This is a genomic window from Streptomyces sp. CAI-85, from assembly GCF_013363615.1.
GTDB classification, from domain to species: domain Bacteria; phylum Actinomycetota; class Actinomycetes; order Streptomycetales; family Streptomycetaceae; genus Streptomyces; species Streptomyces antibioticus_B.
This window is the reverse complement of the sequence record NZ_JAANNX010000004.1, coordinates 171,630-229,300: the sequence shown is the minus strand read 5'-3', so window position 1 is coordinate 229,300 and position 57,671 is coordinate 171,630. Positions and strand designations below refer to the sequence as shown.

General features: G+C 72.8%; 46 protein-coding genes, 1 pseudogene and 1 riboswitch (2 of these 48 cut by a window edge). Of the genes and pseudogenes, 22 read left to right on the top strand and 25 right to left on the bottom strand.

Going from position 1 to position 57,671, the window contains the following annotated elements:
- Positions 1-205, bottom strand: partial view of a TetR-like C-terminal domain-containing protein gene (locus tag G6W55_RS08225; RefSeq protein WP_175520127.1) — the 5' end (the start) only. The gene continues 389 nt to the left of window position 1, outside the view; the window shows 205 of its 594 coding nt (coding positions 1-205); the start codon lies at positions 203-205; its stop codon lies beyond the left edge, outside the window.
- Between the two features lie 224 nt (positions 206-429).
- Between G6W55_RS08225 and G6W55_RS08220 the strand changes: the two genes are divergently transcribed.
- Entirely contained in the window at positions 430-1,572 is a 1,143-nt protein-coding gene (locus G6W55_RS08220; protein ID WP_175520126.1) for a hypothetical protein, read from the top strand.
- A 19-nt stretch (positions 1,573-1,591) separates the two neighbouring features.
- Here the strand turns inward: G6W55_RS08220 and G6W55_RS08215 are convergent, their stop codons facing one another.
- From G6W55_RS08215 to G6W55_RS08185, 7 genes are all read right to left on the bottom strand, one after another.
- Positions 1,592-2,926, bottom strand: a complete 1,335-nt coding sequence (locus G6W55_RS08215) for a jacalin-like lectin (protein ID WP_175520125.1) — start codon at positions 2,924-2,926, stop codon at positions 1,592-1,594.
- 57 nt (positions 2,927-2,983) lie between these two features.
- Positions 2,984-3,430, bottom strand: a complete 447-nt coding sequence (locus G6W55_RS08210; protein WP_175520124.1) for a hypothetical protein — start codon at positions 3,428-3,430, stop codon at positions 2,984-2,986.
- Positions 3,431-3,495: 65 nt separating this feature from the next.
- Positions 3,496-4,341, bottom strand: coding sequence for a carbohydrate ABC transporter permease (locus G6W55_RS08205; RefSeq protein ID WP_175520123.1), 846 nt, complete (start codon positions 4,339-4,341; stop codon positions 3,496-3,498).
- Positions 4,338-5,255: a carbohydrate ABC transporter permease gene (locus G6W55_RS08200; RefSeq protein ID WP_175520122.1), complete on the bottom strand. Its 918-nt coding sequence runs from the start codon at positions 5,253-5,255 to the stop codon at positions 4,338-4,340. The genes G6W55_RS08205 and G6W55_RS08200 overlap by 4 nt, the downstream gene beginning before the upstream one ends.
- Before the next feature lie 20 nt (positions 5,256-5,275).
- A complete protein-coding gene (locus G6W55_RS08195; RefSeq protein WP_175520121.1) occupies positions 5,276-6,538 on the bottom strand; it encodes an ABC transporter substrate-binding protein in 1,263 nt (420 codons plus the stop codon).
- Positions 6,539-6,717: 179 nt separating this feature from the next.
- Positions 6,718-7,956 (bottom strand): ROK family transcriptional regulator, encoded by a 1,239-nt coding sequence (locus G6W55_RS08190; protein WP_175520120.1) that lies wholly within the window; start codon positions 7,954-7,956, stop codon positions 6,718-6,720.
- A gap of 125 nt (positions 7,957-8,081) precedes the next feature.
- Entirely contained in the window at positions 8,082-9,404 is a 1,323-nt protein-coding gene (locus G6W55_RS08185; protein WP_175520119.1) for an FAD-binding protein, read from the bottom strand.
- A 148-nt stretch (positions 9,405-9,552) separates the two neighbouring features.
- On the opposite strand from G6W55_RS08185, the gene G6W55_RS08180 reads away from it, so the two are divergent.
- The 5 genes from G6W55_RS08180 (at position 9,553) to G6W55_RS08160 (ending at position 15,936) form a co-directional block, all read left to right on the top strand.
- Positions 9,553-10,872 carry a radical SAM protein gene (locus tag G6W55_RS08180; RefSeq protein ID WP_030792942.1) on the top strand — a complete coding sequence of 440 codons (1,320 nt, stop codon included), beginning with the start codon at positions 9,553-9,555 and terminating at the stop codon, positions 10,870-10,872.
- 174 nt (positions 10,873-11,046) lie between these two features.
- Entirely contained in the window at positions 11,047-12,558 is a 1,512-nt protein-coding gene (locus G6W55_RS08175) for a cellulose-binding domain-containing protein (protein ID WP_175520118.1), read from the top strand.
- A gap of 288 nt (positions 12,559-12,846) precedes the next feature.
- Positions 12,847-13,950 (top strand): ribosome small subunit-dependent GTPase A, encoded by a 1,104-nt coding sequence (gene rsgA / locus G6W55_RS08170; protein ID WP_175520117.1) that lies wholly within the window; start codon positions 12,847-12,849, stop codon positions 13,948-13,950.
- An 88-nt stretch (positions 13,951-14,038) separates the two neighbouring features.
- On the top strand, positions 14,039-15,424 hold the full coding sequence (locus tag G6W55_RS08165) for an AlkA N-terminal domain-containing protein (protein WP_175520116.1): 1,386 nt from the start codon (positions 14,039-14,041) through the stop codon (positions 15,422-15,424).
- Positions 15,421-15,936: a methylated-DNA--[protein]-cysteine S-methyltransferase gene (locus G6W55_RS08160; protein ID WP_254876152.1), complete on the top strand. Its 516-nt coding sequence runs from the start codon at positions 15,421-15,423 to the stop codon at positions 15,934-15,936. Before G6W55_RS08165 ends, G6W55_RS08160 begins: the two co-directional genes overlap by 4 nt.
- A 152-nt stretch (positions 15,937-16,088) precedes the next feature.
- On the opposite strand, the pseudogene G6W55_RS08155 reads toward G6W55_RS08160, so the two are convergent.
- A pseudogene (locus G6W55_RS08155) lies at positions 16,089-16,568 on the bottom strand (DUF456 domain-containing protein); the annotation flags it as partial.
- A gap of 36 nt (positions 16,569-16,604) precedes the next feature.
- Entirely contained in the window at positions 16,605-17,618 is a 1,014-nt protein-coding gene (locus G6W55_RS08150) for a LuxR family transcriptional regulator (protein ID WP_175520114.1), read from the bottom strand.
- 399 nt (positions 17,619-18,017) lie between these two features.
- Here G6W55_RS08150 and G6W55_RS08145 point away from each other — a divergent pair, with 399 nt between their 5' ends.
- Positions 18,018-19,676, top strand: coding sequence for a protein phosphatase 2C domain-containing protein (locus G6W55_RS08145; protein WP_175520113.1), 1,659 nt, complete (start codon positions 18,018-18,020; stop codon positions 19,674-19,676).
- Positions 19,677-19,798: 122 nt separating this feature from the next.
- A complete protein-coding gene (locus G6W55_RS08140) occupies positions 19,799-21,541 on the top strand; it encodes a pyruvate dehydrogenase (RefSeq protein ID WP_175520112.1) in 1,743 nt (580 codons plus the stop codon).
- Positions 21,542-21,550: 9 nt separating this feature from the next.
- On the opposite strand, the gene G6W55_RS08135 is transcribed toward G6W55_RS08140, so the two are convergent.
- On the bottom strand, positions 21,551-22,948 hold the full coding sequence (locus G6W55_RS08135) for a helix-turn-helix transcriptional regulator (RefSeq protein ID WP_175520111.1): 1,398 nt from the start codon (positions 22,946-22,948) through the stop codon (positions 21,551-21,553).
- A 243-nt stretch (positions 22,949-23,191) separates the two neighbouring features.
- On the opposite strand from G6W55_RS08135, the gene G6W55_RS08130 reads away from it, so the two are divergent.
- Positions 23,192-23,827, top strand: a complete 636-nt coding sequence (locus G6W55_RS08130; protein WP_175520110.1) for a hypothetical protein — start codon at positions 23,192-23,194, stop codon at positions 23,825-23,827.
- Positions 23,828-24,604: 777 nt separating this feature from the next.
- Positions 24,605-25,090: an ATP-binding protein gene (locus G6W55_RS08125; RefSeq protein ID WP_175520250.1), complete on the top strand. Its 486-nt coding sequence runs from the start codon at positions 24,605-24,607 to the stop codon at positions 25,088-25,090.
- A 90-nt stretch (positions 25,091-25,180) separates the two neighbouring features.
- Here the strand turns inward: G6W55_RS08125 and G6W55_RS08120 are convergent, their stop codons facing one another.
- The gene (locus G6W55_RS08120; RefSeq protein ID WP_078635538.1) at positions 25,181-26,248 is read right to left on the bottom strand and encodes a DUF2637 domain-containing protein; all 1,068 of its coding nucleotides are present in this window, start codon (positions 26,246-26,248) and stop codon (positions 25,181-25,183) included.
- Positions 26,249-26,524: 276 nt separating this feature from the next.
- Positions 26,525-27,373 carry a (2Fe-2S)-binding protein gene (locus G6W55_RS08115; RefSeq protein WP_175520109.1) on the bottom strand — a complete coding sequence of 283 codons (849 nt, stop codon included), beginning with the start codon at positions 27,371-27,373 and terminating at the stop codon, positions 26,525-26,527.
- A 169-nt stretch (positions 27,374-27,542) separates the two neighbouring features.
- Here G6W55_RS08115 and G6W55_RS08110 point away from each other — a divergent pair, with 169 nt between their 5' ends.
- Positions 27,543-28,370, top strand: coding sequence for a GntR family transcriptional regulator (locus tag G6W55_RS08110; RefSeq protein ID WP_175520108.1), 828 nt, complete (start codon positions 27,543-27,545; stop codon positions 28,368-28,370).
- Positions 28,371-28,514: 144 nt separating this feature from the next.
- On the opposite strand, the gene G6W55_RS08105 is transcribed toward G6W55_RS08110, so the two are convergent.
- Together G6W55_RS08105 and G6W55_RS08100 are read right to left on the bottom strand one after the other, a co-directional pair.
- Positions 28,515-29,291: a hypothetical protein gene (locus G6W55_RS08105; protein ID WP_175520107.1), complete on the bottom strand. Its 777-nt coding sequence runs from the start codon at positions 29,289-29,291 to the stop codon at positions 28,515-28,517.
- Between the two features lie 147 nt (positions 29,292-29,438).
- On the bottom strand, positions 29,439-31,112 hold the full coding sequence (locus G6W55_RS08100; RefSeq protein WP_175520106.1) for a PucR family transcriptional regulator: 1,674 nt from the start codon (positions 31,110-31,112) through the stop codon (positions 29,439-29,441).
- Between the two features lie 298 nt (positions 31,113-31,410).
- Here G6W55_RS08100 and G6W55_RS08095 point away from each other — a divergent pair, with 298 nt between their 5' ends.
- The 5 genes from G6W55_RS08095 (at position 31,411) to G6W55_RS08075 (ending at position 38,287) form a co-directional block, all read left to right on the top strand.
- Positions 31,411-32,301, top strand: coding sequence for a xanthine dehydrogenase family protein subunit M (locus tag G6W55_RS08095; RefSeq protein WP_175520105.1), 891 nt, complete (start codon positions 31,411-31,413; stop codon positions 32,299-32,301).
- The gene (locus G6W55_RS08090) at positions 32,301-32,852 is read left to right on the top strand and encodes a (2Fe-2S)-binding protein (protein ID WP_175520104.1); all 552 of its coding nucleotides are present in this window, start codon (positions 32,301-32,303) and stop codon (positions 32,850-32,852) included. The genes G6W55_RS08095 and G6W55_RS08090 overlap by 1 nt, the downstream gene beginning before the upstream one ends.
- 4 nt (positions 32,853-32,856) lie before the next feature.
- Positions 32,857-35,253 carry a xanthine dehydrogenase family protein molybdopterin-binding subunit gene (locus G6W55_RS08085; RefSeq protein ID WP_175520103.1) on the top strand — a complete coding sequence of 799 codons (2,397 nt, stop codon included), beginning with the start codon at positions 32,857-32,859 and terminating at the stop codon, positions 35,251-35,253.
- 198 nt (positions 35,254-35,451) lie between these two features.
- The gene (locus tag G6W55_RS08080; RefSeq protein ID WP_175520102.1) at positions 35,452-36,909 is read left to right on the top strand and encodes an NCS2 family permease; all 1,458 of its coding nucleotides are present in this window, start codon (positions 35,452-35,454) and stop codon (positions 36,907-36,909) included.
- Between the two features lie 226 nt (positions 36,910-37,135).
- Complete coding sequence (locus G6W55_RS08075; RefSeq protein WP_175520101.1) at positions 37,136-38,287, top strand: XdhC/CoxI family protein; 1,152 nt, start codon at positions 37,136-37,138, stop codon at positions 38,285-38,287.
- A gap of 824 nt (positions 38,288-39,111) precedes the next feature.
- On the opposite strand, the gene G6W55_RS08070 is transcribed toward G6W55_RS08075, so the two are convergent.
- From G6W55_RS08070 to G6W55_RS08060, 3 genes are all read right to left on the bottom strand, one after another.
- Entirely contained in the window at positions 39,112-40,383 is a 1,272-nt protein-coding gene (locus G6W55_RS08070) for a lanthionine synthetase LanC family protein (protein WP_175520100.1), read from the bottom strand.
- A 43-nt stretch (positions 40,384-40,426) separates the two neighbouring features.
- The gene (locus G6W55_RS08065; protein WP_175520099.1) at positions 40,427-40,867 is read right to left on the bottom strand and encodes an SRPBCC family protein; all 441 of its coding nucleotides are present in this window, start codon (positions 40,865-40,867) and stop codon (positions 40,427-40,429) included.
- A gap of 95 nt (positions 40,868-40,962) precedes the next feature.
- On the bottom strand, positions 40,963-42,417 hold the full coding sequence (locus G6W55_RS08060; RefSeq protein WP_175520249.1) for a family 43 glycosylhydrolase: 1,455 nt from the start codon (positions 42,415-42,417) through the stop codon (positions 40,963-40,965).
- A gap of 181 nt (positions 42,418-42,598) precedes the next feature.
- Between G6W55_RS08060 and G6W55_RS08055 the strand changes: the two genes are divergently transcribed.
- A complete protein-coding gene (locus G6W55_RS08055; protein ID WP_309243656.1) occupies positions 42,599-43,099 on the top strand; it encodes a hypothetical protein in 501 nt (166 codons plus the stop codon).
- A gap of 7 nt (positions 43,100-43,106) precedes the next feature.
- Here G6W55_RS08055 and G6W55_RS08050 read toward each other — a convergent pair whose 3' ends face one another.
- From G6W55_RS08050 to G6W55_RS08035, 4 genes are read right to left on the bottom strand one after another with little or no spacing between them, the layout of a single operon-like run.
- Complete coding sequence (locus G6W55_RS08050; protein WP_175520098.1) at positions 43,107-43,952, bottom strand: ATP-binding cassette domain-containing protein; 846 nt, start codon at positions 43,950-43,952, stop codon at positions 43,107-43,109.
- Positions 43,949-44,698, bottom strand: a complete 750-nt coding sequence (gene cbiQ / locus G6W55_RS08045) for a cobalt ECF transporter T component CbiQ (RefSeq protein ID WP_175520097.1) — start codon at positions 44,696-44,698, stop codon at positions 43,949-43,951. The genes G6W55_RS08050 and cbiQ overlap by 4 nt, the downstream gene beginning before the upstream one ends.
- A gap of 4 nt (positions 44,699-44,702) precedes the next feature.
- Entirely contained in the window at positions 44,703-45,080 is a 378-nt protein-coding gene (locus G6W55_RS08040; protein WP_175520096.1) for an energy-coupling factor ABC transporter substrate-binding protein, read from the bottom strand.
- A complete protein-coding gene (locus tag G6W55_RS08035) occupies positions 45,077-45,814 on the bottom strand; it encodes an energy-coupling factor ABC transporter permease (RefSeq protein ID WP_175520095.1) in 738 nt (245 codons plus the stop codon). Before G6W55_RS08035 ends, G6W55_RS08040 begins: the two co-directional genes overlap by 4 nt.
- Positions 45,815-45,843: 29 nt before the next feature.
- Positions 45,844-46,026, bottom strand: a riboswitch (cobalamin riboswitch).
- A gap of 218 nt (positions 46,027-46,244) precedes the next feature.
- Between G6W55_RS08035 and G6W55_RS08030 the strand changes: the two genes are divergently transcribed.
- The 3 genes from G6W55_RS08030 to G6W55_RS08020 all read left to right on the top strand — a co-directional run bounded on the left by G6W55_RS08030 (position 46,245) and on the right by G6W55_RS08020 (position 49,120).
- On the top strand, positions 46,245-46,886 hold the full coding sequence (locus G6W55_RS08030) for a superoxide dismutase (RefSeq protein WP_175520094.1): 642 nt from the start codon (positions 46,245-46,247) through the stop codon (positions 46,884-46,886).
- Between the two features lie 194 nt (positions 46,887-47,080).
- Complete coding sequence (locus G6W55_RS08025; protein WP_175520093.1) at positions 47,081-47,884, top strand: SGNH/GDSL hydrolase family protein; 804 nt, start codon at positions 47,081-47,083, stop codon at positions 47,882-47,884.
- Between the two features lie 129 nt (positions 47,885-48,013).
- The gene (locus G6W55_RS08020; RefSeq protein ID WP_175520092.1) at positions 48,014-49,120 is read left to right on the top strand and encodes a winged helix DNA-binding domain-containing protein; all 1,107 of its coding nucleotides are present in this window, start codon (positions 48,014-48,016) and stop codon (positions 49,118-49,120) included.
- A gap of 129 nt (positions 49,121-49,249) precedes the next feature.
- On the opposite strand, the gene G6W55_RS08015 is transcribed toward G6W55_RS08020, so the two are convergent.
- From G6W55_RS08015 to G6W55_RS08005, 3 genes are all read right to left on the bottom strand, one after another.
- The gene (locus G6W55_RS08015; RefSeq protein WP_030791998.1) at positions 49,250-50,041 is read right to left on the bottom strand and encodes a trypsin-like serine protease; all 792 of its coding nucleotides are present in this window, start codon (positions 50,039-50,041) and stop codon (positions 49,250-49,252) included.
- Positions 50,042-50,301: 260 nt separating this feature from the next.
- Positions 50,302-53,112, bottom strand: a complete 2,811-nt coding sequence (locus G6W55_RS08010) for an AAA family ATPase (RefSeq protein WP_030791999.1) — start codon at positions 53,110-53,112, stop codon at positions 50,302-50,304.
- Positions 53,113-53,414: 302 nt separating this feature from the next.
- Positions 53,415-54,251: a response regulator transcription factor gene (locus G6W55_RS08005; RefSeq protein ID WP_175520091.1), complete on the bottom strand. Its 837-nt coding sequence runs from the start codon at positions 54,249-54,251 to the stop codon at positions 53,415-53,417.
- A gap of 195 nt (positions 54,252-54,446) precedes the next feature.
- Here G6W55_RS08005 and G6W55_RS08000 point away from each other — a divergent pair, with 195 nt between their 5' ends.
- Together G6W55_RS08000 and G6W55_RS07995 are read left to right on the top strand one after the other, a co-directional pair.
- On the top strand, positions 54,447-56,117 hold the full coding sequence (locus G6W55_RS08000; protein WP_175520090.1) for an AMP-binding protein: 1,671 nt from the start codon (positions 54,447-54,449) through the stop codon (positions 56,115-56,117).
- Positions 56,114-57,671 carry the 5' portion of an AMP-binding protein gene (locus G6W55_RS07995; RefSeq protein ID WP_175520089.1) on the top strand. 62 nt of this gene lie beyond the right edge of the window, so the window shows 1,558 of its 1,620 coding nt (coding positions 1-1,558); its start codon is at positions 56,114-56,116; its stop codon lies beyond the right edge, outside the window. Before G6W55_RS08000 ends, G6W55_RS07995 begins: the two co-directional genes overlap by 4 nt.

Here is a 57,671-nt window from a genome sequence, read left to right as displayed (position 1 = left end):
TCCGGTCGATCATCTCGCCGCCGACCAGCAGTGCGAGCCGTGTCCGCAGGTCTTGGAGGCTCCGCACATGCGAGTACAGGCTCGCGTCCTTGACCCCGAACCGCCGGGCCAGCGCCGAGAGGGTGACCCCCTCGAACCCGGCCTCGTCGGCCAGTTCGGCCGCGGCCGCGACGAGACGGTCGGTGGAGAGGCCGACTCGGGGCATGGGTTCCGCCTTGCGGGTGGGTACGGGGTGCGGGCGTCCGGGAGGTCCCGTACGGACGTCCCCGGAGATCCTAAGCCGCCCGCGCGAGGGCGGGACGGGTCGGCGCGATCCCCGCTGTGATCAGGTTCACATCAACCAGATGGGTGGCCGGGGCAACTGGTCGAACGGCTGGGATGTCCCCTAGGGGAAACGAACCGGAGGCCGAAGAAAGGCGTTTCCCCACCGTGGCCGGCAGATCACCCGAAGAGCCCGCAGACGGCTCCTCCCTATCCGACGACGCGCTGCGCGCCTTCCTGGAGGAGAGCGAGGCGCGCACCGCCGCCGCGCCCAAGGAGCCCTCCGCCCGTGCCCGCATGGTCACCGAGCGGCTGCGGCAGCAGGACGCCCGGGGTGAGACGCCCGCGGCCTGGCGGACCGCGCCCGACGCGGCGGCCCGGCGCGTGCGGCGCGGCAAGATCTGGTCGGCCGTCGGCGTGGCCGCCTGCGTCGCCCTGCTGGCCGTCGCACTGAAGCCGTCCCTGATCCCCGGCGACCCGTTCGGAGGGAACGAACCCGAGGCCGTCACGGCACCGCTTCCCGCGGAGACCGCCCGGCCGACCGAGGCACCGGAGGACGTGCCCGACCAAGTCCCCACCCTCGACCGGCCGTTCGCCGGCTCCCCGGCGCTCCGCTGGGCCGACGGCGAGGCCGGGATCCTCCTGCCGGACGCGAAGCCCGTCGGGAAGGAGCCGAAGGAACGCGTGGCGCAGGCGCTGGAGCTGACCCGGAAACTGCTGATCGCCGCCAACCTCGACCCCAAGACGCTGCGCGGTGAGCGCCCCACCGCCGCGCTCTCCGTGCTCGACCCCAAACAGCCCGAACTCCTCGACCGGTTGAACGCCTCGCTGCGGGCCCCGAACAAGACCGACGACCCGCTGTTGATGTTCAGCCGCTTCGACCCCGACGAGGTGAGGGTCATCGGCGACGTGGTCAAGACACGCGGCCGGATCACGTTCGGGAAGGGCAAGAACGGCGGTGTGGCCGTGCACGCCGACTACACCTTCGTCTACCCCGTCGTCCGCGCCGACGGCTCCGTGGAGGTGACCCGCACCATCGTGCGCCGGGTGCTCGACGTGGAGCTGCCCGACCCGGCGCACTACGACGTCACCGCCGGCCGGCTCCTCGTCGTGCGGTACGACGAGGAGGCGGGCAACTCCGCCTGTGACGTCTACGACGGCTTCCTGCACCCGCACTTCCCCACCACCCCCGGCTCCTCCGCCGAGTCCACCGACCCCGCGCAGACCGGCCCGACGGTGGACCCGTACGACCGGCGCAGGGACATCGGCGAGGACCGCGACGAGAACTGCGGAAGCGTCTCCCGCGTGTGACCGGAACAGCCGCCCGGGCTCAGGTGATCGGCGCGTACAGCACGCCCAGCTTGTCCACCTCGGCCCCCGAGCGACCGGTGAAGCCGACGATCTGCCGGCCGGCGGGTGCCGTGAAGGTGACGGTGTCGGCGGTCGGCGACCCGGCGGACACGGTGCGCGAACGGTCGGTGGTGAAGGCCGCCGAGAAGATCCTTGTACGGCCGTCCTTCTGACCCTGCGTCAGCTTCACGGAGGTGAGGTGCTCGCCCGCCGCCAGGGTCAGTGACGTGGCCGTGCCTCCCGTGCCGCCGTGGGTCAGTGCCGTGCCGTCGTCGTGGGTCAGCGTCACCGCGTCGAGACGGGAGCCGCCCCGCAGGGTCAGGGTGCGCGGGGCCGGGGCGGCGGGCAGGTCGTCGGCGTCGTTGAACGCGGTGCCGTGCGGGCCGCCGAAGAAGTCGCTGGCCCGCAGCGCGGAGTCGAGGGTGTAGGAGAAGTCGACCGTGTGCGGGAAGTGGTCCGACAGATTGCCGCCCGCGGAGTCCAGGAACGACGCCCACTCGTTGTGATAGCGGGTCGCGGTCAGGGAGAACAGCGGGCCGCCCCGGTAGAGGACCTTGTCCACGACCTCGCAGTCGTCCGGCGGTGCCGTCGTCGGGCACAGCAGCGCGTCGGCGCCCTGCGCCGGCCGGGTGCCGCCCTTCACCAGCCGCACCCAGGCATCGGTCAGACCGTTCTCGTCGGCGAGCGTGCGGATGGTGTCACCGGCGCGGGTGTAGCGGGTGTTGGTGTCGCCCATCACGATCACCGCGTTGCCGGACGAGTTGGCCCGGACGAAGTCCGACAACTGCGCGATGTTGGCCCGGCGGGCGGCCAGCGCGGCGTCCGAGTCGTCGGCGTTGGTGTGCACGTTGTAGAGGTCCACGAACACGCCCTCCGCAAGTCGCACCCGGGCCAGCGTGAAGCCTTTCGGGGTCAGGCAGTTGGTGCCGGTGCAGTCGTTCCAGCGCACCCGCTCGAAGTCCTGGAAGGGGAGGGTGGAGAGGGTGTTGAGCCCGTCGCCGAAGCCCGCGCCCCCACTGGTCGCCGTACGGTACGGGTGGTTGTCGCCCGCGTACAGCGCCGCGTGGTAGTTGAAGTCCTCCTGGACGTTCACGATGTCGTACGGCGCCAACCGGGGTGAGATCAGCGGGGTGTTGGTCGCCGGATGCCCGGAGCTGAGGCCCTCGGGCAGACCCGCGACGTTGTACGTCAGGACGTCGAAGGAGCCCGAGGCGGCGGCGGTGTCGGTGGCCGCCTGTGCCGGGACGGTGGCGCTCGCGGTCAGCCCGGCCAGCGCGAGGAGGCCGGCCGAGAGGGTGCCGATGAGTCGTCTCATGTGGAGTGTCTCCGGTCGTGGGGGAGGGAGAGTTTGGAGCGGAAGGGGGGCGGGACGTCAGCCCAGCTCGCCGATCGTCCGTACGTGCGCCGGGTCCTGCGATCCGCGGCCTCCCGCGCATTCCCAGACCACCCGGTCGTCGTCCAGGCCCGGATGCATCCCGAGCCCGTGCTCGGCGCAGACCGGCCACACCTGCCACAGGCACTCCAGCACCGTGTCCTGCGCCGCGTCCGCCACGGAGGCGAGCGCGTCCGCGGGGTCGGCCTGTGATGCGTCGTTCAGGTGATTGCCGTGCCAACGGCCGTCCGGGAGGGCCACGTACACGTGCTCGGCCGGTTCCCACCCGACGTCGGCATCGGACGGTACGGCCAGCAGCCGCAGCGGTCCGCGCCCTGGCAGCAGGGCGGCCAGATCGCGGTTGACGAGGGCCAGCGCCTCGTCCCAGGCGGGGTGCTCGCCGGGGCGGACCGCGCGGGGCCCGGGCCCGGTGAAGGGATCGTTCATGCAGGTCATCGTCGGGCACGAGGCCGGTCGGCCGCATCCGCGTATCCGGCTCCCGGGACAACGGTTCAGCCCTTGATGCCGGACTGGGCGATGCCCTGGACCAGCCAGCGCTGGAGGAAGAGGAACACGCACAGCAGGGGGAGGAGGGACAGGGCCGTGGCCATGAAGATCAGGTGGTAGTTGACGGTCTGGTTGGTCATGTACGAGGACAGCGCCACCTGGACCGTCCAGGCGCTCGGGTCCTGGCCGATGACCAGCGGCCACAGGAAGGAGTTCCAGCCGTTGATGAAGGTGATCGTGGCGATCGCGGCGAAGAAGTTGAGGGAGTTGGGGACCACGATCCGCCAGTAGGCGCCCCAGTACCCGAGGCCGTCCACCCGGGCCGCCTCCTCCAACTCCCGTGGAAAGCCCAGGAAGTACTGCCGGAACAGGAAACAGGTGAAGCCGCTGAACAGGCCGGGGATGATCAGGCCGCGGTAGGAGTCGATCCAGCCGAGGGACGACACCAGCACGAAGCCGGGTACGAAGGTGACGGCCGTCGGGACCATCAGCGTGAACAGGACGCCGTAGAAGACCTTGTCGGCGTGGCGGTACGGGATGCGGGCCAGGCCGTAGCCGGCCAGCGAGCACACCAGCAGGGTGCCGACGGTGTGCAGGACGCCCACGACGAGGGAGTTGACCATCGCCCGGCCGAAGTCGACGGTGGTGTCCCGGAAGGGTTCGGTGATGTTGCCCCACTGGATGTCCGTGGGGAACAGCGTCCAGTCCTCGCCGGTGATCTCCGGGTCCGTGGCGAGGGCGTTGCGGACCAGGACGTAGAACGGCACGAGGAAGAGGAGCGCGGCGACGCCGACGGCGAGGTGGAGGCCCAGGCGCGGGGCGCGCCGCGTTCCGTTCGAGGTGGTGGTCATCCGGTGTCCCCGCCCCTTCCGAATCCCATGATCCTGCCCTGGAAGAGGGTGACGACGATGATCAGCAGCGTGAGGATCACCGCGCCCGCGCTGCCCGCGCCGTAGTCCTGGCTGTCGCCGAGCGCGGTGTAGTACAGCTCGACCAGCGGCGGCCGGCCCCAGGTGGTCTTGGACAGCAGGTTGTAGAACTCGTCGAACGCCTGGTAGGCGGCGATCAGGAGCAGCAGGATCACGGCCGTCGAGGTGGCCCGCAGTTGCGGCAGCGTGATGTGGCGGAAGGTCTGGAAGCCGGGCTTCGCGCCGTCGATCGCGGCGGCCTCGTACAGCTCGCCCGGGATGTTCTGGAGCGCGGCCAGGAAGAGGATCATGTAGAAGCCCGACTGGAGCCACAGGCGTGCGCTGACGATGACCAGCCAGTACCAGGGCGGGTCGGGGTCGGCGAGCCAGGCGATGTTCTCGACGCCGAACCAGCCGATGACGGTGTTCGCCAGGCCGAAGCGGACGCCGTTGAAGAGGGACATCTTCCAGATGAGGGAGGCGGCGACGTAACTGCACGCCGTGGGAAGGAAGAAGACCGACCGGAAGAACGCCCGCATGAACCGCAGCCGGTTCACCAGCAGCGCCAGACCGAGCGAGAGCGCCCAGGTCGTGGGCACGATGATCGCGGCGAACACGGTGAACGTGCCCAGCGCGCCGGTGAAGTTGTCGTTCTCCAGCATGGCGCGGTAGTTGTCGAGACCGACGAACGTGCTGGGGGTGACGGTGAAGCGGGCCTCGAAGAAGCTGAGCCAGAGGCTCCAGCCGATCGGGACGTAGACGAAGACCAGCAGGCCGGCGAGGAACGGCCCGGTGAAGAGCCAGAAGGTGAAGGTGGCGGACGCTCGGTTCCGGGCGCGCCCGGTCGTGGTCGGCATCTCGGGGTCCGTCCGCCGGCCTATCCGAACAGCTTCTTCAGCTCGGCGCCCACCACCTTGTCGCACCGGTCCAGCGCGGCCTCGGGATCACCGCCCTTGCGCACGGCGTCGGCGAAGACGTCCTCCGTCGCCTTGATCATGGCCTGGGTCCAGCCGATGTTGTCGAAGTGGCCGTACTCGGTGAAGAGTTGGACCCCTTCGGCCGGGAGCCCGGACTTGAGCTTCTCGGCGGACCGGGCGATCGAGGTGCGCGGCGGGATGTGGAAGCCGTAGGAGAGCGCCCAGTCCTCCTGGTACTCCTTCTGGTCGATCCACAGCCACTTCACGTACTCCTTGGCCTCGTCGGCCCGTTCGCTCTTGGCGTTGACGAACATCGACCAACCCCCGTTGTAGACGGCGGGTTTGCCCGAATCGCCGACCTTGGGGAAGGGGAAGACGCCGAGGTCGTCGCCGAGCGCCTTCTGCATCACGGGCATGGCCCACATGCCGCAGAACTGGATGGCGGTCAGGCCCTGGACGAGCGCGGACGGGTCCCAGTAGTCGGCCGGCGCGTCGAGCAGCAGATCGCCGCTGGTGAACAGCTCGCGCATCTGCCGGATACCGCCGACGACCGCGTCGGTGTGGTACGCGGGCCGGTTGTCCGCGTCCAGGGTGTCGGCGCCGGCCGCCCAGATCAGCGGGCGGATGACCGCGTGCAGGGTGTTGCCGAGGTAGACGCCCTTGACCTTGTCCGTGGTGAGCCGGGCCGCCGCTTCGAGCAGCTCGTCGAGGGTCTGCGGGACGCCGACCCCGGCCTTCTCCAGCAGTGACCTGCGGTAGAAGAAGAACTGCGGGTCGTCGATCATCCGGACGCCGTAGATCTTGCCGTCCACCGTGTGCGACTGGATGTCGGCCTGGTTGAAGTCGTCCTCGACCGGCGTGACGAGGTCGGTGAGATCGGCGACCTGTCCGCTCCTGACGAGCTGGATCTGCGGGTGGAACTCGAAGAGGTCCGGCGCCTTCTCGGTGAGCAGCGAGGCGAAGAGCTTGCTCTCGAAGTTCGAACCGGTGATCCACTGGGTGCTGACGTTCGCGTCCCGGTACGCCTTGGCGTACCGCCTGATGGCCTGTTCGGTGCCCGCCTCGCCGTAGGCGTGGAAGTACTGGACGAGTCCGTCCCCCGAACCTCCGCCGCCCCGGCCGTTGTTGCCGCCGCAGGCGCTGAGCGCACCGGCTGCGGCCAGGCCGGTGGCGGCGCGGAGGAGGGAGCGGCGGGACCAGTTGCTCGTGCTCGATGCCGACATGCTGACGTCCTTGTCTGGAACTCTCGAAGTACGGCGGCTCACATCTGGTTGCGGAGCCGGACGCTAACCTTCGGCCAAGGCTTCGGCAAGGGATCAGACGAAGTCTGTTCGAAGAGTTGTCGATCGTTCGGGATGTCGAACGTCCTCGCGCGCCGCCTCCGACGAGAGTGACATCGGTGTCAGGCCGACGGTGCCGTACGGCCGCGTGCCCCCGCCGCGCGCCGCTGGCCCACCGTCTGGAGCGCCCCTTCGAGCGCGAAGGTGGCCGCCCCCAGGCAGACCGGGTCGGTGGGGATCGGGGACAGCACGATCCGGTTGGCGGCCAGCGGCCGTCGCAGCGCGTGCCGGGCGACCGCCTCGCACACCTCGTCCAGGAGCGGTTCGCCGAGCCGGGCGGCGACCCAACTGCTCAGCACGACCACCTCGGGGTTGAGCACATTGACCAGCACGGCGATACCGGCCCCGAGGTAACGGGCCGTGTCCCGTACGACCTTGACGGCCACCGGGTCCCCCGCGGCCACCCCGGCCGCCAGCGCGTCGATCGTGGCGGTCTGGTCCCCGGGGTGCAACAGCGGGCTGCGCGGGCTGAGTTCACGCAGGTTCTGCATGATCCCGAGCGCGCCGACGTACGTCTCCACGCAGCCGTGGTTGCCGCAGCGGCACAGCCGGCCGTCGAGCACCAGCGTGGTGTGCCCCCACTCGCCCGCGCTGTTGCTGACACCCCGGTGCAGCCCGCCGCCCAGGACGAGTCCGGCGCCCACGCCCGTGCCGAGGTTGACCACGACCGCATCGCCGTGGCCGCGCGCCGCCCCGAACCACAGCTCGGCGACCGCGCTGGCGCGCAACGGGTTGTCCAAGTGCAGCGGGTAGGCGATGTGTTCGGAGAGCAGGTCGAGCAACGGCACGTCGTGCCAGTCCCAGTTGGGCGCGTACTCGGCGACACCCGTGTCGCGGTCCACCTGTCCCGGCACGCTCACCCCGACGCCGAGCACCCGGGCCGCCTCGACACCTGCCTGCGCCACCACCGAGCCGACGGCGGCCGTCACATGGGCGACCACCCGCTCCGGCCGGCTCTCGCCGGGGCGCATGTGCTCCTCGGCGCGGGCCAGGACGTTCAGCGCCAGGTCGAACAGCTCGACATGGACGTACGTCTCGGCGATGTCCACGCCGATCAGCGCGCCGCCCGACGCGTTCACGGCCACGAGACCGCGGGGGCGGCCGCCCGCCGAGTCCTCGAAACCGACCTCCGTGATCATGCGGAGGTCGAGCAGCTCGCCGACGAGCGTGGCGACCGTGGCGAGGGAGAGTCCGGTGGCGGCCGCCAGCTCCTGGCGGGAGGTGGGGGAGGCGGCGATGATCTGGCGCAGCACCTCGTAGCGGTTCGCGGTGCGGATGTCACGGGACGTGCCGCGCTTCATCGGACTCCTCTCGCCGCACGCCAGGCTAGGGCGGCACCCGGAGGTTCGACAAGGGGTTCGGAAAGGGGCTTGATTAAGTCCGGCCTGATCACGGTGGTCGCTTCCGGCGGCCGGTCGCCGCCGGCTCAGCTCTCCAGCACACCCCGTACGAACGCGTTCGTGAACGTCCCGGCCGGATCCAGCTCCCGCACCAGCGCCGCGAAGTCGTCGAGCCGCGGATACCGCTCCCGCAGCGCGGCGGCCGGTGTCTCGAACACCTTGCCCCAGTGCGGCCGCGGCGCGAAGGGCTCCAGCGCGGACTCCACCGCTCGCACCACGGGAAGCACCGCCGCCGTGTCCTCCACCCAGGTGAAGTGCACGGCGACCGAGTCACGCCCGTACGCCGGGCTCAGCCACTGCTCGTCGGCGGCGACCGTGCGCACCTCGCAGGTCTGGAGCACCGGCGACACCGTCGCCCGGATCCCGTCGAGCGCGCGCAGGGCGCCGAGGGCGTGCTCGCGCGGCATCAGGTACTCGCTCTGGAGCTCCTGGCCGCTGCTCGGCGTGAACTCCGCCCGGAAGTGCGGCAGCCGCTCGTGCCACGGCCCCGGCACCCCGAACTGCTCCGTGCAGTGGACCGCGGGCATCCCCGGCACCGGGTGCAGGGCCTCGGTCGCGGGCGCCGCCCACGGGAACGCCGCGAGCGGCTGGTCGGTGCGCCGCTTCAGCCACACCTGACGGAAGCCCGGCGCACGCCAGTCGGTGAACAGGCTCACGCTGTACGCGGCCGCCGCCACCGTCTCGAAGTCCAGTCCCTCCAGCGGGAGTTCGGTGAACAGATGCTGCTCGACCTCGAACGCGGGGGACAGGTCCAGAGTGAGCGCGGTGACCACGCCGAGCGCGCCGAGGGAGGTCACGGCGCCGCCGAACCGGGGGTCGTCCCGGCCGACGGTGACGGTCGCACCGTCTGCCGTGAGGATCTCCACCTCGCGCACGGGCGCGGCGAGCGAGCCGTTGCGGACGCCCGAGCCGTGCGTACCGGTCGCCACCGAACCCGCCACCGAGATGTGCGGCAGGGAGGCCATGTTCGGCAGTGCGAGACCGTGCTCGTCCACCCGGCGCGCCAGCTCGGCGTACCGCACCCCGCCGCCGACCCGTACGGTCCGGGCCGTCGTGTCCACGTCGATCTCGGCCGGCAGGGCGTCCAGCGAGAGCAGCACACCGTCCGCGCCCGGCTCGGCGATCAGGTTGAACGAGTGCCCGCTGCCCAGCACCCGTACGCGCGCGGCGCCCGCCACCAGCGCGCGCAGGGCCTCCGGTGTCGCCGGGCGGTGCAGCTCCCGCGCGGCGAACGTGATGTTGCCCGCCCAGTTCGTACCCGTCCAGTTCGCACCGGTACGCACCACGGCGGACGGATCCGCACCGCTCTCGCCCGTACCGCTCCCGTTCGTACCGGTCGTGTTCGACATCCGACTGCTGCCTTCCCGAGGAGATCGGGAACCCGGAGTTCCCAGGTGGAACCTACCGCGCGCGCAACACGAGGCCCCCCGCCCCCACGCCCGCCACCCCGGGGGCATACCGTGAGGAGTCGTACGCCTGAGCCGGGAGGACAGAGGGATGGGCAGCCGTACCGCGCTGGTCGAGGATCTGATGGAGCGGTTTCCGCACGTTCCGCGGGAGGCCGTCTTCAAAGAGGACCTCCTGCGCGGGGGAGTGGCCTTCGACCCCTCCGCCCTGAGCGACAACGAATCGGGGGAGGTCAAGCCGAAGTCGTACTTCATCTTCTCCTTCGACCACGGCACCCTGCCCGAGCTGGGCGAGGCCGCGCTGCGCCGGCCGCCGGAGGAGATCATCCTCACCGGCGGGCCCTACGACCTGCGGCGCACCGTGGTGTCCGTGCGGGTGAACCCGGCCTCGCCGTACCGGGTGGCCGCCGACGAGGAGGGGCTCCTCGGGCTCTACCTCGACGGGAAGCGCATCGCGGACGTCGGCGTGCCGCCGATGCCCGAGTACTACCGGCACACGCTCTCCAACGGGAAGTCCGTCATGGAGGTCGCCCCCACCATCCAGTGGGGCTATCTGATCTACCTGACCGTCTTCCGGGTCTGCCAGTACTTCGGCGCCAAGGAGGAGTGCCAGTACTGCGACATCAACCACAACTGGCGCCAGCACAAGGCGGCCGGCCGGCCCTACACCGGCGTCAAGGACGTCGACGAGGTGCTGGAGGCCCTGGAGATCATCGACAAGTACGACACCGCGAAGGCGTCCACCGCCTACACCCTCACCGGCGGCGCCATCACCAAGACGGTCGGCGGCCGGGACGAGGCCGACTTCTACGGCCGGTACGCCAAGGCCATCGAGGAGCACTTCCCGGGCCGCTGGATCGGCAAGGTCGTCGCCCAGGCGCTGCCCCGCGACGACGTGCAGCGGTTCAAGGACTACGGCGTGCAGATCTACCACCCCAACTACGAGGTGTGGGACGAGTATCTGTTCAAGATGTACTGCCCCGGCAAGGAGCGCTACGTCGGCCGGGACGTGTGGCACCAGCGGATCCTCGACTCCGCCGAGGTGTTCGGCGCGCGCAATGTGATCCCCAACTTCGTGGCGGGCGTGGAGATGGCCGAGCCGTTCGGCTTCACCACCGTCGACGAGGCGATCGCGTCCACCACCGAGGGGCTGCGCTTCTTCATGTCGCACGGCATCACCCCGCGCTTCACCACCTGGTGCCCGGAGCCGACCACCCCGCTGGGCAAGGCCAATCCGCAGGGCGCGCCGCTGGAGTACCACATCCGGCTGCTGGAGGCGTACCGCGCCACCATGGACGAGTTCGGGCTCGCCTCGCCCCCCGGATACGGCCCGCCCGGACCCGGCCGCGCCGTGTTCTCCGTCAGTTCCTTCATGGACAGTCTTCCGGCGCAGGAGGCGACGGCCGTATAGTCCCCGCACGGTTCGTCGGTCCCCGCACGGTCGGTGTCCGTGCCGCCGCTGTCCGTGCGGGAGCCGCTTGTCAGTTGTGTCGGTCACGTGAAAAGCTCTGCGACTGCCGCGAGGTTCCCCCCAACTCCATTGCCGTCATGGTGAGTTGACCTCGCTTGTGGATGCAGGAGACTCATGCCCGACCTGCCGACTCCGAAGGACGCCGTAGAAGCGGCACTGTTCTCCGAGTGCTGGGACGCCGTCCTGTCGTACGCGGACCTGTGCACCTCGGGTTCTACGGCGGCCAATCAACTGGCCCGCGAAGCCTTCGCGTTCGGCATACGCGAGGCCCGCGCCGCCGAAGGCGGGGGTGTACGGGGATCGGGGCGCCGTTCTCCCCGGCTGCCCCGGATCCCCCTGCTGCTGACGGCCGTTCGCCAGACGGCGGCCGCCTGGGAGGCCGCCGGACAGGGTCACAAACTCGACCCCGACCTGCGGCTCTGGCTCAACTCCGAGAAGGCCGCCCGCTTCACGGGGCCGCCGCTCAGCCGCCCCATAGCGCTGCGCGGACTGCGCGACATGCAGGAGCAGGACGCCACCCTGCTGTGGCTCGCGGAGGTGGAGGCGCTGCCGCTGCACTCCGTGGTCCGCCGGCAGGGCCTCGACCCGGCCGCCGCCGTCGAGGAACTCAACCAGGTCCGCGGCCTGTTCAGGGACCGCTGCCACCGCAACCACGTCGACACCCCGATGCCGGCCGAATGCCGCAGCTACGTCCGGCTGCTGGACGCCGTCACCCGCTCCCACATCGCCGAGACGCCCGAGGACCTCTCCCGGCACCTCGCCACCTGCGTCGAGTGCGCCGAGGCCGCCGCCTGTCTGCGGCTGCACGGCGGCGGGCTGCCCGCCGCGCTGGCCGGCGGCGTCATCGGCTGGGGCGGCCTCGCCTATCTGGAGCGCCGCCGCCGGGCCGCCGAGGTCCGCCTCGGCGCCGGACGCCCCGACACACCGGACCAGGACGCCGAGCCCTCACCGGCCCTCACCGGCCGCGCCCGGGTGCTGCGGGGCGGGCTCGCCGCCGCGGCCGTCCTGGTCTCCGTGCTGGCCCTCGCCATGTCGATGAAGTCCGGCGGCGACGGCGCCGTCACCGACGCGCAGGGCGGCGCCGCCGACAGCACCCCCGTGGCCGGATCCGGCGACCCCTCCCTCCCGGCCGCCCCCGCCACCTCCGGCGCTCCCGCCGGCGCCTCCGCCACGCCGTCCACCGCACGCCCCACGCGGTCGGCCGCCGCCACGTCGAGCCCCACCGCGGACGACCGGCCCGACCCCGAACCGCAGGGCACCTCCTCCACCACCGCCGGGACGGGCACCGGGCAGTCCTCCGGCGCCGAGGACCCCGCCTGCACGGTCGCCTACCGGCTCGTCGACCAGTGGTCCGACGGCTTCCAGGCCACGGTCACGGTCACCACCGACGACGCCCTCGACGGCTGGCGCGTCGCCTGGTCCTTCCGCGGCGGCCAGCGGGTCAACCAGATGTGGGACGCGGCCTTCACCCAGAACGGCACCGGCGTCGTGGCGTCCGCCGCCCACTACAACCGCACCGTCGCCCCCGGCGGCAGCCTCTCCTTCGGCTTCATCGCCTCCTGGCAGGGCACGAACCCGGCACCGCAGGGATTCACGCTCAACGGGCGGGAGTGCGCGGGTGCCTGACCGTCTTTGGGCCCGCCCGTAAATACGTGGCGGGCCCCTGGACGCCTGCATATCCTGGGCGGGCTCCACGCGTTCTTCACGACCGGACCCCGGAACAGGAGGTGTGACCGATGACTGTCGCAACCACCGGTGCTGCTCACCGCAGCCACCAGACGATCGTCCGCTCCACCTCCACGGCCTCCGGCTGACCTGATCTCCTCCCGCGCCCATGAGCGCGGTGCCGGGGCCGCCCTTGTGAAGGGTCACCCCTTGTCTGTCTCGCTTTCCTCTTCCCTTTCGTCCGTCCCGATGTCGTCGCACCCTCTCGCCGCCTACGGCTGGGACGAGGACTGGGCCGACGCGTTCGCGCCGTACGCCGAGCGGGGTCTGCTGCCCGGCCGGGTCGTCCGGGTCGACCGCGGTCTGTGCGACGTCGTCACCGAGGCCGGTACGGTCCGCGCCGACACCGAGTTCGTCGTACCGCGCGACCCGCTGAAGGTCGTCTGCACCGGCGACTGGGCCGCCGTCGACCCCGAGGGCCTCGACCCCCGGTACGTGCGGGCGCTGCTGCCGCGCCGTACCGCGTTCGTGCGCTCCACCTCCTCCAAGCGGTCCGAGGGGCAGATCCTCGCCGCCAACGTCGACCACGCCGTCGTCGCGATGTCCCTCGCCGTCGAACTCGACCTCGGCCGGGTCGAACGGTTCCTCGCGCTGGCCTGGGAGTCCGGCGCCCAGCCCGTCGTCGTCCTCACCAAGGCCGACCTCGTGCCCGACCCGGTCGTGCTGTCGTACCTCGTGCAGGACGTCACCACCACCGCGCCCGGCGTCCCGGTCCGCACCGTCAGCGCCCACGAGGGCGAGGGCGTCGGCGACTTCGCCGCACTCCTCGGACAGGGCACGACCGTGCTGCTCGGCGCGTCCGGCGCCGGCAAGTCGACCCTCGCCAACGCGCTCGTCGGCCAGGACGTGATGGACGTACAGGCCACCCGGGACATGGACGGCAAGGGCCGGCACACCACGACCACCCGCAACCTGCTGCTCCTGCCCCACGGCGGCGTCCTCATCGACACCCCCGGCCTGCGCGGCGTCGGCCTCTTCGACGCAGGCGACGGGGTCGGCCAGGTCTTCACCGAGATCGAGGAGTACGCACGGCACTGCCGCTTCCAGGACTGCGCGCACGAACGCGAGCCCGGATGCGCGGTCCTGGCCGCCGTGGACGACGGCGACCTCCCCGTCCGCCGCCTGGACAGCTACCGCAAACTCGTCCGCGAGAACCAGTGGATCGTCGCCAAGTCCGACGCCCGCCTCCGCGCCGACATCCGCCAGGACTGGAAGCGCAAGCGCGCCGAGGGCCGCGCGGCGGGCGAGGCGAAGCGGGGACGGGGGACGTGGAGGCCGGCGCCGCCGCGCTGACAGCGGCCCGTCCCGCCCCCGCACCCATCCCACCCCCACGTCCGATTTCCGCTAGCACCATCCCCGGCGTGGGCGAAGACTGGAGGGCATGACGGAGCTGGACAGCAGGTACGAGGCCGTGCGGAGTCGGGACGCCCGGTTCGACGGGGAGTTCTTCTTCGCGGTCACGACGACCGGGATCTACTGCCGGCCGAGTTGCCCCGCCGTGACGCCGAAGCGGGCGAACGTGCGGTTCTTCGCGACGGCCGCCGCCGCGCAGGGGGCGGGGTTCCGGGCCTGCCGACGGTGTCGGCCGGACGCCGTTCCCGGGTCCGCCGACTGGAACGTACGGGCCGATGTCGTGGGCCGGGCCATGCGGCTGATCGGGGACGGCGTCGTCGACAGGGAGGGCGTCGCCGGGCTCGCCGTACGGCTCGGGTACAGCGCCCGCCAGGTGCAGCGGCAGCTCACCGCCGAACTGGGCGCCGGCCCCGTCGCGCTCGCCCGCGCCCAGCGCGCCCACACCGCGCGGACCCTGCTCCAGACCACCGGGCTGCCGGTGACGGAGATCGCGTTCGCGTCCGGGTTCGCCAGCGTGCGCCAGTTCAACGACACCGTCCGGACCGTGTACGCGGCCACCCCGACCGAGCTGCGGGCCGCCGTACGCGGCGCACCCCGGACTGCCACCCCGGCCTCCGGCATCCCGCTGCGGCTCGCCCACCGCGGCCCCTACCCGGCCGGACCGGTGTTCGACCTGCTGGCCCGCGAGGCCGTGCCCGGCGTGGAGGAGGTGAGCGGTCCGCCCGGCGCCCGCACCTACCGCCGTACGCTGCGCCTGCCGTACGGCACCGGGATCGTCGCCGTCGACGAGCGGGCCCAGGACCCGGGACGCGCCACGGCCGTGCATCCCGGCGGCTGGCTGGACGCCCGGCTGAGCCTCACCGACCCGCGCGACCTCACCACCGCCGTACAACGGCTGCGACGGCTGTTCGACCTGGACGCCGACCCGTACGCCGTCGACGAGCGGCTCGGCGCCGACCCCCGGCTCGCCCCGCTGGTCGCCGCCCGGCCCGGACTGCGCGCGCCGGGCGCCGCCGACCCGGAGGAGTACGCCGTCCGGGCCCTGGCGGGACCCACCGCGGCCGCGGAACTCGTCCGCGCCCACGGCAAGGCCCTCGACGCGCCCGCCGGAACCCTCACCCACCTCTTCCCCGAACCGGCCGCCCTCGCCGCCGCCCCCGGCCCCCTCGGCACCCTCGCGGCGGCCCTCGCCGACGGCGCCGTCCGCCTCGACCCCGGCGCCGACCGGGACGACGCCCAGGCCGCCCTGCTCGCCCTGCCGGGCCTCGACGGCCGTACCGTGGCGGCGATCCGGGCCCGCGCCCTCGGAGACCCCGACGTCGCACCGCCCGGCACCGCCGTCCCCGACACCTGGCGCCCCTGGCGCACCTACGCCCTTCACCATCTGCGCGCTGCGGAGGACCTCACCCCATGACCATCAACATGCCCGAACTCGTCTACTGGACCGGCGTCGAGAGCCCCGTCGGGCCGCTGCTGCTCACCGCCGACCCCGACGGGACCCTGACCTCCCTCTCCGTGCCGGGCCAGAAGGGCGGGCGGACCGTCCAGGACGGCTGGCGGCAGGACCCCGGCCCCTTCCGCGCCGCCGAGGAACAGCTCGCCGCGTACTTCGCCGCCGAGCTGAAGGAGTTCCGGCTGCCGCTGCGTGCCCGCGGCACCGAGTTCCGCGAGCGGGTCTGGGACGCCCTGGACGCCGTCCCCTACGGGGCGACCACGACGTACGGCGAGATCGCGGCCCGGATCGGCGCCTCCCGCCCCGCCGTCCGCGCCGTCGGCGGCGCGATCGGCGCCAACCCGCTGCTGATCCTGCGCCCCTGCCACCGGGTGATCGGCGCCGACGGCTCCCTCACCGGGTACGCGGGCGGCCTGGAGCGCAAGACGCGGCTGCTCGCGCTGGAGGGCGTACTGCCGATGCCGGTGCCGTAGGCGGCGACACCCGCGCCCCCGGACGGCCTCAGCCCACGGCTCCGCCCCGGACGGCCTCAGCCCCACAGTTCCGCCCCGCGCGGCCTCCGCCCCGCGCGGCCTCCGCCCCGCGCGGCCTCCGCCCCGCGCGGCCTCCGCCCCGCGCGGCCTCCGCCCCACAGCTCCGCCCCCGCCCACGCGCCCGCGATCAGCAGACACGTGAACAGTTCCGCGAGGACGCTCCAGCCGCCCGAGCGCATCGCCGTCCGCAGCGCCGCCCGCGCCTCGCCGCGGCCGCCGAGGCGGAGGCGCTCGCAGAGGTAGATGCCGCCCATGAAACCGGGGATCGCGCCGACCACCGGCACCAGCACGAAACCGAGGAACGCCCCGACCCCCGCGTACACCGCCATCCGGGGGGTCGCCCCCGCCTCCCGCAGCCGGCGCGGCGGCAGGGCCCAGCGCACCACCTGGCACAGCAGCAGCGCGACGGTCGCACCGACCAGGACGCCCCAGGCGACCGGCCGCGGATCCTTCAGCGCCCACCACAGGACCGCGGCCCACACCAGCCACGACCCCGGCACCCCGGGCACCAGCACTCCGCACAGGCCGAACAGGATGACCACGCCGACCAGCAGGAGTTCCCACGCTCCCATCTGCCCAGGGTGCCCGAGCCCCGGAGAACCCGCAGGTCAAGACCGTGGGGCAGACACCGCCCCCGGGACGTCCCGCGCCACCCAGCCGCGCTCGTACGCGTGCCAGCCGAGCTGGAGCCGGGTCGACACCCCCGTCAGCTCCATCAGGCCCTTCACCCGGCGCTGTACGGTCCGCAGGCCCAGGTCGAGCTGCTTGGCCACGCTCGCGTCGGTGAGCCCGGCCAGCAGCAGGGAGAGGATCTCCAGATCGACGGGGTCGGGGCCCTCGGGCGCCTGCTCGGCGACGGCGCCGTCCGCGCCCAGCCGCAGCGGCAGACCGTCCCGCCACACCGACTCGAACAGACCCGACAGCAGCTCCAGCAGCCCGCTCGCGTGCACCACCAGCGCGGCCGGCTCCGCCGAACGGCCGGTCAGTGGCACCAGCGCGAGCGCGCGGTCGGCCACCACCAGCTTCGTCGGCACCTTCTCCACCACCCGCACCCGCTCGTCCCGGCCGAGCGCCGCGGTCAGCTCCGTGACCCCGTCCGGCTGGTCCAGCACCGCCCGTTCCAGGACGACGCGGTAGCGGACCCCGCGCCGGGCGGCCTGTTCCTCCGCTTCGTTCTCCACCCCGGTCACCGCCACCGGCGTGCCCGTGACCAGCGCGCACACCTCCTCGCTCGCCCCGAGCTGGATCTGGAGGAAGCGCTGGGTGACGGCGGCGGCGCCCGTCACCACCTCGACCAGATCGTGCACGGACGGTTCGGCCGCCGCAGCCCGGTACTCCTCGGCGAGCAGCGCGGCCGCCAGCTCCGCCTGCTCCAGCTCGTGCCGCCGCTGGGTCAGCAGCGCGCCCAGCGCGACACCCGGCGGCGCGGCGACCCAACGGCCGGGCCGGCCCGAGGACTGCGCGGCGAGCCCGTGCCGCTCCAGCCGTCGCAGCGCGCGCTCGGTGTCGTGCTCGCCGAGCGCCAACCGGCGGGCGAGATCGGGCACATCGGCGGCGCCCAGCGCCACCAGCGCCCGGTACGCCGTCTCGTGCGTTCCGTCGAGCCCGATCGCTCCCAGCATCACCGCGGTGCGCCTCCTGCACGTGTCGTCGGATCCGTCCCCTTCGGCGGGAAACCGCCATGGCGCATTCCCGCCGTGACACAGCATCGCCGCACGGGTGCCCCCTCTGCAAAGGTGTGGACCACGTCGGGCCTTCGTGATCATCCGTGGACGCCCGGGCACCCCGGAACGTGGTCCGGACTCATGACGCGCAGGGGCGCACAGGGGAAGTGGGTCCGGGTCACCGAGTCGCCGGACGGTTCTCCCGTGGGGGGTGGGACCGTCCGGCGACCCCCATCGCCCCGATGTCTCGCACTGGTGTCCACCACGTCACCCGACCCGCTGTTCGACAGCGGTTCCCGGCCCGCATTTTCCCGATGCCCCGTTTTCAACCGGGCCGTGCGGTGGACAATTGGGGGCATGAGCCAGCAGGGGGGAAGGCCCACCGGTCATGAGGACGACTGGTGGGGGCAGCTTTACGACGACTCCACCGCGGACACGGGCCCGGCGCCCACCGCCGACTCCCTCGACGACCGATTCGCCTCGGCCTCGGGAGCGGTACGTCCCGTGGGTACGGCGGGTGATCCGGGCGACTCGGGTGACGCGTGGGACACCGGGGACACCAGGGGCGGCGGTGACGTCGGTGACGCGGTCGTGTCGATCCCGGAGCCGCGTTCGGAGAGCGGCGGGCCGGGCGACTGGTGGCGGGCGGAGAGCGGGACGGCCACGCCCCCGGGGCTGCCCCCCGTGGCGCCTCCGCCCGCGGTACCTCCGCCTGCCGCACCCACCCCCGTGGTGCCCGCGCCGCGCGACCGCACCGGCCGCGGCGCCGGAAGCGGCAACTGGAACGGCCCGGTGACCGGCGGCCCTTGGGAACCCCCGGCCCCCCTGCCCCCCGGCTTCGCCGGACACGGCACGCCCACGCCCCCGACCGCCCCCGCACCCCCGTCGACCCCACCCCGCCCCCCTGCCGAACCCCCCTCGCACCCACCCACCGCCGTAGACCTCCCCACGACCCCACCGCCCCCGGACCACACCCCACCGCCCCCCGACCACGCGCCCGAACACACCCCTGAACGCGCCCCCGAGACCACCCCCGGCACGCCCCTCACCCGGCCCCCGGCCTACGTCGGCTCCGGACCCCCCACCTACGACGCCGAGCCCACCGCCCTGCCCGCCGCCGACCCGGACGACCTCGACGACCTGGTCCCCGACACCGTCCTGGACGGCGCCCGGTACGGGGCGTGCGTGCTGCGGGCCGCGTCGGTGCGCGGGGACTCCGCGCGCTACCGGGGCGAGCCGCGCCGCGACTCCCTGCTCACCGCCCGCTTCGGCACCGGCGACCGGGCCCTCGTCCTGGTCGCGATGGCGACCGGCGCCCGCGCGACCCCGGGCGCGCACCGGGCGGCCGCCGAGGCGTGCCGGTGGATCGCGCGGGCCGTCGGGCGCAGCCATGTCCGGCTCGCCGAGGACATCAGGGCCGCCCGGCGCGGCGATCTGAAGTCCGGACTGCACCGGCTCACCGACCGCAGCCTCGGCAAGCTCCGCGCCGGCGCCGCCGAACAGGGCCTGGAACCCGAGGCGTACACGGCCACCCTGCGCTGTCTGCTGCTGCCCGCCGACCCCGACTGCCGGGTCCGGGTCTTCTTCGGGGTCGGCGCCGGCGGACTGTTCCGGCTGCGCGACGGCACCTGGCGGGACATCGAGCCGCAGGTGGGCGAGACCGCGGGCGGGCCGGTCGTCGGCTTCGGGGCGCCGCCCGCCGAGACCCCCGAGGGCGACCGGCTCACCATGGACCTCGGTGTCACCACAGCCCCCGACCCCTACGGGCCGCCGCCCGAGCCGCCCCGCGAACCCTTCCGGTTCCGGGCGTCCGTGGCCCGGCCGGGCGACACGCTCCTGATGTGCACCGGCGGCCTCGCCGAACCGCTGCGCGGCGAGCCCGAACTCTCCGCGCACCTCATGGAACGCTGGTCGGACCCCGCCCCGCCCGGCCTCGCCGCGTTCCTCGCGGACACCCAGGTCAGGGTGAAGGGCTACGCCGACGACCGTACGGCGGCGGCCGTCTGGGAGGCGTAACCGCGCGGCCCCGGCCACTGTGGAGGGAACCGAACCCGAGCGGAACCCCGAGGGATCCCCGAACGGAACCCCGACGGGGACCCCGAGCGGAACCGACGAGACCCGAAGAGGTGCGTCCCTCCATGGCCAAGCAGAACGTCGCCGAACAGTTCGTGGACATCCTCGCCCGCGCCGGGGTCCGGCGCCTGTACGGCGTCGTCGGGGACAGCCTCAACCCCGTGGTCGACGCCGTGCGCCGCCACTCGGGGATCGACTGGGTCCACGTACGCCACGAGGAGACCGCCGCCTTCGCGGCCGGCGCCGAGGCCCAGATCACCGGCCGGCTCGCGGCCTGCGCCGGCTCCTGCGGGCCCGGCAACCTGCACCTCATCAACGGCCTCTACGACGCCCACCGCTCGATGGCCCCGGTGCTGGCCCTCGCCTCACAGATCCCGTCCGCCGAGATCGGCCTCGGATACTTCCAGGAGACCCACCCCGACCAGCTCTTCCGCGAGTGCAGCCATTACAGCGAGCTGATCTCCAACCCGAAGCAGATGCCGCGCCTGCTGCACACCGCCATCCAGAACGCCATCGGCCGCGGCGGTGTCAGCGTGGTCTCCCTGCCCGGCGACATCGCCTCCGAACCCGCCCCCGACCGGCCGGTGGAGACCGCCCTCGTGACGACCCGGCCCACCGTGCGCCCCGGCGACGCCGAGATCGACGCCCTGGTCCGGATGATCGACGAGGCCGACCGCGTCACCCTGTTCTGCGGCAGCGGCACGGCCGGCGCGCACGCCGAGGTCATGGAACTCGCCGGGAAGATCAAGTCCCCGGTGGGCCACGCCCTGCGCGGCAAGGAGTGGATCCAGTACGACAACCCGTACGACGTCGGGATGAGCGGTCTCCTCGGCTACGGCGCCGCCTACGAGGCCACCCACGAGTGCGAGTTGCTGATCCTGCTGGGCACCGACTTCCCGTACAACGCCTTCCTGCCCGACGACGTGCGGATCGCCCAGGTCGACGTACGGCCCGAACACCTCGGCCGGCGTTCGAAGCTGGACCTCGCGGTGTGGGGCGACGTCCGCGAGACCCTGCGCTGTCTCGTCCCGCGCGTACGGGCCAAGGACGACCGGCGCTTCCTGGACCGGATGCTGAGGAAGCACGCGAACGCGCTGGAGGGGGTGGTGAAGGCGTACACCCGCAAGGTGGAGAAGCATGTCCCGCTGCATCCCGAGTACGTGGCCTCCGTCCTCGACGAACTCGCCGACGACGACGCCGTGTTCACGGTGGACACCGGAATGTGCAATGTATGGGCCGCCCGCTATCTCACCCCCAACGGCCGCCGCAGGGTGATCGGTTCGTTCTCCCACGGCTCCATGGCGAACGCGCTGCCCATGGCGATCGGCGCCCAGTTCACCGACCGCCGCCGCCAGGTCGTGTCGATGTCCGGCGACGGCGGCTTCACCATGCTGATGGGCGACTTCCTCACCCTGGCCCAGTACGACCTGCCGGTGAAGGTCGTCCTCTTCAACAACTCCTCGCTGAGCATGGTCGAGTTGGAGATGCTGGTCGCCGGACTGCCGTCCTACGGCACCACCAACAAGAACCCCGACTTCGCCGCCGTCGCCCGCGCCTGCGGTGTCTTCGGCCTGCGCGTCGAGAAGCCCAAGCAGCTCGCGGGCGCGCTGAAGAGCGCCTTCCGGCACAAGGGCCCGGCCCTGGTCGACGTCGTCACCGACCCCAACGCCCTGTCCATCCCGCCGAAGATCAGCGCCGGGATGGTCACCGGCTTCGCGCTGTCCGCCTCCAAGATGGTCCTGGACGGCGGGGTGGGCCGCATGCTCCAGATGGCCCGCTCCAACCTCCGCAACGTGCCCCGCCCTTGAGACGGCGGCTCAGACGTACGGCCGCCAACGGCGTTCGCCGGTGTCGTACATGTACCGGGACAGGCCCTCGATGCCGCTGGTGCGGAACGGGCGGCCGCGGTCGTCGATCCGGACCGTGCCGGTGCGGCCCTGGGAGGACCAGTCGAGTTCGAGGTACCAGTCGCAGGCGCAGGTCTTCGTACGGGCCGTGACCAGCAGCACCTCGGGGTCCTCGGCGGACACCCGGTAGGGCATCCGCACCGCCGGGATCGGGGTGCCCTCGTTGCTGCCGGGGACCGAGCGGGCGACGGGGCGGTCCTTGTCCAGGTCGACGGCGAAGGACCGGGGCGTGATCGAGCCGCCGCACCCCTGGTCCATGGCGTACGCCGTACCGGTCAGGGGCGTGGCGCGGCCGACCACCCGGACCCGCAGCGCCGTCAGGACGACCGCCGTGGAGCTGCGCCCCTGCACCGTGATCTGCACGTTGGTCTCCCGCCCGTGCACCGCGCCCTGCGCCGCCGCCCAGGTCCCGGCGTCCTGCGCGGCCGGGGGCGGCGGCACCCGGGACGGCGGCCGGTCGACCACGTAGTCGTGACCGCAGCCGAGCGCCCACACCTGGGAGTCGGCGGTCCAGGTGAGCGGAACCCCCGACCCCGAGCCCGCCCCTGACCCCGCCCCCGAGGAGGGGGCCGGGGTCGCGCTCGGGGTGGTCCCGGACGACCCCTGGGGGTCCGGTGAGGTTCCGGCCGAGCCGGAGGCCGACGGCGAGGCGCCGGAGGTGGGGGAGGAAGAGGCCGGGCCTCCCGTCCCGGCCGTCGCCGTGGCCGCGGGGCCGCGTCCGGGAGCGGCGCCCGTACCGGCGGCCGAGGGGTGGTTCGAGGGACGGTCGGCGGGCAGCGCGGAGAGCGTGCCGACCGTGGCGAGCAGCGCGCAGGCCACCCCGAGGAGGACGGAGCCGCGACGGCGGCGGTACCAAGGGGTGGCCACGGAGGCGGAGCCGGCGTCCTGGGCCACCCCTTGAGGCACACCTTGGGCCACGCCTTGGGGCACGCTCTCCACCTCCGCCGGAGCTTCGGGCGACGCCGTGGCCTCCGCGGCCGCCGTCTCCTCGCCCCCGGCCCCCGCCCCTGCGCCTGCCCCCGCCTCCGCCTCCGCCTCCGCCCCGCGCGCCCGCGCCTGACGTGCCGCCACCGCGCGCAGCCACCTGCGGTGCAGTTCGAGCCGTTCCTCGGGGCTCGCCCCGCAGAACTCGGCCAGCCGTTCCACGGGCGCGAAGTCCTGCGGTACGGCCTCCCCCGCGCAGTACCGGTGCAGCGTGGAGGTGTTCATGCCCAGCCGGCGCGCGAGGGAGCCGTAACTGCGCTCCGTCCGCGCCTTCAGTTCCGTCAGCAGCGCCGCGAACTCCGCGACGTCCTCATCGCTCGACACCGTGAACCGGTCCCGTCCTCGTCGTCCCCGGCCCGGGACGGTCATCCCAGGCACCTACATATCTGCACGTCAGATGGCCTGGGATGGTTCCACCGCCGGCGATCGCCCGGAGACCGTTGCCCCGGCCGCCGCGACCGTCGATGCTCATGGTGTCGCCGGCGCCGCAGCGGCCGTCCCGCACCCGTCTCCACGGGTTCGCACCCGTCCTCACGGGCTCATTCACACATCCACGGGGGAACACTCATGCCCAAGCACACCCGGTCGACCGCCACGCTCACGGCGCTCACCGCACTGGCCGTCACCGGACTCACCCTCGGTACGGTCCTCACCGTACCGGCGGGCGCCGCCGCGCCGAAGGCGCCCGGCTTCCTCGCGGCCAAGGACCTTCCGCCGCACGCCACGTCGACCTGGTCCGCGGGCCGGGTCACCGCCGGTGTCCCGGAGGTCATCGAGCTGGACACCTGTCTCGGGATGGCCCTGGGCGGCGGCTCGAACACCTGGCACCGCGAGTTCTGGACCGACCTGGACACCACCGCGCGCCAGGTCTCCGTCAAGGCGTCGACCGTCAGCGCCGCCAAGGGCCGGTACGCGCGCGTGAACAAGGACATCAAGTCCTGTGCGAAGCGGATCGAGCGGGCCTACCCGGAGATCGACGCCACGCTCCGCGACTACGGCACGCTCGCCGTGGAGGAGGGCGCCCATGTCTACGGTCTGCATGTGAAGAGCGCCTGGGGCTCGACCGACATCCGCCTCCTCGGCGTCGGGCGGGACGGCAGGACCGTGACGGTCGTCGACTGGGGTCAGATGGGGAACTTCGGGAACGCGCCGGTGAAGGCGTTCAAGAAGACGACGGTCAAAGCCGTCAACAAGCTCCACTGACGGGCCCCGGTCCCTGGGCCGCGAGCGGTCGATTCCGGCCAACTTCGACCGAGCGTGACCGGGGTGCCGAGGGGAGGCCGGCGGCGGACGACCACCGCCCCGGCACCCCCGCGGCTACGCCGGGATCGGCAGGGGCGGGTCGGCGATCCGGCGGAGGCGGGGTGGGCCGTATGTCCTGTCGGCCGTCCTCCCGGTGTGCGGGCCCGGAAGCGGGCGGAGCGGACCGGTGACAGGACGGCGAACGCCCGGGGTGACGGACGGTGAAGGGGTGGGAAGCCGGTGCGCGGAGGGGGCGCACCGGCTTCCGCCATGCACCGGACGCGCCGGTGTGCGCCGGTGCACGCGGGCGCGTGACGGCCTCCGGCCGCCCACGGTGTCGTAACGGAAGCCCGTGCTCCGGTGTTCCGCCGGCTCCCCGCGGCGGCTCGGCCAGGTGGCCTGGACCAGTGACAACCGTCGTCGGGCGGCGGCGCGCGGGCGGCCTCGGGCTGGGGGCGGTGGGGCCGCGTGCGCCGGGAGCGTCGCGGCCGCCGTCGTACGGCGCCCCCTGACCCGTCGTCACGTGCGCGCGTACCCACCGGACCCCCTGCGGACCCCTCGTGTCCGCCTGCCGCGCCCGCCGCACGGCTCGTTCCGGCCGATCGCAACACGGCCGCAACATGGCCGAACACCCGGTCGTCCGCGACTCGACATGACTGGCGTGCCGCCGTCCGGGCAAGGATCCCCGTGAACGTGTTCGAGCAGGAGGGGACCGACATCGGCACGCGGGCGGGGGTCATGAAGAGGCAGGCACGAGGCAGCGGTCCGACGGCGATCGCGCACACCTCGGCGACAAGGTGGAACGTGGAGGACGACGACGAACCCGGCGCCGTGGAGCGGGCGTCGCGGCTCAGCCGCAGGCTCGGGAGGGCGGATCTGCGGGCGGTGCCCGAGGCGCGCCGCGCCCTGCGGGAGCTGTTGCAGGGCTGGGGAAAGCCCGGCCGCTCCGAGACGGCCGAACTGCTCACCAGCGAACTGGTCACCAACGCGCTCGTCCACACCGACCGGGACGCCGTGCTGACGGCCACCGTGTCACCGGCCGGACTCCGGGTGGAGGTGCGGGACTTCGTGGGACGACGCCCCCGGCCGCGCGTGCCGATCGCCGACGACGGCACGCACGGCCGGGGTCTGGTCCTGGTGCAGGCCCTCGCGGACGCCTGGGGCGTACGGCCGCACGGCGTCGGCAAGTCCGTGTGGTTCGAGCTGGGCGCCGGGGCGGCGTAGCGCCGGCCGGACGGTCCCTGACGGTCATGGGGGAACGGGAAGGGGCGCGGCCCCTGAAGGTCGCGCCCCTTCCCGTGTGTCACCCGTGGATCAGCCGAACTGCTGCTCCAGGTCCTTGAGCTTGCGCTCCAGGGAGTCGAGCCGCGGCAGGGCCATGGTGTCGTCCTCGGCGGTGAGGTCGACGGTGAGCGGGTCGGAGCTCTGGCGGACCGGCTGGAGGGACGGCCGGTTGCGCACCGGGAGCTGCTCGGCCGAGTTGGCTATGGCAGGCTCCGCCGGAACCCGCTCGGCGGTCGCCCGCTCCAGCGTCGCCTGGGCCTCGAGCTGACGGGCGCCGCCGCCACCGCCGCCACCGCGGCCGGGCCAGCGGCCGTGACCACGGCTGATGGCCTTGAGCTGGGCGCGCTCGACGCGCTGCTGCTCACGGCGGCGCAGCTTGGCCTCCTCCTTGCGGGCCTTGTCGTCGCGGACCTCCTCGACGGCCTCGTCCAGGCTGCGCACGCCCTCCAGGAGCATCAGGGACCAGGCCCTGTAGGTCTCACGGGGGGCCCGCACCCAGCGCACCACACGGATCTGCGGCAGCGGACGCGGGACCAGGCCCTGCTCGCGCAGCGCGGCGCGACGGGTCTGCTTCAGCGCACGGTCGAAGAGCACCGCGGCGGACAGGGACATGCCCGCGAAGAACTGCGGCGCGCCGTCGTGCCCGAGGCCCCTGGGTGCGTGCACCCAGTTGAACCAGGCCGCGGCGCCCGCGAACGTCCACACCAGTATCCGGGAGCCGAGCGCCGCGTCACCGTGGCTGGCCTCGCGCACCGCGAGGACGGAGCAGAACATGGCCGCCCCGTCCAGGCCGAACGGCACGAGGTACTCCCAGCCGCCGGAGAGGCTCAGGTTCTCGCGGCCGAAGCCGACGAGTCCTCGGTAGGAGAGCGCGGCCGCGACGGCCGCACAGCAGAACAGCAATACGTAGGAGGCGATGCCGTAGACCGCTTCCTTGCGCCTGCGGCGCTCCTCGCTGCGCTCCCACGAGTCGTCCGAACTCGTGTCCTTCCCCGAGGAGTTCTTGCCGCGCCTGAGCACCGCCACCGCCGCCAGCATGCCCAGGAGCAGTACGGCGCCCGGAAGCAGCCAGTTCAGCGATATGTCGGTCAGTCTCATCTGGGGTCCCTTGCATTGGGATAGGGCGTAACGCCCGCCATATTGGCCCACTCCCGGCGTCCCTCAGGGGATTTCGGGGCAAGAGGCCGCCAAGGAGGTGCAAGGGGATGCCCAGGGCGACGTTCTGCTCGAACTGCCGCGTGAGGGGCGGGAGTTGAGTTCGAATAAGACTACCCGTACGGGTGGTTCGACGGAAAGTTCCCGCGACCGGTGAGGAAGTTGTGAAGTAACCGTAACCACACGGGGAGTGCTGTCGTCCGGTGATCTTACGGGACGTCAGACGGCGGTGGCGAGGGTGAGTTTGGCGATCCGGTCGGCGTCACAGGTGCGCGGGCAGGTGTCGCAGGTGTCCTCGGGGCGCACCGTGTAGAACATGCAGCAGCTCGCCCGGTCCCGGGTCGGCAGCGCCCGCCCGTCCGGCGCGGTCAGCTCGCGGAAGGCGGCCGAGCCGACGTACGGCCGGGTGCTGCCGGGCAGCAGCAGCTCCAGCTCGCGCCGGGCCCGCTCCCGCTCCTCGGGGCCGAGCAGCTCGGCGACGTACCACAGGCCCTCGACGATCTCGTCCGTCACCATGCCCCACAGGGCGCGCCCACGCCGCCGGGTGCGCGGCCCGAAGCCGGCCAGGACCGGTTCGTGGTGCTCGGCGACCGCCTCGCGCACCTCGGCGCGCAGCGCCTCCTCGTCCGCGACCACCCGGGCGCCGGGCAGCGCCGCCGCCGGGTCGTCCGGCAGACACGCGAAGGAGACGGGCGGGCGCACGGCCATCCGCATCACCTCGCCGGTGCGGTCGTACGAGACGTCGGTCACGGGGTAGCGCGGCACCCGGCGGGTCAGGAACCACGGCACGGTGATCAGCAGACAGGCGGGCCAGGCGTACCGGTGCAGTCCGAAGCTCGCGACGACGTCCGGGCGGGCCCGGACCTCGTAGTCCCGGACGACCTGGTCGTCGTCCCAGGCCAGGAAGGTGTCCAGCTCCGCGCCGCCCGCCGCGAGCGCGGCCGCCGAGACCCAGCCGCCGCCCCGGGGAGCGGGCTCGCCGGGCGCCAGTTCCGTGACGGTCAGGCCCGGCAGGACCTCCGTGAGACGGGCGTACGCCGCCGCGGTGACCGACGGGACTGCGGGCATACCGAACCACCGATCCGCGAGTGTGACGTGAGGGTGCTTAGAGGTAAGCCTAACCTTACTCATTATGTGCGGGATTTGAACTGGCGGCCAGGGGGCCTAAGGTGCTTGACGGGCGAGTAACAAGCCGCCGTAATGACCCCAAGTACCGAAACGTCCGCCGGGAGGACCCGTGAAGCAGGGCACGCAGGGCGCCGCCGCTCCGGGGATCCCCGGAATCCCCCGCGACGGGGCCGGGCGGGCGCGGGTTCCGGCGCAGGCGCGGACGTCGCCCGCCGGGGACGCGGACCGGGAGCGGTGCGAGCCGCCGGGGGCCGTGCGCGGGGAGCACACCCACAGCGAGATCCCGATCCCGCACCCGGCGCTGTCCCGTCCCGTCGTCCAGCGGGCCTCCGTGCGCGGCCAGATCCTCGCCGCCCTGCGCACCGCGCTGGTCGCGGGGGACCTGCGGCCGGGCGAGGTCTACTCGGCGCCGGTGCTCGGCGAGCGCTTCGGGGTCTCCGCGACACCGGTCCGCGAGGCGATGCAGCAGCTCGCGCTGGAGGGCGCGGTCGAGGTCGTGCCCAACCGGGGGTTCCGGGTCGTGGTGCGCGGCGTGCGGGAACTCGCCGAACTCGCCGAGGTGCGGGCGCTGATCGAGGTACCGGTGATGCTCCGGCTCGCCCGTACGGTGCCGGCCGAGCGGTGGGCGGAGCTGCGGCCCCTCGCGGAGGCGACGGCGCGCGCGGCGGCCAGCGGCTGCCGGGCCACGTACGCGGAGGCGGACCGGGTCTTCCACCGCGCCGTGCTCACCCTCTCGGGCAACGAGCAGCTCGTCGGCGTCGCGGAGGACCTGCACCGCCGCAGCCAGTGGCCCCTCACGAACGTCCCCACCCGCCGTGACCGCACGGACCTCCTCGCCGACGCCACGGAACACCTGGCCCTCCTCGACGCCCTCGCCACCGGCGACCAGGAGACGGCCCGCACGCTGATCCAGACCCACTTCACGGCGACGGCCTGACCGCCCCATGTGACCCCGCGCACGAACCCCGACAACCCACGACGTCGCTCGGAGCCTCCCGGCTGCGGACCCCTGATGGGGCCCTTGTGCGGCGGTGCACGTGGCCCGGGTCCCGCCCAGGGGCCCCGAGCCCTGAACCCTCTCCTACGCCGTGGCCGCCGGTGGTACCGCCAGTTGGCGGGTCAGCCAGGTGGGGACGCCGCCGAGGAGGCGGAAGAGGCGGCGGGCCTCCTCGCGGAGGCGGGACGCCTCCGGTTCCGCCTCGGCGTCGGCCAGGGACGCGAGGGCCGGGGCGGTGCCCACCAGGTAGCCCAACTCCTCGCGGATGCGCAGGGATTCGGCGAAGCCGTGCCGGGCCTCGGCCAACTCGCCGTCGCGCAGGGCGAGTCCCGCGAGATGGCGCCAGGTGAACGACAGCAGCAGGGAGTCGGAGTGGGCCGCGGCCGCCGTGTGCGCACGCCGGTACGCCGCCCGGGCGGCCTGCGGGGAGCGCGCGATGTTCTCGGCGAGCAGCCCGCGCCGGAAGTCCAGCAGCCCCCGCCCGGCCGCGTCCGGCGGAATCAGCGCCGCCGCCCTGCCGAGCGCCGCCCGCGCCTCGTCCACCCGGTCGCGCACCCCGTGGACCGTCGCCGCGTAGGCCAGGTGCCCGCGTTCACAAGCGGCCGCGCCCCGCTCCTCGTCGCCGTGGGCCAGCGCCTCCGCCGTGCGCAGCGCGTCCTCGGCGTCCTGCCAGCCCTGCTCGGTGTACAGACACCGTTCCACCAGCAGACCGGCCCGCTGGATCGCGCCCTGCGCGGTGTCCGACGGCAGCAGCGCCGCCGCGTCGGCCCAGCAGGCCCGCGAGCGCAACCGCCACACCGCAGTCTGGAGAGGATCCTCACCTGAGGTCGTTCCGGTACCGGACATGGCGGAGTACGCCACGTTGCCCTCCCCGAGCGCGCCGTCGAGCTATGAGTGGTGGCCGCATCTCAGCATGAATCGCGGCACCGGGCCAAGGGGGCGGGTGAAGGATTTCACAAAGTCGTGGGACGTTCCGCCCTCAAGGGTTTCAACGGAACGCGCCCCGTGTCAGCTCATCCGCAGCGCCAGGAAGAAATCCAGCTTGTCCTCGAGGCGCGACAGATCACGGCTCGTCAACTGCTCGATCCTGCCCACCCGGTAGCGCAGTGTGTTGACGTGGAGGTGCAGCCGGGCCGCGCACCGCGTCCATGAACCGTCGCAGTCGAGGAACGCCTCCAGCGTCGGGATCAACTCGGCGCGATGACGCTGGTCGTACTCGCGCAGCGGGTCGAGCAGCCGCGCCGTGAACGCCCGCCGCACGTCGTCGGGGACGAACGGCAACAGCAGGACGTGCGAGGCGAGTTCCTGGTGTCCCGCCGCGCACACCCGGCCGGGCCGCGCCGCCGCCACCCGCCGCGCGTGCCGCGCCTCCTCCAGCGCCCCCCGCAGCCCCTCCGCCGAGAGCACGGCCGCGCTGACGCCCAGCGTGAGCCGCCCGTCGCCGTCGAGCCCGGCCGTCAACGGCTCCTGTACGGCCGTCAGAAGCGCGTCGGCGAGCAGACCGGTCTCGGCGCTGTCGTGCTCGGCGGAGACCGCCGGCAGCGGCACCAGGGCGACCGCCTCGTCCCCGGTGTGCGCGACCGCGATCCGGTCGGACGGCTCGGGGCCCGTCGCCAGCGGGTCGACGAGGATCTCCTCCAGCAGCGCCTGGGCGATCCGCCCGGTCTCCAGGCCGCCGTCGTCCCACTCGACGCGCGCCACCACCACCTGCCAGTGCGGGGCCGTCCCGAGACCGGGCAGCAGCACCGGCGCGGCCACCCGCAGCCGCGCCGCGATCTCCGCCGGGGCCGCGCCCGTCTGGACCAGCTCCAGCACCTCCTGCGCCAGCCGCCGGCGCACGGTGCGCGCCGCGTCCCGCCGGTCCCGCTCGACGGCGATGAGCTGGGTGACGCCGTGCAGCAGGTCGAGCCGCTCCGCGGCCCAGTCCCCGGCGTCCGCGTCCACGGCCAGCAGCCAGTCCGACAGCACGCTCTCGCGCGCGTCCCGGGCGGCCCCCGGGGCCCGGCCGCCGCCGCGCACCGGGAACAGCGAGTACGTCGTACCGTCGACCTGCACCCGGTGGGGGCCGGGCCGGCCGGTGCGCACGGCCGCCAGATGCTCCGCCGCGAGCCGCCCCCACAGCTCGCCCGACCCGCTCCGGCCGGGAGCCTTGGAGCCCGCGATCAGCCGTCCGGTGGGCGAGAGCACCCAGGCCCGCAGATCCAGGTCGGTGCCGAGCAGGTCCAGGACGACGTCCGGGCCGCCGCCCGCCGGTCCCGAGGTCATCATCCGCCGGTGCCGGTCGACGACCGCCGCGAGGTCCCCGGCCCGCTCGCCGCTGACCTGCCGTACGACATGCTCGGTGATCGTTGCGAAGGCAACCGATTCATGGACCGCGAACAGCGGCAGCCGGTGCCGGGCGCAGGCCGTCACCAGATCCTCCGGCACATCCGCGAGCTCGGCCTCGCCGGCCGCCAGCGCGGCCACCCCGGCCTGCGCCAGGATCCGTACGAACGGCTCGGAATCGGCCGCGTCCCGGCGCCACGCCAGCCCGGTGAGGACCAGCTCGCCGCCGGAGAGGTAGCGGCTGGGGTCCCGCAGGTCGGTGGTCATCACCCCGCGGACCGAACGGTCCAGCTCGTCCCCGCCGCCGAGGAGCCTGAGGCCCAGCGCGTCGGTGTCCAGAAGTGCGCGCAGCCGCATCTCGTCGCCGCCGTTCCTTGTCTTGAGACGGTCACGGACCGCATTCTGTGATTGCCGGGTTGTTTCCTACGTTTCCACGAGAAAACGAGGAGGTTACCGAGGCCCTCCGTTCATACGAATCTACAAGATGGCTGCCCCGACCAGCCAACTCCTTCATGGTTTCCGTGACTGACCCGGTCGGAGTACCGCGCGGTGTACTGACCCCACTCCGCGTGAACAGCACATGAACGAGCCCGGGCCGCCGCACTCGATTCCGGCTCGAACCCATCGACTCCCGAGACGCAGAAGAGAGCCGGTCATGGACTTCCTTCGTCCCGCAAGCTGGGAGGAGGCGCTCGCCGCGAAGGCCGAGCACCCCACCGCCGTGCCGATCGCCGGCGGCACCGATGTGATGGTCGAGATCAACTTCGACCACCGGCGGCCCGAGTACCTCCTCGACCTCAACCGCATCGGTGACCTCCAGGAGTGGGAGGTCGGCGAGGACAGCGTGCGGCTCGGCGCCTCCGTGCCCTACACGCACATCATGGAGAACCTGCGGTCCGAACTCCCCGGCCTCGCCCTCGCCTCGCACACCGTTGCCTCCCCCCAGATCCGCAACCGCGGCGGCGTCGGCGGCAACCTCGGCACCGCCTCCCCGGCCGGCGACGCCCACCCCGCCCTCCTCGCGGCCGGCGCCCGGGTGGAGGCCGCGTCCGTGCGGGGCACCCGGCTCATCCCGATCGACGACTTCTACACGGGCGTGAAGCGCAACGCGCTCGCCCCCGACGAACTGATCCGCGCCGTCCACGTGCAGAAGGCCGACGGCCCCCAGCAGTACTCCAAGGTCGGCACCCGCAACGCCATGGTCATCGCCGTCTGCGCCTTCGGCCTCGCCCTGCACCCGGACACCCGGACCGTGCGCACCGGCATCGGATCCGCCGCCCCCACTCCGATCCGGGCGAAGACCGCCGAGGAGTTCCTGAACGCGGCGCTCGAGGAGGGCGGCTTCTGGGACAACGGAAAGATCGTCACACCGTCGGTCGCCAAGCAGTTCGCCGACCTGTGCGCCGCCGCCTGCAACCCCATCGACGACGTCCGCGGCACCGCGAGCTACCGCCGCCACGCGGTCGGCGTCATGGCCCGCCGCACGCTGACCTGGACCTGGGAGTCCTACCGCGGCGCCCGCCGCCAGACCGAGGGAGCCGCCTGATGCGCGTCAACATCACCGTCAACGGACGTGAGCGGGAGGCCGACGACGTGTGGGAGGGCGAGAGCCTCCTGTACGTGCTGCGCGAGCGCCTCGGCCTGCCCGGCTCCAAGAACGCCTGCGAACAGGGCGAGTGCGGCTCCTGCACGGTCCGCCTGGACGGCGTGCTCGTCTGCTCCTGCCTGGTCGCGGCCGGCCAGGCCGAGGGCCGCGAGGTGATCACCGTGGAGGGCCTCGCCGACCACGCCCGGCAGCGCTCCTGCGGCACGCACACCCAGGCCCCGGAGACCCCCGCGCAGGCCACGCCCACCGAGGCCACGGACGCCGGACTCTCCCCGGTCCAGCAGGCGTTCATCGACGCCGGTGCCGTCCAGTGCGGCTTCTGCACCCCCGGACTGCTGGTCGCCGCCGACGAGATGCTGGAGCGCAACCCCGATCCCAGCGACGCGGACATCCGCGAGGCGCTCTCGGGCAACCTGTGCCGCTGCACCGGCTACGAGAAGATCATGGACGCGGTCCGCCTCGCGGCCGCCCGGCAGGCAGAGGCGGTCTGATCCCATGACCGACGGCGCTCCCACCGGCACCCCCACCAAGATCACCCAGGGTTCACCCACCAAGGGCGGCATCGGCGAGTCGACGCTGCGCCCCGACGGCACCCTCAAGGTCACCGGAGAGTTCGCGTACTCCTCCGACCTGTGGCACGAGGACATGCTCTGGGGCCAGATCCTGCGCTCCACCGTCGCCCACGCCGAGATCGTCTCCCTCGACACCTCCGAGGCCCTCGCCACCCCCGGCGTGTACGCCGTCCTGACGTACGACGACCTGCCGGCCGAGGTGAAGCACTACGGCCTGGAGATCCAGGACACCCCCGTCCTCGCCCACGGCAAGGTCCGCCACCACGGCGAGCCGGTCGCCATCGTCGCCGCCGACCACCCCGAGACCGCCCGCCGGGCCGCCGCCAAGATCAAGGTCGAGTACCGGGAACTGCCCGTCATCACCGACGAGGCGTCCGCGACCGCCCCGGACGCGATCCTGGTCCACGAGGGCCGCGACGACCACCACATCGGCCATGTCCCGCACCCGAACATCGTCCACCGCCAGCCGATCGTGCGCGGCGACGCGGCCGCCGCCGCCCGCCGGGCCGATGTGATCGTCCGGGGCGAGTACACCTTCGGCATGCAGGACCAGGCGTTCCTGGGCCCCGAGTCCGGCCTCGCCGTGCCCGAGGAGGACGGCGGCGTCCACCTCTACATCGCCACCCAGTGGCTCCACTCCGACCTGCGCCAGATCGCGCCCGTCCTCGGCCTGCCCGAGAGCAAGGTACGGATGACGCTGGCCGGGGTCGGCGGCGCCTTCGGCGGCCGCGAGGACCTGTCGATGCAGATCCACGCCTGTCTGCTCGCGCTGCGCACCGGCAAACCCGTCAAGATCGTCTACAACCGGTTCGAGTCCTTCTTCGGACACGTCCACCGCCACCCCGCCAAGCTGACCTACGAGCACGGCGCCACCCGCGACGGCAAGCTCACCCACGTCAGGTGCCGGATCGTCCTGGACGGCGGCGCCTACGCCTCCGCCTCCCCGGCCGTCGTCGGCAACGCCTCCTCGCTCGGCATCGGACCGTACGTCGTCGACGACGTCGACATCGAGGCCATCGCCCTCTACACCAACAACCCGCCCTGCGGGGCGATGCGCGGCTTCGGCGCCGTCCAGGCGTGCTTCGCCTACGAGGCGCAGATGGACAAGCTCGCCAAGGAACTCGGCCTGGACCCGGTGGAGTTCCGGCAGCTCAACGCCATGGAACAGGGCAGCCTGCTGCCGACCGGCCAGCGGGTCGACTCACCCGCCCCGGTCGCCGAACTCCTGCGCCGCGTCAAGGCGATGCCGCTGCCCCCGGAGCGCCAGTGGCTCTCGGCCGGCGAGGAGGCCGACGTACGGCAGTTGCCCGGCGGTCTGTCCAACACCACCCACGGCGAAGGCGTCGTACGCGGCGTGGGCTACGCGGTCGGCATCAAGAACGTCGGCTTCTCCGAGGGCTTCGACGACTACTCGACGGCCCGGGTCCGGATGGAGGTCGTCGCCGGGGAGCCCGTGGCCACCGTGCACACGGCGATGGCGGAGGTCGGCCAGGGCGGGGTCACCGTCCACGCGCAGATCGCCCGCACCGAACTGGGCGTCGCCCAGGTCACCATCCACCCGGCCGACACCCGGGTCGGCTCCGCGGGCTCCACCTCGGCCTCCCGGCAGACCTACGTCACCGGCGGCGCCGTCCGCAACGCCTGCGAACTCGTCCGCGAACAGGTCCTGGAGATCGGCCGCCGCAAGTTCGGCACCTACCATCCGGCCTGGGCCACCGCCGAACTGCTCCTGGAGGGAGGCAAGGTGGTCACCGACGGCGGTGAGGTCCTCGCCGATCTGGCGGACGTCCTCGGCGAGGAGGCCGTGGAGGTCGAGGAGGAGTGGCGGCACCGGCCGACCGAACCCTTCGACCTGCGCACCGGCCAGGGCAACGGCCATGTGCAGTACAGCTTCGCCGCGCACCGGGCCGTCGTGGAAGTCGACACCGAACTCGGCCTGGTCAAGGTGATCGAGCTGGCCTGCGCCCAGGACGTCGGCAAGGCGCTCAACCCGCTGTCCGTCATCGGCCAGATCCAGGGCGGCACGACCCAGGGTCTCGGAGTGGCCGTCATGGAGGAGATCATCGTCGACCCGAAGACGGCGAAGGTGCGCAACCCCTCCTTCACCGACTACCTCATCCCCACCATCCTCGACACGCCGACCATCCCCGTCGACGTGCTCGAACTCGCCGACGACCACGCCCCGTACGGGCTGCGCGGCGTCGGCGAGGCACCCACCCTGTCGTCCACCCCGGCGGTCCTTGCGGCCGTCCGCGCGGCGACCGGGCTGGAGCTTAACCGCACGCCGGTCCGGCCGGAACACCTCACCGGCACGGCGTAGCACACGAGTTGTCCGGCGGCGCGCGGAACGTCACACGCTCCGCGCGCCCGTCCGGCGCATCACAGATCGTTCGTCTCGGGCCGTCCCCCGGGTCGTGCGGCCGACCCACCTTCCCAAATCCCGCAGCCACGCATGTGGTTGACGTGCCGTCAGGCCGTCGTGCGCGGGTGCCCCTATGAACCTTGGGAGCAGGCCCACATGACCCAGCAGTCACTGGAACCGACCACCACCGCCGACGCCGCGGGCAAGAGCCCCGGCGTCCCGGACGGACGGTCCCGGCTCGACCGGTACTTCCACATCTCCCGGCGCGGATCCACGGTCGCCCGCGAGGTGCGCGGCGGTGTCACCACCTTCATGGCGATGGCGTACATCCTGCTGCTCAACCCCGTCATCCTGTCCGGCAAGGACGTCGGCGGCGACACCCTCGGCCGGCAGGCGCTGATCACCGCGACCGCGTTCGCCGCCGCCCTCAGCACCCTGCTGATGGGCTTCGTCGGCAAGGTCCCGCTCGCCCTGGCCGCCGGACTGTCCGTCTCCGGCGTCCTCGCCTCCCAGGTCGCCCCGGAGATGACCTGGCCGCAGGCGATGGGCATGTGCGTGATGTACGGCGTGGTCATCATGCTGCTGGTCGTCACCGGCCTCCGCGAGATGATCATGAACGCGATCCCGCTCGCCCTCAAGCACGGCATCACCATGGGCATCGGGCTGTTCATCGCCCTCATCGGCTTCTACAAGTCCGGCTTCGTGCACCAGGGGGAGGCGACCCCGCTCACCCTCGGCCCGAAGGGCGAACTGACGGGCTGGCCCGTGCTGTTGTTCGCGGCCACCCTGCTGCTGATCTTCATGCTCCAGGCCCGGAACGTCCCCGGCGCCATCCTCATCGGCATCGTCGGCGGCACGGCCGTCGCCGCCGTCCTCAACGCCACCGGTGCCGTCGACCCCGGCCAGTGGGCGGCCGGCGCCCCCGAACTGCACGGCGGCGCCCTGTCGATGCCCGACTTCTCGCTCTTCGGGCACGTCGAGTTCGGCGGCTGGGGCGAGGTCGGCGCGATGACCGTCGGCCTGATCGTCTTCACGCTCGTCCTGGCCGGGTTCTTCGACGCGATGGCCACCATCATCGGCGTCGGCACGGAAGCTCAACTCGCCGACGACAAGGGGCGGATGCCCGGCCTGTCCAAGGCCCTGTTCATCGACGGCGCGGGCGGGGCCATCGGCGGGGTGGCGGGCGGCTCCGGACAGACCGTCTTCATCGAGTCCGCCACCGGTGTCGGCGAGGGTGCCCGCACCGGGCTGTCCTCCGTCGTCACCGGTGCCCTCTTCGCCGCCTGTCTGTTCTTCACCCCGCTCACCGCGATCGTCCCGCAGGAGGTCGCCTCCGCCGCCCTGGTCGTCATCGGCGCGATGATGCTGATGAACGCCCGGCACGTCGACTGGGCCGACCGCGCCACCGCCGTCCCGGTCTTCCTCACCGTCGTCCTGATGCCCTTCACCTACACCATCACCACGGGCGTGGCCGCCGGAGTCGTCTCCCACGTCGCGATCCGCACCGCCCAGGGCAGGGCACGGGAGATCGGACCCTTCATGTGGGTCCTCACCGTGGTCTTCCTGATCTATTTCGCCCTCTCGCCCATCGAGGGCTGGCTGGGCGTGCACTAGGGCCTCTCTTTCGGATCTTGCCGGGGTCGCGGGGTCTGGCACGCGCATCTGCGGCGTTGTCGTCGGTTGTCAACGCTCCGCGTTGCCGCCCTCCTCCGCCTTGCAGCTACACGCACCAGACCCCGCTCGGGCCCGCCGAGACGACACCGTCGCTCGAAGCCGGCCAGATCCGAAAGAAAGACCCTAGCCGTTCCCTCCCCGAACCCGCCGCCAAGGAGACCGAGACATGCTCGACATCGCCGAGGAGCTGAACCGATGGGCCGCGCAGGGCCGTGACTTCGCCGTCGCCACCGTCGTCGCCGTCGGCGGCAGCGCGCCCCGCCGGCCGGGCGCCGCCCTCGCGGTCGACACCGACGGCACGGCGATCGGCTCGGTCTCCGGCGGCTGTGTGGAGGGCGCGGTGTACGACCTGTGCCGACAGGCTCTGGAGGACGGCGAACCCGTCCTCGAACGCTTCGGCTACAGCGACGACGACGCGTTCGCCGTAGGTCTGACCTGCGGCGGGGTCATCGACATCCTCGTCACCCCGGTGCGGGCCCACGACCCGGTCCGCCCGGTCGTCACGGCCGCCCTCGCGGCCGCCGCCAGCGGTACGGCGGCCGCCCTGGCCCGGGTCGTGTCCGGCCCCGCGGACCTCGTCGGCCGCGCCCTGCTGGTGCACGCCGACGGCCGCCGCGAGGGCGGCCTCGGCGCACACCCCGAACTCGACCGCACCCTCGCCGCCGAGGCCGGCGCCTTCCTCGACGCGGGCCGCACCGGCACGCTGGAGATCGGCGCCCGGGGTTCCCGCTGCGGCGTCCCGCTCACCGTCCTCGTGGAGTCGGCGGTGCCCCCGCCCCGCATGATCGTGTTCGGCGCGATCGACTTCGCGTCGGCGCTGGTCCGGGTCGGCAAGTTCCTCGGCCACCACGTCACGGTGTGCGACGCCCGGCCCGTCTTCGCGACCAGCGCCCGCTTCCCGGAGGCGGACGAGATCGTCGTGGACTGGCCCCACCGCTACCTGGAGCGCACCCGGGTGGACGCCCGCACCGTGCTGTGCGTCCTCACCCACGACGCCAAGTTCGACGTCCCGCTGCTCCGCCTCGCCCTGCGGCTGCCGGTCGCCTACGTCGGCGCGATGGGGTCACGCCGCACCCACCTGGACCGCAACGAACGGCTCCGCGAGGTCGGCGTCACCGAACTCGAACTGGCCCGGCTGCGCTCACCCATCGGCCTGGACCTGGGCGCCCGCACCCCCGAGGAGACGGCCCTGTCGATCGCCGCGGAGATCGTCGCGAACCGCCGAGGCGGCACCGGCGTCCCCCTCACCGGCGCCCACACCCCGATCCACCACGACCCGACATCGCCCCCGACGGCCCGGATCGGCTCGGTGGCGTGACCAGGGGCCGCCAGCACTGGCCCTACACGCCTTGGTCCGGCGCGCCACGCCGCCGCTCCCCCCGCCGGGGGACGTGGAGCGGTTCGGTGGTGTGGTCGGGGCGGCCCATGGTGTCGGCCCCGATCGCGCGGGTCGGCTGGGTGGCGCGACGGCGGGCCGTCGGCTTCGGCCCTGCACGCTCTGGTCGGGCGTGCCCCGGCGCGGGCCCGGGGCGTGTAGCGCTTCGGTGGTGTGGCCGGGTCGGCTCATGGCGTCGGCTCCGGCGGCCCGGGTCGGCTCGGTGTCCTGACCACGGGCCGTCGGCACCGGCCTCGCACGCTCCGGCGCCGATCCCTGGTGGGGTGTGTAGCGGATCGGTTGTATGGCCGGGTCGGTCCATGGCGTCGGGTCCGGCGGCCCGGGTCGGCTCGGTGGCCTGACCACGGGCCCCGACACCGGCCCGCACGCCTTGGGTTCGGCGCGCCTCGGCGCGGACCTCTGGAGGGGCGCGGAGCGGTTCGGTGACCGGGGTGGTCCATGGCGTCGGTCCCGGCTGCCCGGGTCGGCTCGGTGGCGTGACCGCGGGCCGTCGGCTTCGGCCCTGCACGCTCTAGTCGGGCGTGCCCCGGCGCGGCCCCCTCCGGGGCGTGGGCCGGTTCGGTGGTGTGGCCGGGGCGGCTCATGGCGTCGGCTCCGGCCGCCCGGGTCGGCTGTGTGGGCCTGACCGCAGACCCCCGGCACCGGCCCCGCACGCTCCGGTCGGGCGCGCCCGGCGCCGACCCCGGGCCGGGTGCGATGGTGCGACCGGGCGGGGATCGTCACCTTTGCCCGTGCGGGCCCGGCCGTTACGCCCCCGTCGGGTCGCTCGGCTCCGTGTGGTGAAGCCGCACCGTCGGCTGGTCCGGCCAAGTGAACGCGTACGCGGGGGCGCCGCCCGCGGCGATCCGGGCGTACCGCAGCAGCTCGCGCACGATGCCCGCGTTGCCCATCGCCCAGCCGGTCTCCGGTTCCAATGCGCTCGGGTCGGCCTTGTGTTCGACGTTGGACCAGCGCGCCCCCTCGGCGTCCCGGTTCGCCCGTGCGAGCAGGTCGGCCACCAGCACCCCGGCGAAGTCCCCGGTGTCGCCCTGTTCGGCCATCCGGTCGCAGGCCAGGGCCAGCACGCCCGAAGTGCCGCAGCAGCGGCCGTTGTTGTCCCAGAAGCCGGGGCGCAGGCGCTCGGGGAGACCGGAGCGGGTGACCGTGTGCCAGCACCGGTCGGCGAGTTCCGTCCAGCCGGGATCGCCGAGGACGTCCCGCAGCAGCCGGAACACCTGCGCGTCGCCGGCCGGACCGTGACACCAGCCGTAGCTGTACCGCTGGACGACATCGGGCCGGTACTGCGGAGCGGAGTGCGGTATCAGCAGCCCGTCGGGACCGCCCTCGTCCCGGGACACGGCGTCCGCGACCCCGGCCCGTGCCAGCTCGACCAGATCGGCGCGCCCGGCCGCCGCCCCGACCGAGGCGAGCGCGTAGGCGATGCCCAGCGTGCCGTGCGAGACATGGTGCAGCCGTTCCGGCACCCCGGCCCGGAACTCCCAGGTGACCCCCGCCGCCGTCGGCTCGGCGGTGCGCGCGTACGGCTCCAGGGCGAGGACCGCCAGCTCGGGGTCCCCGGCAGCCCAGGCGCCAAGACCGATCCCCGCGTTGCCGCCCATCAGCTCGAACAGCTCGCCCCAGCGCGTCCCGTCGAACCGAGACCGCACCCCCGCCAGCGCCCGCCCGGCCGCCGCGTCGGCCTCCGGACAGTCCAGCGCGCGGTGCACGGCCCGCAGGACGAGCGCGATCCCGGTACGGCCGAAGTACAGCGAGTCGTCGTCGTGCCCGTCGACCGCGTCGGCCAGCGAACGCGCCGCGCGCAGCGCGCCGTCGGCGTACCGGTCGTCCCCGAAGTGCCGCCACGCCTCCAGAAGGACGGGGACCACCCCGGCGGTGCCGTTGTAGAACATCGGGTCGACTTCGTCGTCCGACGGCCTGACGGGCCAGCCGAGCCCGCCGCGCCCCGTGTCCCGCGCCGTCCCGAGCAGCCATCGCAGACCGTCCGCCGCCAGCGCCTCGACCTCACCCGTGTCCGTCATGGCGCCACCCTGGCATCCGGTCGCCGTCGCTGACCAGCGGGTTTCAGGGCCGGCGCAGCAGCCGGTTGACCGCCTGCCCGTACATCCGCCGGGAGGCGGAGCCCAGCAGGGGATCGGCGGCGGACGGCAGCGGACGCACCCGCAGCTCCTCCCGCCAGATCACCCGGGCCCGCCCGCCGGGACCGGGCCGCACCTCGATCTCGGCCCAGCCCCTGACGATCCGGCCGCGCTTCTCCAGCCGGCACAGCCCGGGTTCGTCCCCCTCGGGCGGACACCACACGGTGACCTCCATCCGGTCGTCGACGGCGAGCGGTCCGACGCCCGTGCGGGCGACGAACACCGTGCCCTCGCGAGTCGGCGGGGGAGTGACGACGGTGATCCGCGTCAGCGGGACCACATCGCCGTGCCGGTGCCACTCGGTGAGCCGGCGCCACGCCTCCTCCAGGGGGAGCGGGACCGTGCGTTCGAGCTGGAAGGTGACCACACCTGTGATCGTAGGGAGTTCACGGCGCGGGGCGGACGGTTCCCCCTCGCCTCACACAGTTGGCGCAGTGCTACGGCCCCTCACGGCCGGGTTTCTCACTGCGCGTGGAAGGTGGCGTCCGCCCGGTCGGTCGCCGTGCCCGGCGTCTGTACGTACAGGAGGTGGTCGTAGTGACGGACGTACCGGCCCGGGTAGTTGTACGACTCGAAGGAGACGCCCGCCGTGTCCGCGAGGCCCGTCCGGCGGTGGAAGGCGGCGTCGGCGGCGAAGCCGGCCGTGCCGTCGTTGCGCTCCACCCACACCTCGAAGTTGCGGTGCCGCAGGTAGTAGCCGGGGTAGTTGGCGGACTCCAGCGACACCGTGCCCGTGCCGGCCAGCCCGGTCACCACGCGGAACTGCGAGTCCGCGAGCGGGCTGACACCCGCCTCGATCCTGGCCCGGAACTCCCAGTGCCGGACGAAACGGTCCGGGTGGTTGGCGGAGGAGAAGCGCTGCGGGGTGACGCCGTCGGCGACGGGGATGCCGAAGTCAGGGGTGCCGTCGGCCTTCCAGTACACCTTCTGCACCCGGGTGCGGCGGTTGGGGTCGTTCAGCGGATCGCCGCTGATGTCCCGGTAACTACGGTCGTGGTAGACGAGGATGTCCGACCTGCCGTCCTCGGACACGGTGAACGAGTTGTGGCCCGGCCCGTACTGCGAGGTCGCCTCGCTGGACCTGAACACCGGGGACGTGCTCTTGGTCCAGGAAGCGGGGGAGGTGAGGTCGGCCGTCGCGGACGCGGTGAGCATGCCCAGGCAGTAGTTGGCGTCGGTGGCGCTCGCCGAGTAGGTCAGGAAGACCTTGCCGCCGTGCTGGATCAGCGCGGGCCCCTCGTTGACCTTGTACCCGACGGTCTCCCAGGACAGCGTGGGCTGCGAGATCTCCGCCGGAGTCCCGCTGATCGTCCAGGGGTTGGCCAACCGGGCGATGAACAGGCTGGTGTTGTTGTCCTCGGCCGGATTGCGCTGCGCCCACGCGAGATAGCGCACGCCGCCCACGACGAAGGTCGTGGCGTCGAGCGAGAAGCTCTCCCACCCGGTCCTGATCTGCCCCTTCTCGGTCCAGGCGGCGGTCAGCGGGTTGGCGCCGGTGCCCTCCAGGACGTACATCCGGATCGCCCACACGTCGTCGGTGGCGCCGGCCGCGAAGTAGACGTACCACTTGCCGTCGATGAAGTGGATCTCCGGCGCCCAGATGTGGGCGCCCATCACGCCGCTGCCGTGTTTGGTCCAGATGGTCACCTCCTGGGCCGTGGAGAGCCCCTGGAGGGTGGTGGCCCGGCGCAGCACGATGCGGTCGTACGCGGGGACCGTGGCGGTGAAGTAGTAGTAGCCGTCGGTGTGTCTGACGATGTGCGGGTCGGCGCGTTGAGCGGCGATCGGGTTGGTGTAGGTCACGGCGGGGGATTCGGGTGCGGCGGCGTGGGCGGGGGTGGCGGGCGTGCCGGTGAGCAGGGCCGCGAGGGTGACGAGGAGGGTCAGTAACAGGCGTGCGGGTGCGGGTCTCGACATCGCCTCTCCAATGGTCGGCATGGTCGGCTTGGTCGCGTGTTCGTTATTTCGAACAAAGTTCGTAACTCCGGCCAGAAGATAGAGGCTGGGCATGACCCCGTCAACGCTGGTGAACGACCGTCCCGCACCGCCCGTACCACTGGACAGCCGTCTTGTCGCAGACCCGACCCCGGAGAGGCACGTGCCACAGCAGCCGCAGCGAGCAACCGCCAGCCCCCGCAGACCCTTTGCCCGCCCCCTGCGGGTCGCCGCGCTCGTCGCCGGGCTGGCCCTGCTCCCGCTGGCCACCGCGTGCGGCGCGGGCACGGACGCCAAGTCGGCGGAGGGCAAAGGCGCGTCGCGGCTCTCCGCCACGCCCGCCGCCGGGGTGGTCGCCCCGCCGAAGGTCGAGGTGATCGCCGGACTGCTCGGCTGCGAGCCCGCGATCCGCACCGACGCCGACGAACTCCGCGAGGGCACCTGCCGCTCCGCGAAGGCGAACTACCTCATCACCACGTTCCCGGAGGAGAAGTTCAAGCTGACCTGGCTGGATTCCGCGAGCATCTACGGCGGCACCTATCTGGTCGGCCCGCGCTGGGTGGTCAGCGGCCGCCCCGAACTGCTGGAGCCGGCCCGCGACAAGGTCGGCGGCGAAATCCAGCAGCTCCGGGGCATGAACGGCGCCACACCGGAACCGTCCTGACGGCTCATCAGCCCCCGGTGGACGCCGCGGCCAGCGCGGCCAGTTCCTCCGCCGTGCGCGGACCGGGCGTCCCGTCCGTCAACAGACCCCGGGCGCGCAGCAGTTCGGCGGCGGCGACACCCCACGGCAGTCGTAGCCCGGCCTGTGCGAGCAGGTCCGCGCGGGCCAGCATGTCCGCCGCCGGGCCGGTGTGGGCCCCGGACGGCGTGAGCAGTGCCGCGTCGTCGGCCCAGCGCAGCGCGAGATCGACGTCATGGGTGGCCATCACCACCGTGGTGCCGGACGCGCGCAGCCCGTCGAGGGTGGCCAACAACCGCTCCTGGCCGTCCGGGTCGAGTCCGGCGGTCGGCTCGTCCAGGATCAGCACGCGCGGCCGCATCGCGACGGCGCCCGCGATGGCCGTCCGCTTGCGCTGCCCGTACGACAGCAGATGGGTGGGCCGTTCGGCCAGGTCCGTGATGTCCAGGGCGGCGAGCGCCTCGTCGACGCGGGCCCGCACCTCGGTGTCGGACAGGCCGAGGTTGAGCGGCCCGAACGACACGTCCTGGCCGACGGACGCGGCGAACAACTGGTCGTCGGGGTCCTGCACCACGAGCTGCACCGTCGTCCGCAGCCGGGTCAGGCCCTTGCGGTCGTAGCCCACCGGGCTTCCCTCTACGGTGAGTTGACCGGCGTGCGGCCGAAGTCCCCCGCTGAGCAGCCGCATCAGCGTGGTCTTGCCGCTGCCGTTGCGCCCCAGCAGGGCGAGCGCGCGTCCGGCGCGGATCTCGAAGTCCAGCCCGTCGAGCACCGAAGGGCCGTCCTCGTAGGCGAAAGAGGCGCCCCGCAGGGCGACCAGCACGGGCTCGCTCACGTCGGCGGCCTTTCCAGGACGAGGGTGAGGGCGGCCAGCGCGGCGAGGAGCGCGACACTGGCCGCCGTGAAACGGACGGAGACCCGGGCCTCGGGCACGAGCACGCGCAGGGTGCCGTCGTAGCCGCGCCCGGCGAGACCGGCCTGGAGCCGCGCCGCCCGGTCGAAGGCCCGCACGAACGCCGTCGCGCCGAGCCCGGCCAGCGCCCGCCACTCCGCGGCCCGGCTGGTGTGCCCGAGCCGCGCCGCCTGCGCCTCCCGGATCCGCCGCATCGAGTCGAGCAGCAGGAAGCTCATCCGGTACGTCACCAGCGCCACGTCCACCACGGGTGCGGGCACCCCGGCCCTGACCAGGCGCGGCAGCAGGTCGGACATCGGGGTGGTGAACGCGAACAGCAGGACGCCGAGCGAGGCGGCGGAGGTGCGCAGCAGCAGTTCCCCGGCGCGTACGGTGCCGCCGTCGGCCCAGCCCACGAACCCGCCCGGCCCGCCCACTTGGAAGAGCAGGGTGAGCGCGCCGGTGACACAGAACCCGAGCGGCACCCGGTAGGCCCGCCACAGCCGGCGGCCCGGCACCCCGGCCGGTCCCAGCAGTACCGCGAGGGCGGTCACCAGGACGAGCGCGGCGCCGGGCCAGGGCGGCAGACAGACGGCGAGAGCGGTCAGACCGAGTCCGAGCACGGCCTTGTCCACGGGATGGCGGCGGCGCCAGCGACTGCTGTGCGCCGCCGCGTCGATCGGCAGCACCCGGTCAGGCCCGTTCGGCGGCGGGGCCGGGGGAGCCGCTCGCGGCCGGGTCGCCGTCCGGGGTGTTCTGGCGGGCCAGGGCCCGCTCCTCGCCCTGGCGCCGGCCCCGGTGCACACCGAAGTAGTAGGCGAGGACCCCGGCGCCCAGCGCCGCCTGGACGGCGAACAGCGCCGACTCGATCTCACCGGACGGCGGTTCGTAGAGCGGGGAGAACCACGGTTCGTAGTCCGGCTCGATCTCGGTGATCGCCGTCTCCGCCTCGGCGTCGGCGCCGGTGAACGGCTCCTCCTTGTGGTCGCCGAGCCCGAGGGCCAGCGGCAGGACGGCCAGCGCGGCCACCACGAGCAGCAGCAGGACGTTGATCTTCGTGTTGCGGTTCATCGGGCCACCGCCTCGGTGCCGGCCTCGGTGGAGGCGCCGTTGTCGGTGGAGGTGCCGTTCCGCTTCCGGCCGCCGGTCACCAGCACGCCGAGCCGGGTCAGTTCACCCTTGCTGGACTGGACGAGCAGCCGCATCACGAACACCGTGAGCAGACCCTCGCTGACCGCCAGCGGGATCTGGGTGACGGCGAAGATGGAGCCGAACTTGCCGAGCGCGCCCAGGAATCCGCTGCCCGGGTCGGGGAACGCCAGCGCCAACTGCACGCTGGTCACGCAGTAGGTGGACAGGTCGGCGGCGAACGCGCCGAAGAACACCGCGACCATCAGCGGCACGTCGAAGCGCCGCAGCAGCTTGTAGACGGCGTAGCCGGCCCACGGCCCCACGATCGCCATGGAGAAGACGTTGGCGCCGAGCGTGGTGAGCCCGCCGTGGGCGAGCAGCAGCGCCTGGAAGAGCAGGGTGATGGTGCCCAGGACGGCCATGATCGGCGGCCGGAACAGGATGGCGCCCAGGCCGGTGCCGGTGGGGTGGGAACAACTCCCCGTCACGGACGGCAGTTTCAGGGCGGACAGAACGAAGGTGAAGGCCCCGGAGGCGCCGAGCAGCAGGGTGCTCTCGGGGTTCTCCCTGACCTCACGGGTGAGTGAACGGACTCCGTGGACGACAAATGGTGCGGACGCGACGCCCCAGGCGACGGCGTGCGCCGGCGGGAGGAAACCCTCGGCTATGTGCATGGTTCAGCGGACCCTCTCCAGCACCTCGTGGATGGTTGACGCGCCCCGGCCGGTCTCCTGGCTGACGGGTACCACCGTCCGTGCTCCGCCTTCCCGGGTCCGAGGACCCAGTGGCTGCCCGTGAGGGCCGGAGCCGGACTTCCCGATCACAGTGGCGAGGGCCGCACCGGTTTCACACCGATTTCCCGTTCACCGAGGCGTGGTGACAGTAGTGCCCGTACGAGGCCCCTGACAAGCGACAACGGGGGGCGCGAGGGCGGCGTGGGACGGCTCACACACCGGCGCACATCCAGCGCACACGCCGAGCGCGGCGGCGGCAGGGCGACGACACGTCTCCGGTCCTAGGTCCTACGGCTGATCAGCGCGGGCACCCTTCTGCTGTTAGCGTGCACTTGCATACCATTCGCAATAACGTCGGAGGACGTTGGACATGGCGGTTTACACGCTCCCGGAGCTTCCGTACGACTACGCGGCGCTCGCCCCGGTCATCAGCCCCGAGATCATCGAGCTGCACCACGACAAGCACCACGCGGCGTACGTCAAGGGTGCGAACGACACCCTGGAGCAGCTCGCGGAGGCCCGGGACAAGGAGTCCTGGGGTTCGATCAACGGCCTGGAGAAGAACCTGGCGTTCCATCTCTCCGGGCACATCCTGCACAGCATCTACTGGCACAACATGACCGGCGACGGCGGCGGCGAGCCGCTGGAGGCGGACGGCGTGGGCGAGTTGGCGGACGCGATCGCCGAATCCTTCGGCTCCTTCGCGAACTTCAAGGCACAGCTCACCAAGGCGTCGGCCACCACCCAGGGTTCGGGCTGGGGCGTCCTCGCCTACGAGCCGCTCTCCGGCCACCTCATCGTCGAGCAGGTCTACGACCACCAGGGCAACGTCGGCCAGGGCTCCACCCCGATCCTGGTCTTCGACGCCTGGGAGCACGCCTTCTACCTCCAGTACAGGAACCAGAAGGTCGACTTCATCGACGCGATGTGGGCGGTCGTCAACTGGCAGGACGTGGCCCGCCGTTACACGGCCGCCAAGGAACGCGGCAACAGCCTGCTGCTGACCCCGTGACCGACACACCCCGAGGGGCGGCCCCGATCGACACGGGGTCGCCCCTTCCCTATCGAATTTCTCGATAGCGCGGCGTTATAGGGGTCGACAAAAGTTATCGCGAATGCCTATACGGCAATCCGGAAGGAGCGCTTCTCAGATTTAATTACCGAGCAGTAGAACTGGTCCGCCCAATCACATCGTGAGGCAGGACCATGAAATTGCGTAGAATCATCTCAGCCGTTTTGGCGTCGCTCCTGACGGCCGGACTCGCTCTGACGAGCAGCGGTACGGCACAGGCGGCAGGCGAGGAGTACGTCGCCCTCGGTGACTCCTACTCCTCCGGGGTCGGCGCCGGCGACTACCTGCCCGAGAGCGGTAGCTGTCTCCGCTCGAAGTACGCCTACCCGTCCGAGTACAACCGGCAGCGCAAGCCGTCCAAGTTCTCGTTCATGGCGTGCTCGGGCGCGACGACCGTCGACGTGCTGAACACCCAGCTCGGCCCGCTCAACGCCTCGACCACGCTGGTCAGCGTGGGGGCCGGCGGTAACGACGCGGGGTTCTCCGACGTCATCCGCACCTGCGTGCTCAACATCACCGACAGCGCCTGCATCAGTCGTATCAACCAGGCCCGCGACTTCGCCAACAGGCAGTTGCCGGGCAGGCTGGACGCGCTGTACAACGCCATCAAGCAGCGCGCCCCGAAGGCCCGGGTCGTCGTGCTCGGAGTCGCTCAGCTCTACACGCTGGACAACGGTTTCTGCGCCGGAATCAGCAACACCAAGCGCAAGGCCATCAATGACGCCGCCGACCTTCTCAACAGCATCATGAGCGGACGCGCGGCGGCCCACGGATTCCGGTGGGGCAACGTCCAGCGTCTGTTCTCGGGCCACGCCATCTGTTCGGACCAGTCCTATCTGTGGGACGTGAACTTCACCAACACCACGGAGTCCTACCACCCGAATATGCTCGGTCAGCGGCGAGGATATTACGAGGCATTCGTCCGCGCCGCCGGCTGAGGTCTGCGAAGAAGGGAACGAACAACCCACCGGGGTGCCGGACACTCGTCCGGCACCCCGGTGCCATGGGGGCATGGGGACGCCCATGGCGGACAGCATCTGTCCTCGATCCCCGCTACCGTCCCGTCCATGACGAAGCCGACCCCCGCCGCCCCCGTGCTCGACGCGCGCGCCCTCAATCGCGCGACTCTCGAACGGCAGTTGCTGCTGCGGCCCGCCGCGCTGTCGGCGACGGAGGCGGTCACCCATCTGCTGGGGCTTCAGGCGCAGAACGTCAGGCCGCCGTACTACGCGCTCGCCGCCCGCCTCGCCGGCTTCCGTCCCGGGGACCTGTCCGCGCCGATGGCCGACCGCGCCGTGGTCCGGATCGTCACCATGCGCTCCACGATCCACACCCACACCGCCGACGACGCGCTCACCCTGCGGCCGCTGGTCCAGCCCGCCCGCGACCGTGAGCTGAACGCGTTCCGCAAGGGGCTGGCCGGGGTGGACCTGGATGTGCTCGCGGGGCTGGCCCGGGACCTCGTGGAGGAGGAGCCGCGCACGATGGGGCAGTTGCGCGAGGCGCTCTCCGCGCGCTGGCCCGAGGCCGACCCGCAGTCGCTGGGGCTCGCGGCCCGCTGCCGGCTCCCGCTCGTCCAGGTCACCCCGCGCGGGCTGTGGGACCGGAGCGGACAGGTCGCGCTGACGACCGCCGAGCACTGGCTCGGCCGGCCCGCCGAACCCGCCCCCGCGCCGGACGACGTCGTGACCCGGTACCTCGCCGCCTTCGGACCGGCCTCCGTCAAGGACATGCAGACCTGGGCCGGGCTCACCCGGCTGCGCGACGCCTTCGAGCGGCTGCGGCCCCGCCTGCTCACCTTCCGGGACGAGCACGGCGTCGAGCTGTTCGACCTCCCGGAGGCACCCCGCCCGGACCCGGACACCCCGGCCCCGCCGCGCTTCCTGCCCGAGTTCGACAACCTGCTGCTCTCCCACGCCGACCGCACCCGCGTCGTCCCGTCCGGCTACCGGGGCCGCACCTGGCGGGGCAACCAGGCGTACCGCACGCTGCTCGTCGACGGGTTCCTGGCGGGCGTGTGGCGGCTGGAGGAGGACGCGCTGGTCGTCGAGCCGTTCGGGCGCCTCACCGCGGGGCAGCGGCGGGAGGTGACCGGGGAGGCCGAGCGGATGCTGGCCGCGCTGCACCCGGGGGAGCCCCGCGACATCCGGTTCGGGACGGTCGTAGGAGCGTAGGCGCGTGGGTCCCCAGAGGGGAGAGCACGTGGAAAGGAGGCGCTGCGGGCCGCTCGTGGAGGCTCGCAGCGCCCCCTGGTATTCACCTGAGGGGTGCTCAGGAGTTCATGGGGCGTACGCGGTGACCCGTCAGGAGTTCACCTGCGTGGCGACCAGGCCGGAGAAGGCGGTCAGCCGGGTGTAGACACCCGGGTGACCGGCCTGGGCACAGCCCTCGCCCCAAGAAGTGATCCCTGCCAGGACGCCCCCGATGAGCAGGGGACCGCCGCTGTCGCCCTGGCAGGTGTCTACGCCGCCGGAGGAGTATCCGGCGCACACCATGTCGGACGGCACGAAGTCCGAACCGTAGGAGCTCGCACAACTCGAGTCGGAGACGACCGGCACGGTCGCCGTCCGCAACTGGTTGGAGGAGCTGCCGTTCTGTGAGGTCGTGCCCCAGCCCAGGACGCGGGCCGTCGTGCCGGCCGCGTACAGATCGGTCTGGGACGAGGTGACGTACGACGCCGTGGTGTACGGCATCGAGGTCGACAGGGTCAGCACCGCCACGTCCTCGCCGTCGGTGGCGTCGGTGTAGTTCGGGTGGATCCAGATCTTGCTGACCCGGCTGACCGTGCCGTTCGTACCGTTGAGGTACGTGCGGCCGCCGACGACGCGCACACTGCTCGTGCTCTCGCCGACCATGCAGTGCGCGGCCGTGACGACCTTGGTCGGTGAGACGAGCGTCCCTCCGCAGAACTGGTTCTGCGAGGCGTCCGTGATCTGCATCATGAACGGGTACGCGGTCGTGGTGGTCGTCGTGCCGCCGACGATCGGCTGCGGCGCTGCGACAGCGGTGGGGGCGCTGAGCAGACAGGTCGCCGCCGCCGCGGCGGCCGCCGCGACGACTGCGGCGGCCTTCCTGGCACGGTTGAGCCCGTACATGGATCTCCTTGTGGGGGGAGCTGCCGGTGGGGGGTTCGCACGGGCGTGGGGGGTGTGTACGGGGGTCGCGGGACCGACCCCCGTCTGCCCGGGCGAGCGGCACATCACGAACGCTAGGGCCCGGCGCACCCACCTCCCAATGAGGGAACCCCCTAAGGGAGTTGGGGCAGGGAAAACCCTCGGTCCTGCACAGGGGGCGCACAGGGTCCGACGGGTCCGCGTTCGGTGGATCCGCGAGGGCAGTTAACCCCGCGCCCCGCTCACTTGGCGTGGCGCCCCGCCGCCAGTCGGACAATATCCACCCGCGAGCGGATTCCCAGCTTCCGGTAGACCCGGGTCAGGGTCGCCTCGACGGTCTTCACGCTGATGAACAGGCGCGCGGCGATCTCCCGGTTGGTGGCGCCCTCCATGACCAGCGCGGCGACCTGACGCTCCATCGAGGCCAGCCCCTCCAGCGCGTCGGCGGCCGGCGCGGGCGGGGCGGCCGGGCGGGCCCCGTCCGTCTCCTCCAGGGCCGCCGCGTCCACCTGGCGCAGCCAGGGCAGCGCCCGGCACCGCCGGAAGAGCCGTGCCGCCTCGTCGTACGACGTCGGACCGGGCTGCCGGGCGCGCAGCAGGGCGTGCGCGAACGCGGCGCGCGCCTCCTCCAGGCCGTAGCCCAGTTTGGCCAGCCGGTCCTGGACGGACGTCAGCCGGGCCAGCGCCGCCTCGTGGTCGCCGTGCGCCGCCCGCACCAGGGCCTCGGCACGGTCCAGCACCGCGAGGACGCTCTCCCGGCCGAGCCGGAGGGCGTGTTCGCGGCTGACGTCGATGACGTCCTGCGCCTCGCCCGGTTCGCCCACCCGGACCAGCGCCTCGGCCAGGTCGCCCTGCCAGCGGCCGCGGGCCGGGTCGGTGATGCCCATGCCCTGCTCCAGCTCGCGCACCCGGCGCAGCGAGGCGACCGTGCCCGCCGCGTCCCCGGCCACCAGTTGGGCGTAGCCCAGCGCGGCCAGCGCCCGCGAGAGGTACATCTGGTCGCCGTCCTCCTCGGCGTGGTCGGCGGCCTCCCGGGCCAGCACCAGCGCCTTGTCCACGTCCCCGCCGGACGCCTCGGCCAGCGAGGTGAGCATCGCGGACGCGCCCAGGCCGATGCCCGAGTCGCGGGCCAGCTTGAGGCTCTCGCGGGCCAGGTCGAGGGCGCGTCCGCAGTGCCCGGAGCGCAGTTCGGTGTCGGCCAGGAACCGCTGGAAGTGCACCTCGCTCTCGACCATCCCGCGCCGGCGCACCTCGCGCAGCAGCGCGGTGATGGTGGCGCGGGCGTCGGGGAGCTGGTCGCTCATCAGCAGCCAGCGGAACCGGGCCATGCCGGCGCCGTTGTGATGACACGCCACATACGGGTCCTGGGGCTCCTTCAGGGCCCGTTTGATGGTGGTGGGGGCGAGCGGATGGCCCATCAGGATCTCGGTCGAGCCCTGGAAGGAGAGCGCGAACAGCTCCGTACGGCGGTCGCCGCCCCGGGCGGCCAGCTCCGCGGTGTGCGCGGCCTCCTGGCGGGCCTGGGCGAAGTCGCCCTCGACGATCAGTTTGCGCCAGGCCAGCCGGTAGTGGACCAGGGCGAGCAGCCGGGGGTCGTCGCCCGCGTCGGCGAGCGCCTGCGGGAAGACGGCGTCGACCTCGCCGAGCGACTGCCCGGCGGCCTCGATCACCACCTCCCAGGCCCGGATCCGGTCGGCGGGCACGGTGGCCCGGGTCAGCACCTCGCGCGCGATGTCCCGGGCGAGGTCGACCTCGCCGGCGGTGATGGCGTCCTCGGCGGCCTGGAGCCGGCGGTCGTCCGGGGCGACGGCGCCGTCCGGCGGGGTGTGCCGGGCGGCGAGCAGTCCGAGGGAGGCGGCGACCGAGGGGGCGCCGCGGTCCCGGGCCAGCGCGGCGGCCTCGGCGAGCCGGGCGGCCACCTCCGGGTCGGTGCCGGTGGTCGCCAGCGCCAGGTTGCGGGCCCGTTCGATCGGGTCGGAGGCCGCCGTGGACAGCGCCGCGTGCGCGGCCCGGCGCTCCTGCGCGGGCGCCTCCGCGTACAGCGCCGCCGAGATCAGCGGATGCGCGAACCGTACGGCGGGCTCGTCCGGCTCGGTCGCGAGCAGCCCGAGCGCGGCCGCCTGGGCGGTCTCGGCCTCGGCGTTCTCCCGGCCGGCCGCGTGCAGCAGGGCCAGCGTGGGGCGGGCGCCCGCGCTGGCCACCAGCAGGGTGCGGCGGGCCTCGTCGGAGAGCATGTCGAGCCGGCTGAGCACCAGGGCGCGCAGCGAGGTGGGCACCGGCAGCGGCTCGCCGGGGCGCGGCGGGGTCGGATTCTCGCCGAGCGCGCGGCCCAGCTCCAGGGCGAACAGCGGGTTGCCGCCGCTGGTGCGGTGGATCTCCCGCACGGTCGAACGGGGCAGCGCGGTGTAGCCGCGGTGGTCGAGCAGCGCGGAGACCTGGCCGCGGGAGAGCGGGTTGAGGCGGACGGCGAGGGTGTCCGGCGGAGACGCGCGTAGATGGCGGTCGTACTCCTGGCCCTCGGTCCGGACCGCGGACAGCAGTTGGACGGGGGTGTCGCCGAGCCGGCGGGCGGCGAAGCCGAGCAGTTCGGCGCTGGCCGGATCCAGCCACTGGAGGTCGTCGGCGACGAGCAGCACCGGGCCGGTGGCGGCGAGCGCGCGCAGCGCGGAGAGCACGGCGAGGCGCAGCGCCAGGCCGTCGCGTTGCAGGGTCGATTCGCCGCGGCCGGTGAGCGCCGACTCCAGGGCCGTGCGCTGGGCCGACGGCAGCTTGTCCGAGACCTCGTCCAGGACCAGACCGAAGAGGTCCGCCAGCGCCAGGAACGGCAGATGCGATTCGGACTCGGTCGCCGAGCAGCGCAACACGGTGTGCGCGGAGTCGCCGTAATCCGCGGCCAATGCCCGCAGCACGGTCGACTTTCCTATTCCGGCGGGCCCGTGGAGCAGCACACTGCCGCCGCGCGCCAGTTGGTCACGGGCGGAGCCGAACAGCTCCTCCCTGCCGATGACCAGGTCGGGGCGGCATCTGGCAGGCTCCTTGAACTCCCGTCGCACGGTTACCGCTCCCCTCCGGGTGTCGTGTCCCAGCCAAATTCTAGGCAACGACTCTTTGAAATTCGGAGGGTCAGCGAAGTGAGGCAGATAACAACATGACGCACAGGTAAATTCATCACGGCCGCCGATGAATGGAAGCTGCTCGGGGGCCCTGCCCACGAGCCGGACGCGAAACCCCTCCCTGGCTGGATCCGAACACTGCCGAACGGGTGAACCCCGGACATGTCAGCACTCTCCCACGCCCCGCATCCCTGGGGGAGGAGGCCCGGGCGGACGGCCTCGTGCGGGGGGCCGTGAGGGCCCTACGGCAGGAGCCCCGTCCGGCGGGCCGTCGCCACCGCCTCGCCGCGGGTGTGGGCGCCCAGGCGGCGCATCGCCGAGCGGAGGTAGCCCTTGACCGTCTCCGTGCGCAGCCCCAGGCGTTCGGCGGTGGCCGCGTTCGTCGCGCCCGCCGCCACGCACGCCAGGACGTCCAGCTCGCGGGGCGTGAGCGCCACCCCCGGTTCACCGGCAGCCGGTCCGTCCACGGGGGCCAGGAGACCGCATGCGTCCAGGAGTTCGGCGCGGAGCGCGGGGTCGGTGATCCGGGGCGCAAGGGCGCGCAGGGCGGCGTGCGCCTCGCGGACCCGCTCCCATTCGGCGCCGTGACCGGGCTGCGGCGGCCGGGCCGCCGTCAGCAGCTCGCGCACCTCGTCCCCGGCGACCAGCGCCTGCTCCACGTCGCGTGCCACGCCCACCGCCGCGTTCAGCGTGCGGTCGCCCAGCGGCTGGGCCGTGCGCAGGGCGCCGTACAGCACGCCGCGCACCCGGCGCCGTACCACCACCGGGACGGCGAGCACCGAGCGCAGGCCCTCCTCGGCGACGGCCGCGTCGTACTCGTGGCTGATCCGGCGAGAGCGGGAGTAGTCGGTCACCGCGTACGGCCGGGCCAGCGCGACCGCCTTGCCGCCGAGGCCGTTCCCCGAGGTCACCGCGAGACCGCTGAGCGCGAGCGTGGCCGCGCCGCTGAACTCGCTGATCCGCATGCGGTGCCGCCCCGGCTCGACCAGACCGCCGAAGGCGACCGGCAGCCCCGTCGCGCGCCGCAGCCGCGCCAGCGCGCCGCGTATCTGAGCCGTTCCGGCCGGATCTGCTGCCACGTCCTCGCCCTTTCCGTGCCCTTCCACGATCCGCGGGGCCCCGTCCGGCCGGGCCCCGTCCCGTGGGCCGACCTGACGCACCGGGCGCCCGTCGGGTGCCGCACACCCCCGTTCGGGGGTAGTGAGACCTGCACCACGGATTACACGATGGGGGAGAGCCGCCCGGCAATGGTCCGGGTCCGAGGAGGACTGCACATGACGACGGCGACGGAGAGCTTCCGCAGGGCACGGGACTTCCTGCTGGAGCACCGCGAGGACTACACCACCGCCTACGAGGGCTTCGAGTGGCCCCGACCCGAGCACTTCAACTGGGCCCTGGACTGGTTCGACGTCATCGCCGACGGCAACGGCCGCACCGCCCTGCACATCGTCGAGGAGGACGGCACCGAGACCCGGCTCACCTTCGCCGAACTGGCCGAACGCTCCGACCGCATCGCCAACTGGCTGCGCGCGGCCGGGGTCGCCGCCGGGGACCGCGTCCTCGTCATGCTCGGCAACCAGGCCGAACTGTGGGAGACCGCCCTCGCCGCGATGAAACTGCGCGCCGTCGTCATCCCGGCCACCCCGCTGCTCGGCCCCGCCGACCTGCGCGACCGCGTCGAGCGCGGCCGGGTCCGGCACGTCCTGGCCCGCACCGCCGACACCGCCAAGTTCGACGAGGTCCCCGGCGAGTACACCCGGATCGCCGTAGGCGGAGCGCCCGAGGGCTGGCTGGCCTACGAGAACGCCTACGACGCCCCCGCCGGCTTCACCCCGGACGGCCCCACCCGGGCCGACGACCCGCTGATGCTCTACTTCACCTCCGGGACGACCGCCCGCCCCAAGCTGGTCGAGCACACCCACACCTCGTACCCGATCGGCCATCTGGCCACCCTGTACTGGATCGGCCTCACCCCCGGCGACGTGCACCTCAACATCTCCTCGCCCGGCTGGGCCAAGCACGCCTGGTCCAACCTCTTCGCGCCGTGGAACGCCGAGGCGACCGTCTTCATCCACAACTACACCCGCTTCGACCCGGCCCGGCTGATGGCGGAGATGGACCGTGCCGGGGTCACCACGTTCTGCGCCCCGCCCACCGTCTGGCGCATGCTCATCCAGGCCGACCTGAGCGCGCTGCGCACCCCGCCCCGCGAGGCCGTGGCCGCCGGTGAACCCCTCAACCCCGAGGTCATCGAGCAGGTCCGGCGCGCCTGGGGCGTCACCGTCCGGGACGGCTTCGGACAGACGGAGACGGCCGTCCAGATCGCCAACAGCCCCGGCCAGGAACTGAAGACCGGCTCCATGGGCCGCCCCGGACCCGGCTACCGGGTGGAGCTGCTCGACCCGGTGACCGGCGAACCCGGCGTCCGTGAGGGCGAGATCGCGCTCGACCTCATGTACCGCCCGGTGGGCCTGATGGCCGGCTACCACGGCGACCCCGACCGCACGGCGGAGGCGATGGCCGACGGCTACTACCGCACCGGTGACATCGGCTCGCGGGACGAGAACGGCTACCTGACCTACGTCGGCCGCAGCGACGACGTCTTCAAGGCGTCCGACTACAAGATCAGCCCCTTCGAGCTGGAGAGCGCCCTGCTGGAGCACGAGGCGGTGGCCGAGGCGGCCGTCGTCCCCGCCCCGGACGAGCTGCGGCTCGCCGTGCCCAAGGCGTACGTGGTGCTCGCCGAGGGCTGGGAGCCGGGGCCGGACACCGCGAAGGTGCTCTTCGAGCACTCCCGGGACGTCCTCGCCCCCTACAAGCGCGTCCGACGGCTGGAGTTCGCCCCGCTGCCCAAGACGGTCAGCGGCAAGATCCGGCGCATCGAGCTGCGCGAGGCGACGGCGGCGGGCTCGGAACACGAGTACCGCGAGGAGGACTTCCGGTGACCGAACTCTCGAGGCCCGAACTCTCGACGCCCGCGCTCTCGTACGCCCACGGCACCAGCGCGACCGCCCTGCTCGGTGACACCATCGGCGCCAACCTGGACCGGGCGGTGGCGACCTGGCCGGAGCGCGAGGCGCTGGTCGACGTACCGTCCGAACGGCGGTGGACCTACGCCGAGTTCGGCGCCGACGTCGACCGGCTGGCCTCGGCGCTGCTCGGCGCCGGGGTCGTCAAGGGCGACCGGGTGGGCATCTGGGCCGTCAACTGCGCGGAGTGGGTGCTCGTCCAGTACGCCACCGCACGCATCGGCGCGATCATGGTCAACATCAACCCGGCCTACCGCACCCACGAGGTCGAGTACGTCCTCAACCAGGCGGGAATCTCACTCCTGTTCGCCTCCGTGAGCCACCGCACCAGCGACTACCGGGCGATGACCGAGGACGTACGGCCCCGCTGCCCCGCCCTGCGCGAGGCGGTGTTCATCGGCGACCCGAGCTGGGACGCGCTGCTGGCCCGCGCGAACCCGGACGCCCGCCCCGACGAGCTGTCCTGCGACGACCCCATCAACATCCAGTACACCTCGGGCACCACGGGCTTCCCCAAGGGCGCCACGCTCTCCCACCACAACATCCTCAACAACGGTTATTTCGTGGGCGAGATGATCGACTACAGCGAGCAGGACCGGATCTGCGTCCCGGTGCCCTTCTACCACTGCTTCGGCATGGTGATGGGGAACCTGGCGGCGACCTCGCACGGCGCCTGCATCGTGATCCCGGCCGCGGCCTTCGACCCGAGGGCCACCCTGGAGGCGGTCCAGCGGGAGCGCTGTACGTCCCTGTACGGCGTCCCGACCATGTTCATCGCGGAGTTGAACCTCCCCGACTTCGCCTCCTACGACCTCTCCACCCTGCGCACCGGCATCATGGCGGGCTCGCCGTGCCCGGTGGAGGTGATGAAACGCGTGGTCGGCGAGATGAACATGGCGGAGGTGTCGATCGCCTACGGCATGACGGAGACCTCGCCGGTGTCCACCCAGACCCGCCGCGAGGACGACCTGGAGCACCGCACCGGCACCGTCGGCCGCGTCCTGCCGCACATCGAGGTCAAGGTCGTCGACCCCGTCACCGGAGTGACGCAACCACGCGGCAGGGCGGGGGAGTTGTGCACCCGCGGCTACAGCGTGATGCTCGGCTACTGGAACGAGCCGGAGAAGACCGCCGAGGCCGTCGACGCGGGCCGCTGGATGCACACCGGGGACCTCGCGGTGATGCGCGAGGACGGTTACGTGGAGATCGTCGGCCGCATCAAGGACATGATCATCCGGGGCGGCGAGAACATCTACCCGCGCGAGATCGAGGAGTTCCTCTACGGCCACCCCGGCATCCAGGACGTCCAGGTCGTCGGCGTACCGCACGAGAAGTACGGCGAGGAGGTCCTCGCCTGTGTGATCCCGCGCGACCCGGCCGACCCGCCGACGCTGGAGGACGTGCGCGCCTTCTGCGAGGGCCGCCTCGCGCACTACAAGATCCCCAGCCGGCTCCAGGTGCTGGAGACGT

Coding starts and splice junctions, on each gene's coding strand:
- G6W55_RS08215 (WP_175520125.1), bottom strand. CDS start 2,926: ATGAGACGACTCATCGGCACCCTCTCGGCCGGCCTCCTCGCGCTGGCC.
- G6W55_RS08210 (WP_175520124.1), bottom strand. CDS start 3,430: ATGAACGATCCCTTCACCGGGCCCGGGCCCCGCGCGGTCCGCCCCGGC.
- G6W55_RS08205 (WP_175520123.1), bottom strand. CDS start 4,341: ATGACCACCACCTCGAACGGAACGCGGCGCGCCCCGCGCCTGGGCCTC.
- G6W55_RS08200 (WP_175520122.1), bottom strand. CDS start 5,255: ATGCCGACCACGACCGGGCGCGCCCGGAACCGAGCGTCCGCCACCTTC.
- G6W55_RS08195 (WP_175520121.1), bottom strand. CDS start 6,538: ATGTCGGCATCGAGCACGAGCAACTGGTCCCGCCGCTCCCTCCTCCGC.
- G6W55_RS08190 (WP_175520120.1), bottom strand. CDS start 7,956: ATGAAGCGCGGCACGTCCCGTGACATCCGCACCGCGAACCGCTACGAG.
- G6W55_RS08185 (WP_175520119.1), bottom strand. CDS start 9,404: ATGTCGAACACGACCGGTACGAACGGGAGCGGTACGGGCGAGAGCGGT.
- G6W55_RS08180 (WP_030792942.1), top strand. CDS start 9,553: ATGGGCAGCCGTACCGCGCTGGTCGAGGATCTGATGGAGCGGTTTCCG.
- G6W55_RS08175 (WP_175520118.1), top strand. CDS start 11,047: ATGCCCGACCTGCCGACTCCGAAGGACGCCGTAGAAGCGGCACTGTTC.
- rsgA (WP_175520117.1), top strand. CDS start 12,847: ATGTCGTCGCACCCTCTCGCCGCCTACGGCTGGGACGAGGACTGGGCC.
- G6W55_RS08165 (WP_175520116.1), top strand. CDS start 14,039: ATGACGGAGCTGGACAGCAGGTACGAGGCCGTGCGGAGTCGGGACGCC.
- G6W55_RS08160 (WP_254876152.1), top strand. CDS start 15,421: ATGACCATCAACATGCCCGAACTCGTCTACTGGACCGGCGTCGAGAGC.
- G6W55_RS08150 (WP_175520114.1), bottom strand. CDS start 17,618: ATGCTGGGAGCGATCGGGCTCGACGGAACGCACGAGACGGCGTACCGG.
- G6W55_RS08145 (WP_175520113.1), top strand. CDS start 18,018: ATGAGCCAGCAGGGGGGAAGGCCCACCGGTCATGAGGACGACTGGTGG.
- G6W55_RS08140 (WP_175520112.1), top strand. CDS start 19,799: ATGGCCAAGCAGAACGTCGCCGAACAGTTCGTGGACATCCTCGCCCGC.
- G6W55_RS08130 (WP_175520110.1), top strand. CDS start 23,192: ATGCCCAAGCACACCCGGTCGACCGCCACGCTCACGGCGCTCACCGCA.
- G6W55_RS08125 (WP_175520250.1), top strand. CDS start 24,605: ATGAAGAGGCAGGCACGAGGCAGCGGTCCGACGGCGATCGCGCACACC.
- G6W55_RS08120 (WP_078635538.1), bottom strand. CDS start 26,248: ATGAGACTGACCGACATATCGCTGAACTGGCTGCTTCCGGGCGCCGTA.
- G6W55_RS08115 (WP_175520109.1), bottom strand. CDS start 27,373: ATGCCCGCAGTCCCGTCGGTCACCGCGGCGGCGTACGCCCGTCTCACG.
- G6W55_RS08100 (WP_175520106.1), bottom strand. CDS start 31,112: ATGCGGCTGCGCGCACTTCTGGACACCGACGCGCTGGGCCTCAGGCTC.
- G6W55_RS08095 (WP_175520105.1), top strand. CDS start 31,411: ATGGACTTCCTTCGTCCCGCAAGCTGGGAGGAGGCGCTCGCCGCGAAG.
- G6W55_RS08090 (WP_175520104.1), top strand. CDS start 32,301: ATGCGCGTCAACATCACCGTCAACGGACGTGAGCGGGAGGCCGACGAC.
- G6W55_RS08085 (WP_175520103.1), top strand. CDS start 32,857: ATGACCGACGGCGCTCCCACCGGCACCCCCACCAAGATCACCCAGGGT.
- G6W55_RS08080 (WP_175520102.1), top strand. CDS start 35,452: ATGACCCAGCAGTCACTGGAACCGACCACCACCGCCGACGCCGCGGGC.
- G6W55_RS08075 (WP_175520101.1), top strand. CDS start 37,136: ATGCTCGACATCGCCGAGGAGCTGAACCGATGGGCCGCGCAGGGCCGT.
- G6W55_RS08070 (WP_175520100.1), bottom strand. CDS start 40,383: ATGACGGACACGGGTGAGGTCGAGGCGCTGGCGGCGGACGGTCTGCGA.
- G6W55_RS08060 (WP_175520249.1), bottom strand. CDS start 42,417: ATGTCGAGACCCGCACCCGCACGCCTGTTACTGACCCTCCTCGTCACC.
- G6W55_RS08040 (WP_175520096.1), bottom strand. CDS start 45,080: ATGAACCGCAACACGAAGATCAACGTCCTGCTGCTGCTCGTGGTGGCC.
- G6W55_RS08035 (WP_175520095.1), bottom strand. CDS start 45,814: ATGCACATAGCCGAGGGTTTCCTCCCGCCGGCGCACGCCGTCGCCTGG.
- G6W55_RS08030 (WP_175520094.1), top strand. CDS start 46,245: ATGGCGGTTTACACGCTCCCGGAGCTTCCGTACGACTACGCGGCGCTC.
- G6W55_RS08025 (WP_175520093.1), top strand. CDS start 47,081: ATGAAATTGCGTAGAATCATCTCAGCCGTTTTGGCGTCGCTCCTGACG.
- G6W55_RS08020 (WP_175520092.1), top strand. CDS start 48,014: ATGACGAAGCCGACCCCCGCCGCCCCCGTGCTCGACGCGCGCGCCCTC.
- G6W55_RS08015 (WP_030791998.1), bottom strand. CDS start 50,041: ATGTACGGGCTCAACCGTGCCAGGAAGGCCGCCGCAGTCGTCGCGGCG.
- G6W55_RS08000 (WP_175520090.1), top strand. CDS start 54,447: ATGACGACGGCGACGGAGAGCTTCCGCAGGGCACGGGACTTCCTGCTG.